The 57,671-nt window shown below is 65.5% G+C and carries 43 protein-coding genes, 1 tRNA gene, 3 rRNA genes, 1 pseudogene and 1 riboswitch (2 of these 49 only partly in view); of the genes and pseudogenes, 28 read left to right on the top strand and 20 right to left on the bottom strand.

Translation table 11 applies throughout. From position 1 onward, the window contains the following. Both KXZ72_RS07480 and KXZ72_RS07475 read right to left on the bottom strand, forming a co-directional pair. On the bottom strand, nt 1–406 hold the start of the coding sequence (locus tag KXZ72_RS07480; RefSeq protein ID WP_226079803.1) for a metallophosphoesterase. 557 nt of this gene lie to the left of the window's left edge; only the first 406 of its 963 coding nucleotides appear in the window; its start codon is at nt 404–406; the stop codon falls past the left edge of the window. An 11-nt stretch (nt 407–417) separates the two neighbouring features. Continuing rightward, complete coding sequence (locus KXZ72_RS07475) at nt 418–2,982, bottom strand: transglycosylase domain-containing protein (protein WP_226079794.1); 2,565 nt, start codon at nt 2,980–2,982, stop codon at nt 418–420. Between the two features lie 73 nt (nt 2,983–3,055). Between KXZ72_RS07475 and KXZ72_RS07470 the strand changes: the two genes are divergently transcribed. Both KXZ72_RS07470 and KXZ72_RS07465 read left to right on the top strand, forming a co-directional pair. After that, the gene (locus KXZ72_RS07470; RefSeq protein WP_226079792.1) at nt 3,056–3,226 is read left to right on the top strand and encodes a DUF4177 domain-containing protein; all 171 of its coding nucleotides are present in this window, start codon (nt 3,056–3,058) and stop codon (nt 3,224–3,226) included. Beyond that, entirely contained in the window at nt 3,223–3,693 is a 471-nt protein-coding gene (locus KXZ72_RS07465; protein WP_226079790.1) for a RidA family protein, read from the top strand. Before KXZ72_RS07470 ends, KXZ72_RS07465 begins: the two co-directional genes overlap by 4 nt. Nucleotides 3,694–3,751: 58 nt before the next feature. Here KXZ72_RS07465 and acs read toward each other — a convergent pair whose 3' ends face one another. Further along, entirely contained in the window at nt 3,752–5,725 is a 1,974-nt protein-coding gene (gene acs / locus KXZ72_RS07460) for an acetate--CoA ligase (RefSeq protein WP_226079781.1), read from the bottom strand. Nucleotides 5,726–6,367: 642 nt separating this feature from the next. On the opposite strand from acs, the gene KXZ72_RS07455 reads away from it, so the two are divergent. The 5 genes from KXZ72_RS07455 to KXZ72_RS07435 all read left to right on the top strand — a co-directional run bounded on the left by KXZ72_RS07455 (nt 6,368) and on the right by KXZ72_RS07435 (nt 10,679). Continuing rightward, nucleotides 6,368–7,396 carry a CpaF family protein gene (locus KXZ72_RS07455; protein ID WP_226079779.1) on the top strand — a complete coding sequence of 343 codons (1,029 nt, stop codon included), beginning with the start codon at nt 6,368–6,370 and terminating at the stop codon, nt 7,394–7,396. A 320-nt stretch (nt 7,397–7,716) separates the two neighbouring features. Next, the gene (locus KXZ72_RS07450; protein WP_226079777.1) at nt 7,717–8,619 is read left to right on the top strand and encodes a type II secretion system F family protein; all 903 of its coding nucleotides are present in this window, start codon (nt 7,717–7,719) and stop codon (nt 8,617–8,619) included. Nucleotides 8,620–9,436: 817 nt separating this feature from the next. After that, nucleotides 9,437–9,646: a DUF4244 domain-containing protein gene (locus KXZ72_RS07445; RefSeq protein WP_226079775.1), complete on the top strand. Its 210-nt coding sequence runs from the start codon at nt 9,437–9,439 to the stop codon at nt 9,644–9,646. Between the two features lie 335 nt (nt 9,647–9,981). Continuing rightward, entirely contained in the window at nt 9,982–10,281 is a 300-nt protein-coding gene (locus KXZ72_RS07440; protein ID WP_226079773.1) for a TadE family type IV pilus minor pilin, read from the top strand. Next, nucleotides 10,278–10,679: an Rv3654c family TadE-like protein gene (locus KXZ72_RS07435; RefSeq protein ID WP_226079771.1), complete on the top strand. Its 402-nt coding sequence runs from the start codon at nt 10,278–10,280 to the stop codon at nt 10,677–10,679. Before KXZ72_RS07440 ends, KXZ72_RS07435 begins: the two co-directional genes overlap by 4 nt. Here KXZ72_RS07435 and KXZ72_RS07430 read toward each other — a convergent pair. The 3 genes and pseudogenes from KXZ72_RS07430 to KXZ72_RS07420 all read right to left on the bottom strand — a co-directional run. Further along, nucleotides 10,658–10,804, bottom strand: a pseudogene (locus tag KXZ72_RS07430) (transposase); the annotation flags it as partial. The gene KXZ72_RS07435 and the pseudogene KXZ72_RS07430 sit on opposite strands and share 22 nt — an antisense overlap. A 330-nt stretch (nt 10,805–11,134) precedes the next feature. Next, a complete protein-coding gene (locus KXZ72_RS07425; protein ID WP_226079769.1) occupies nt 11,135–13,078 on the bottom strand; it encodes a VaFE repeat-containing surface-anchored protein in 1,944 nt (647 codons plus the stop codon). Between the two features lie 345 nt (nt 13,079–13,423). Further along, nucleotides 13,424–14,065: a TetR/AcrR family transcriptional regulator gene (locus KXZ72_RS07420; protein ID WP_226079767.1), complete on the bottom strand. Its 642-nt coding sequence runs from the start codon at nt 14,063–14,065 to the stop codon at nt 13,424–13,426. Between the two features lie 627 nt (nt 14,066–14,692). Here KXZ72_RS07420 and KXZ72_RS14790 point away from each other — a divergent pair. From KXZ72_RS14790 to KXZ72_RS07390, 6 genes are all read left to right on the top strand, one after another. Beyond that, nucleotides 14,693–14,860: a DUF4244 domain-containing protein gene (locus KXZ72_RS14790; protein ID WP_226079765.1), complete on the top strand. Its 168-nt coding sequence runs from the start codon at nt 14,693–14,695 to the stop codon at nt 14,858–14,860. 172 nt (nt 14,861–15,032) lie between these two features. Beyond that, on the top strand, nt 15,033–15,425 hold the full coding sequence (locus KXZ72_RS07410) for an Rv3654c family TadE-like protein (RefSeq protein WP_226079763.1): 393 nt from the start codon (nt 15,033–15,035) through the stop codon (nt 15,423–15,425). 128 nt (nt 15,426–15,553) lie between these two features. After that, a complete protein-coding gene (gene topA, locus KXZ72_RS07405; RefSeq protein WP_226079761.1) occupies nt 15,554–18,550 on the top strand; it encodes a type I DNA topoisomerase in 2,997 nt (998 codons plus the stop codon). Between the two features lie 5 nt (nt 18,551–18,555). Then, entirely contained in the window at nt 18,556–19,185 is a 630-nt protein-coding gene (gene tmk, locus KXZ72_RS07400; RefSeq protein ID WP_226079759.1) for a dTMP kinase, read from the top strand. A 52-nt stretch (nt 19,186–19,237) separates the two neighbouring features. Then, nucleotides 19,238–20,380, top strand: coding sequence for a DNA polymerase III subunit delta' (locus KXZ72_RS07395; RefSeq protein ID WP_226079751.1), 1,143 nt, complete (start codon nt 19,238–19,240; stop codon nt 20,378–20,380). Between the two features lie 12 nt (nt 20,381–20,392). Further along, a complete protein-coding gene (locus KXZ72_RS07390) occupies nt 20,393–21,952 on the top strand; it encodes an alpha/beta hydrolase (protein ID WP_226079749.1) in 1,560 nt (519 codons plus the stop codon). Here the strand turns inward: KXZ72_RS07390 and KXZ72_RS07385 are convergent. Next, nucleotides 21,949–22,773, bottom strand: coding sequence for an ADP-dependent NAD(P)H-hydrate dehydratase (locus tag KXZ72_RS07385; RefSeq protein ID WP_226079747.1), 825 nt, complete (start codon nt 22,771–22,773; stop codon nt 21,949–21,951). The genes KXZ72_RS07390 and KXZ72_RS07385 overlap by 4 nt on opposite strands. Before the next feature lie 123 nt (nt 22,774–22,896). Between KXZ72_RS07385 and KXZ72_RS07380 the strand changes: the two genes are divergently transcribed. Beyond that, entirely contained in the window at nt 22,897–23,862 is a 966-nt protein-coding gene (locus tag KXZ72_RS07380; protein ID WP_226079745.1) for an NAD(P)/FAD-dependent oxidoreductase, read from the top strand. Between the two features lie 96 nt (nt 23,863–23,958). Further along, nucleotides 23,959–26,235, top strand: a complete 2,277-nt coding sequence (locus tag KXZ72_RS07375) for a cutinase family protein (RefSeq protein ID WP_226079743.1) — start codon at nt 23,959–23,961, stop codon at nt 26,233–26,235. Here the strand turns inward: KXZ72_RS07375 and KXZ72_RS07370 are convergent. After that, on the bottom strand, nt 26,232–26,999 hold the full coding sequence (locus tag KXZ72_RS07370) for a CPBP family intramembrane glutamic endopeptidase (RefSeq protein ID WP_226079741.1): 768 nt from the start codon (nt 26,997–26,999) through the stop codon (nt 26,232–26,234). The genes KXZ72_RS07375 and KXZ72_RS07370 overlap by 4 nt on opposite strands. A 135-nt stretch (nt 27,000–27,134) precedes the next feature. Between KXZ72_RS07370 and KXZ72_RS07365 the strand changes: the two genes are divergently transcribed. Next, nucleotides 27,135–27,650 (top strand): hypothetical protein, encoded by a 516-nt coding sequence (locus KXZ72_RS07365; protein WP_226079739.1) that lies wholly within the window; start codon nt 27,135–27,137, stop codon nt 27,648–27,650. Here the strand turns inward: KXZ72_RS07365 and KXZ72_RS07360 are convergent. Next, a complete protein-coding gene (locus KXZ72_RS07360; RefSeq protein ID WP_226079738.1) occupies nt 27,647–29,503 on the bottom strand; it encodes a glycerophosphoryl diester phosphodiesterase membrane domain-containing protein in 1,857 nt (618 codons plus the stop codon). The two genes, KXZ72_RS07365 and KXZ72_RS07360, sit on opposite strands and share 4 nt — an antisense overlap. A 110-nt stretch (nt 29,504–29,613) precedes the next feature. Between KXZ72_RS07360 and KXZ72_RS07355 the strand changes: the two genes are divergently transcribed. Then, entirely contained in the window at nt 29,614–30,126 is a 513-nt protein-coding gene (locus KXZ72_RS07355) for a mycothiol transferase (protein WP_226079736.1), read from the top strand. Nucleotides 30,127–30,130: 4 nt separating this feature from the next. Here the strand turns inward: KXZ72_RS07355 and KXZ72_RS07350 are convergent, their stop codons facing one another. Next, entirely contained in the window at nt 30,131–30,490 is a 360-nt protein-coding gene (locus tag KXZ72_RS07350; RefSeq protein WP_226079728.1) for a nuclear transport factor 2 family protein, read from the bottom strand. Between the two features lie 121 nt (nt 30,491–30,611). On the opposite strand from KXZ72_RS07350, the gene KXZ72_RS07345 reads away from it, so the two are divergent. Then, nucleotides 30,612–31,442, top strand: a complete 831-nt coding sequence (locus KXZ72_RS07345; RefSeq protein WP_226079726.1) for a MerR family transcriptional regulator — start codon at nt 30,612–30,614, stop codon at nt 31,440–31,442. A gap of 43 nt (nt 31,443–31,485) precedes the next feature. Here the strand turns inward: KXZ72_RS07345 and KXZ72_RS07340 are convergent. Then, nucleotides 31,486–31,561: transfer RNA gene (locus KXZ72_RS07340), tRNA-Thr, on the bottom strand. Between the two features lie 118 nt (nt 31,562–31,679). Between KXZ72_RS07340 and dacB the strand changes: the two genes are divergently transcribed. The 9 genes from dacB to KXZ72_RS07295 all read left to right on the top strand — a co-directional run bounded on the left by dacB (nt 31,680) and on the right by KXZ72_RS07295 (nt 45,424). Further along, nucleotides 31,680–33,119: a D-alanyl-D-alanine carboxypeptidase/D-alanyl-D-alanine endopeptidase gene (dacB, locus tag KXZ72_RS07335; RefSeq protein ID WP_226079724.1), complete on the top strand. Its 1,440-nt coding sequence runs from the start codon at nt 31,680–31,682 to the stop codon at nt 33,117–33,119. Nucleotides 33,120–33,188: 69 nt separating this feature from the next. Then, nucleotides 33,189–33,800 carry an isochorismatase family protein gene (locus KXZ72_RS07330; protein WP_226079722.1) on the top strand — a complete coding sequence of 204 codons (612 nt, stop codon included), beginning with the start codon at nt 33,189–33,191 and terminating at the stop codon, nt 33,798–33,800. 254 nt (nt 33,801–34,054) lie between these two features. Further along, complete coding sequence (locus KXZ72_RS07325; protein WP_226083470.1) at nt 34,055–36,223, top strand: MMPL family transporter; 2,169 nt, start codon at nt 34,055–34,057, stop codon at nt 36,221–36,223. 707 nt (nt 36,224–36,930) lie between these two features. Continuing rightward, a 16S ribosomal RNA gene (locus KXZ72_RS07320) occupies nt 36,931–38,450 on the top strand. A 415-nt stretch (nt 38,451–38,865) separates the two neighbouring features. Next, nucleotides 38,866–41,987: ribosomal RNA gene (locus tag KXZ72_RS07315) — 23S ribosomal RNA — on the top strand. A gap of 154 nt (nt 41,988–42,141) precedes the next feature. Then, nucleotides 42,142–42,258, top strand: a 5S ribosomal RNA gene (rrf, locus tag KXZ72_RS07310). Together the 16S, 23S and 5S rRNA genes form the textbook arrangement of a ribosomal RNA operon. 334 nt (nt 42,259–42,592) lie before the next feature. Further along, a complete protein-coding gene (locus KXZ72_RS07305; RefSeq protein WP_226079720.1) occupies nt 42,593–43,582 on the top strand; it encodes a substrate-binding domain-containing protein in 990 nt (329 codons plus the stop codon). Nucleotides 43,583–43,586: 4 nt separating this feature from the next. Next, complete coding sequence (locus KXZ72_RS07300) at nt 43,587–44,648, top strand: ABC transporter permease (RefSeq protein ID WP_226079719.1); 1,062 nt, start codon at nt 43,587–43,589, stop codon at nt 44,646–44,648. Beyond that, on the top strand, nt 44,645–45,424 hold the full coding sequence (locus KXZ72_RS07295; RefSeq protein WP_226079717.1) for an ATP-binding cassette domain-containing protein: 780 nt from the start codon (nt 44,645–44,647) through the stop codon (nt 45,422–45,424). The genes KXZ72_RS07300 and KXZ72_RS07295 overlap by 4 nt, the downstream gene beginning before the upstream one ends. Here KXZ72_RS07295 and KXZ72_RS07290 read toward each other — a convergent pair. Next, a complete protein-coding gene (locus KXZ72_RS07290) occupies nt 45,421–46,221 on the bottom strand; it encodes an alpha/beta fold hydrolase (protein ID WP_226079715.1) in 801 nt (266 codons plus the stop codon). The two genes, KXZ72_RS07295 and KXZ72_RS07290, sit on opposite strands and share 4 nt — an antisense overlap. A 6-nt stretch (nt 46,222–46,227) precedes the next feature. Next, on the bottom strand, nt 46,228–47,667 hold the full coding sequence (locus KXZ72_RS07285; RefSeq protein WP_226079705.1) for a helix-turn-helix transcriptional regulator: 1,440 nt from the start codon (nt 47,665–47,667) through the stop codon (nt 46,228–46,230). 139 nt (nt 47,668–47,806) lie between these two features. Between KXZ72_RS07285 and KXZ72_RS07280 the strand changes: the two genes are divergently transcribed. Beyond that, on the top strand, nt 47,807–49,636 hold the full coding sequence (locus tag KXZ72_RS07280; RefSeq protein WP_226079703.1) for a phosphoenolpyruvate carboxykinase (GTP): 1,830 nt from the start codon (nt 47,807–47,809) through the stop codon (nt 49,634–49,636). 76 nt (nt 49,637–49,712) lie between these two features. On the opposite strand, the gene KXZ72_RS07275 is transcribed toward KXZ72_RS07280, so the two are convergent. From KXZ72_RS07275 to KXZ72_RS07245, 7 genes are all read right to left on the bottom strand, one after another. Further along, nucleotides 49,713–51,611, bottom strand: a complete 1,899-nt coding sequence (locus KXZ72_RS07275; RefSeq protein WP_226079696.1) for an ABC transporter ATP-binding protein — start codon at nt 51,609–51,611, stop codon at nt 49,713–49,715. A gap of 211 nt (nt 51,612–51,822) precedes the next feature. Then, entirely contained in the window at nt 51,823–53,229 is a 1,407-nt protein-coding gene (locus KXZ72_RS07270) for an MFS transporter (RefSeq protein ID WP_226079688.1), read from the bottom strand. A gap of 295 nt (nt 53,230–53,524) precedes the next feature. Further along, a complete protein-coding gene (gene ribH, locus KXZ72_RS07265; RefSeq protein ID WP_226079686.1) occupies nt 53,525–53,995 on the bottom strand; it encodes a 6,7-dimethyl-8-ribityllumazine synthase in 471 nt (156 codons plus the stop codon). Between the two features lie 26 nt (nt 53,996–54,021). Beyond that, entirely contained in the window at nt 54,022–55,299 is a 1,278-nt protein-coding gene (ribA, locus tag KXZ72_RS07260; protein ID WP_226079684.1) for a GTP cyclohydrolase II, read from the bottom strand. Further along, on the bottom strand, nt 55,296–55,928 hold the full coding sequence (locus KXZ72_RS07255; RefSeq protein ID WP_226079682.1) for a riboflavin synthase: 633 nt from the start codon (nt 55,926–55,928) through the stop codon (nt 55,296–55,298). The genes ribA and KXZ72_RS07255 overlap by 4 nt, the downstream gene beginning before the upstream one ends. Next, nucleotides 55,928–56,995, bottom strand: a complete 1,068-nt coding sequence (gene ribD, locus KXZ72_RS07250; protein ID WP_226079681.1) for a bifunctional diaminohydroxyphosphoribosylaminopyrimidine deaminase/5-amino-6-(5-phosphoribosylamino)uracil reductase RibD — start codon at nt 56,993–56,995, stop codon at nt 55,928–55,930. The genes KXZ72_RS07255 and ribD overlap by 1 nt, the downstream gene beginning before the upstream one ends. A 76-nt stretch (nt 56,996–57,071) precedes the next feature. After that, a riboswitch (FMN riboswitch) is annotated at nt 57,072–57,240 on the bottom strand. 58 nt (nt 57,241–57,298) lie between these two features. Next, nucleotides 57,299–57,671, bottom strand: the 3' portion of a protein-coding gene (locus tag KXZ72_RS07245; protein WP_226079679.1) for a sugar-binding transcriptional regulator. Its footprint extends 614 nt past the window's final position; the window shows 373 of its 987 coding nt (coding positions 615–987); its start codon lies beyond the right edge, outside the window — the gene reads right to left on this strand; it ends in the stop codon at nt 57,299–57,301.

The raw sequence follows: 57,671 nt of genomic DNA, 5'->3' as shown, positions 1-57,671 counted from the left end.
GGCCGGCGAAATAACGCAGCCAGTTTTTGGCGATGGGCCCGTAATAGTCGTTGGAGCCATTCACGTATACGCCGGGGATGCCGCCAAAGGCGGCAAAGGCCCGCTCGATTCCCGGGATGCCCTCGATATGGCCGAGGTTATCGCCGGTATTCACGATGAGATCGGGTTTTTCCTCCGCGAGGGACCGCACCCAGGCCTGCTTATCGCGCTGCCAGGGAGCCATATGCAGATCGGAGAGATGCAAAACCCGGATGGGTTCGGCCCCCGCCGGGAGCACTGGAACATCCACCCGGCGAAGGGTGAACATCCGGCGCTCCACGAGGGAGGCCCAGGCCAGGGCGCCGAGCCCGGCCGCCGCTACGGCCGCCGCGAGCACGGGAAGCGGACGGCTGGTCCGATGGTGCATTTTGTTCCTGACTAACAGCTCTGCTTGGTGTAGGTGATGGTGGCGGTGGAGTCGCGCGTGGCGATGACCTGATCGGCCTCCGGCGTCTGCGCGGTCACGGTGCCCTCGCCGCCGGGGGCGGCGGGATCGGCGGTACAACGCTCATCCACCTTGCGGAAGCCGGCCCCCTCGAGGGCGCTCTTGGCCTTCGACGGCGACTGCCCCACCACGTTGGGGACCGACTTACCCGCGCCATCGCTCGGGCGAATCGTGATGGTATTTCCGGTGGTCACGTTGGTGCCGGCGGCGGGATCGGTACCCGCAACCTTGCCCTCCTCAACCGCCGAGGTGATCGGGTCGCCCACGGCGGTGGCAAAACCGGCCTCGCTCAGCACATCGGTGGCCTCCTGCACGGTCATGCCCGCGACATCGGGCACGGCCGCCTGCTTCACCTTGGTGAGTGATTCGCTGGGCTTGGGGAATTCCCCGCCGCCGAACTTGGCGATGGTGGCGGCGGTGATCTGGCCGAAGATACGGAACTTCGACTGGAACGCGCTGGTGCCGTTGACCTGGACGTTATACATCGAGGACTTCTTGCCGTTCTTGGCCTGGACGTTTCCGATCCAGAACGAGGTTACGGCCTTGGTGGTGCCACCGGTGATCCAGGTGTCATAGGCGTCATCGGCGGTACCGGTCTTACCAAACTGCGGGGCTCCCGCCACGCGGGCATTGGCCGCGGTACCACCCGGGCCAAATACACTCTGCATGGCATAGGTGGCGGTATTGGCCACCTCGGGGGTGACCCCCTGCTTACAATCGGCGGACGGGACCTTCATCTCGTTTCCGTCCGGTCCCACGATGCGGTCGATCGCGATGGGCTTGCAGGCGAGGCCGCTCGCGCCGATTGCGGCGATGGCGGAGGCCATCGACAGCGGGGCGATGGTATTGGCGCCCAGCACGGCGGAGGGCAGCTTCTCGAGCGGGGCGCCATCGGCACGGTGCACACCCATATCGGCCGCGGTATCGCGGATATCACACAGGTCCAGCTCGCGGGCCATCGATACAAACGCGGTATTCACCGAGCGCTTGGTGGCCTCATAGGGGGTGATTCGGCCGGCGCTGGAGCCGTCGTAGTTCTTCGGGTTCCACGGGGCCGTGACGGTCACTCCGCCGGGCTCGCAGCTATCGGTCCAATGGGTATAGCTGTGACGGGCGGCATCCACGGTCTCGTTCACCGAGTGACCCTGCTTCAGCCAGTCCAGGAGTACAAATACCTTATAGGTCGAGCCCACCTGGAAGCCGGTGGAGCCACCGTACTCATAATCGGTATTGAAGTTAATCGAGGTATACGCGGGGCTCGTGGCGCTCACCGCGGGGTCCTCGGAGAACAGGCGGTTCTGGGCCATGGCCAGAACGCGGCCGGTGCCGGGCTCCACGGTCACGGCGGCGGCACCGAGGTTCACGTTGGTGCGGTCATTGGGTACGTACTGGTCGATGGCGCCCTGGGCGGCATTCTGTACGTCGATATCAAGCGAGGTATAGACCTTCATGCCACCGCGGCGCAGCGTGGCACTACGCTCATCGGCGGTGGTACCAAACTCGGGGTTGTTCTGGATGGTGCGCTGCACGTAGTTACAGAAATAGGCGGCATTTCCGGCCGTCTGGCAACCGGTGCTCGGCTGCACGATATTGGGAGTGATCTCCGAGCCGATGGCCTCGTCGTACTGCTCCTTGGTGATCTTATTTTCCTCGTACATCTTGGTGATCACGTAGTCACGACGCTGCTTCGTCTTGGCATAGCCCGTGGCAGCGCCGTTCTTTTCGCTATCGGGGCGGTCGATGCGCAGGTTCGCGGGGTTATTTACCATGGCGATGAGGGTGGCGGCCTCCGGGATGCTGACATCCGCGGCGCTCTTGCCGAAGTAATACTGGGATGCCGCCTCAACACCATAGGACAGGCCACCGAAGTTGGCGATATTCAGATAGCCGAGGAGGATCTGGTCCTTGCTGTTTTCCTTTTCCAGGCCGATGGAATAGCGCATCTCGCGCAGCTTCCGCTCGGGGGTGGAAATGGTGGCCTCAAGATAGGCGGCCTTGCGCTCATCCTCGTTGGGGATCTGCTCGGCCTTCTGGACCAGCACGTTCTTCACGTACTGCTGGGTGATCGAGGAACCACCCTGCTGGCCGCCGCCGGCGCTCGCGGCATTGGAGAGCACGGCACGGGTGGTACCGATGAGGTCCACTCCGCCGTGGTCGTAGAAGCGGGGGTCCTCGGCGGCCACGGCCGCATCCTTGAGGAACGGGGATACCTGGTCCCAGGCGACCTGCTCGCGGTTCTGGTCGAAGAACGATGCGAGCTCGTGCTCGCCGCCATCGGAGGCCACGGCGATGAGCGTGGTGCGCTCCATCGGGGGATCGATCTTGAGGAACGACGGGAGGCTATCAAAGACGCCGATGGCGCCCTTGGCGGTCATCCCGGTCACGGCGAGGGCAGGGGTTACTGCGGCGGTCACCAGGATTCCGGCTGCGACGCTGAGGCCAATGAAGCCGAGGAAGCTTCCGGCAATGCTGTTACCCGTACGTTTTTCATGAGGCATAAGATTCAGCTTAAGCGACTTTGCTGAAAGAACACCCATCCTGGGACAAAAAGCCGACTACAGAAGGAGAATAATGACTCGCTGGGAGTACCTCACCACGCCACTCATGATTCACAATACCGCCGCCATCCTGACCAATTGGGGCCGCCAGGGCTGGGAGCTTGTCCAGATCGTGACCGGTCCCGAGGGTGGACTCGTGGCCTATATGAAGCGTCCGCTCGCCGATGAGGGAGAAAACGCATGAGCGCCATCATTAACCGCCTCGCCGAGCTGGGTCTGAGCCTGCCCGAGGTCGCCCCGCCCGTGGCCGCCTATGTACCCGCCGTGGTCCATGGCGACCTGGTATATACCTCCGGTCAGCTGCCGTTCACCGCCGGGGTCCTGCCCGCAACCGGAAAGGTGGGGGAGGGCGAGGGCCTGGTCTCCGCCGCGGATGCGCGCGCCTATGCCGGCACCGCCGTGCTTAACGCCCTGGCCGCGGTGGCCGCGGAGATCGGTTCGCTTGATCGGGTCACCCGGATCGTGAAGCTCACCGGATTTGTCGCCTCCGACCCGTCGTTTTTTGGGCAGCCCGGCGTGATCAACGGGGCCTCCGAACTGCTTGGTGAAATCTTCGGCGACGTCGGAGTGCACGCGCGCTCGGCCGTGGGCGTCGCGGTGCTGCCGCTGGATTCGCCCGTGGAGCTGGAGCTCGTGGTGGCGTACGCCTAAGCAGGCTCGCAAAAATTATGGCCGGTTCCCCGCGGGGAACCGGCCATAATTTTTTTGCCTAATTGGCCGAGACGCGATCGCTGATGATGCGCATGACCGAGGTATCGGCGAGCGTGGTGGTATCGCCCACCTCGCGGCCCTCCGCGACATCGCGCAGCAGGCGGCGCATGATCTTGCCGGAGCGGGTCTTGGGCAGCTCATTCACCACAAATACCTCGCGCGGGCGGGCAATCGCCCCGATCTGGGCGGCCACGTGGGCGCGCAGGGCATCGGAGATATGCGCGGCCCCGCCGGCCTCCTCCAGCTGGCTCTCCTTGATAATCACAAAGGCCACAACGGCCTGGCCCGTGGTCTCATCGGAGGCGCCCACCACGGCGGCCTCGGCGGTATAGGGGTGCGCCACGAGGGCGGACTCGATCTCGGCGGTGGACAGGCGGTGACCCGAGACGTTCATGACATCGTCCACGCGGCCGAGCAGCCAGATATCGCCGTCCTCGTCGAGGCGCGCGCCGTCTCCGGCAAAATACTTATCGCCAAATTTTTCCCAGTAGGTTTCCTTAAACCGCTCGGGATCGCCCCAGATGCCGCGCAGCATGCTCGGCCAGGGTTCGCTCACCACAAGCAGGCCGCCGGAGCCGCTCTCCACGGCCGAGCCGGAATCGCCCAGGACCTCGATGCTGATACCCGGCACGGCCACCTGGGCGCTGCCGGGCTTGGTCTCGGTGAGACCGGGCAGCGCCGAGATCATGATGGCGCCGGTTTCGGTCTGCCACCAGGTGTCCACGATGGGAGCGAGCTTGCCGCCGATGACCTTGCGGAACCACATCCAGGCCTCGGGGTTGATGGGCTCGCCCACCGAACCGAGCAGGCGCAGGCTGGAGAGATCAAATTTCTTCGGAATCTTCCGGCCCAGCTTCATAAACGAGCGGATGGCGGTGGGGGCGGTATAGAAGATGCTCACGCCGTATTTTTCGATGATCTCCCACCAGCGGCCCGGGTGCGGGGCATCCGGGGTGCCCTCGTAGATCACCTGGGTGGTGCCATTGGCCAGGGGGCCGTAGGTGACATAGGTGTGGCCGGTGATCCAGCCGATATCGGCGGTGCACCAGTAGACATCGGTCTCGGGGTGAATATCAAAAATATTCTTATGCGTGAAGGCCGCCTGGGTGAGGTAGCCGCCCGAGGTATGCAGGATTCCCTTGGGGCTGCCGGTGGTGCCCGAGGTATAGAGGATAAATAGCGGGTTCTCCGAGGGGAAGGCCTCGGGGGTGTGCTCGGGGGAGGCCGCGGGGACCACATCGTGCCACCAGAGATCGCGGCCCTCGGTCCAGTCCACGGTGTTCTCGCCGCGCTTGACCACCAGCACGTTTTTGACGGTCTCCTGGACCCCGAGCTCGCCGCGGGGGGCGAGGGCGGCATCCACGGCGGGCTTCAGCGCGGAGACCTTGCCCTTGCGGTAGCCGCCATCGGCGGTGATGACCAGCTTGGCGGAGGCATCGTCGATGCGCGAGCGCAGGCTATCGGCGCTGAAGCCACCAAAGACCACGGAGTGAATGGCGCCGAGGCGGGCCACGGCGAGCATCGCCATGATGGCCTCGGGGATCATCGGGAGGTAGATGGCCACGCGATCGCCCGCGCGGATGCCCAGATCGATCAGGACGTTGCTGAGGCGCTTGACCTCGGTGGTGAGCTCGGCATAGGTGAGGCTGCGGCTATCGCCGGGTTCGCCCTCCCAGTGCAGGGCGACGCGGTCGCCATTGCCGGCCTCCACGTGGCGGTCGAGGCAGTTATAGGCCACGTTGAGTGTGCCGTCCTCGAACCACTTGGCAAACGGGGGGTTGGTCCAGTCGAGGACGCGGGTGAAGGGCTTTTCCCAATCCAGGAGTTCGCGGGACTGTTCGGCCCAGAATTCCAGGCGATCGGTCTCGGCCCTCTCGTAGAGGTCACGCCCGGCGATCGCGTTGGCGGCGAAGGCCTCGGACGGGGAAAAACGACGCGTCTCGGTGAGCAGATTGTCGATCTTGGGATTCATGGCTGGCTGATCGCTCCTTTGCGGCAGATGAAAACGGTTCACCGCTGTGTGAAACCGTATGGACAGAAGCGTACTCCCGATTCATGGAGGCTTCTGACCGTGGCGAAAGTTTTCGCCATCGGGGCCGCGTGAGGCCGCGTAATTGTCCATATTTGTTCGCTAGGGGAGAATTTACGTATTTTGTGACCATAAGTGGTGTCATCCAATAGGTGGACATTGGTCAATTGCGCCTCCGGGCTGTCATAAGGTTATTGCAGGCCGAAATTTATTTCGAGCGTGCGGCGCACTAAGGATTCCCCCCAATCCAGTGTCGCTTGCGGCGGCATCCATTCCCCCCAATGGATGCCGCCCTTTTTTTATGCCCGCTTATCGGGAGGGCCCGGCATGAGCCCGGGGTTTTACGCGGAAACTGCCCGGGGCGGCTTCCCCGGGAACTGCCCCGATCCCGGGCTGGGTGATGCCGAGCCGGCGCACAACAGCCGCTTTCCCCAGACCGGAGAGGCTCCGGGACTTATCCCCACCTCGCCTCGTTTCCTCCCGTCCTCCACGCCCAAAATTTAGCGTGGAGCCATGGACAAAATATTTCTTGCCGCCCCGGTATTAGCCGAAGCTGTGCCACCAGAGTCGAGGCCCGCCCCCGCCGTGCCTAGCGGTCTGCCCGCGCCGGGTTCCGCACCCCGAGAGGCCCTCGGGCAGCTGCTGGAGCCCCCGCCCGCACGCTTGCGCCTCGCGCTGGCCTGCGGCTGGCTGGGCCCGTACCTTTTGCTGCCCGGCATCACCGATCTCTGTATCTCGGTCTCCACGGGGCTGTGGTTTGATATCGGCGCGGGCCTCACCCCCGATCCCTCGGCGCGACCCACCGAGTCGGGGCTGCGCGCTCTCGCCGTGCGGCTTATCGCACTGGGCGGGCGCCACCTCGACGAGGCGAGCCCGTGTGTGGACGTGCGGCTCAGCGACGGCGTGCGGGTGCATGCCGTCCTGCCGCCGGTGGCTCCGCTGGGCACCGCCGTGAGCATTCGCCTTCCCTCCGCGCGGCCGCTGAGGGTGGAGGCCCTGGCCGCCGCCGGGTTTTTTGGCCCCGCGGAACGTTCCTGCCGGGCCGCGGTGCTGGCCGCCGTCCGGGGGAGGCAAAACATCCTCATCAGCGGCTCCACCGGCGCCGGAAAAACCACCCTGCTGGCCGCGCTCCTGGGCGAGGCCGATCCCGGGGAGCGGATCATCGCGGTGGAAGACGTCTCCGAACTGCGCGTGGAACATCCCCAGTTCACCCCGTTGCAGGCCCGCCAGGCAAATGTGGAGGGTGCGGGTGGGCTCAGCGTGCGGCGCCTGCTGCGCGAGGCCCTGCGCATGCGCCCGGACCGTCTTGTGCTGGGGGAATGCCGCGGCGAGGAGGTGCGGGAACTCCTCTCCGCGCTGAACACGGGCCACGATGGCGGGGCGGGCACCATCCACGCCAACTCGCTGGCGGATGTCCCCGCGCGGCTCGAGGCGCTTGGGGCGCTTGCCGGCCTCTCCGCGCGGGCGGTGGCGGGCCAGGCCCGCAGCGCCATCGGCCTGCTCATCCACCTCGATTTTATGCACTCCCACAGGCGGGTCGGGGCTCTCGGATGCCTGGGCGTTGATGCCCGGGGCCGTCTCGGGGTGCAGCCCGAGTGGAGCGCGGCAGCATGAGTGCCGGGCCACAAATCCCGGGGGCGGTGCGGGCCCGGCAGGCCCACCGGGTGAGACCCCGGCGCCTCGTGCGGCCGGGAAAACCTGCCCGGTCGCTCGAGGTGCGCAGGCCGGGAGACAGGCCGCGGTTTGCAGGCGTGTGTGGGCTGGCGGGTGTGTTTGGGGCGGGCCCGGCCGCGAGGTTGAGGGGCCCGGGTCGCGCCGCCGGGGTGCCCGGGCGGGCCCCGGGTGGCGCGAGGCCCCAGGCACGCCGGAGTGCGCCGCGTGCCCGCACGGAGGCGGGGCGTGCGGCGCACTCCCTGGAATCCCTCGCCTCCGCGGTGGAACGCCTGGGTGTGCTGATCTCCGCGGGCCTCACCCCGTATTCGGCCTGGCGTCACCTGCTCGCGCGCTCCGAGCCTCTCCTGTCGCCGAAAAACGAGCGGCAGCTCCTGGACGACCTGGGCGAGGGCCTCCCGCCCACCGCGGCGCTACTCGCCGAGGCCGGGCGCCACCCCGCGGGGCTTGCCGAGGGGTGGCGGCGGCTCGCGGCCGCCTGGGCGCTCGCGGGCGAATCCGGAGCCGCGCTGAGCCCCAGCCTGCACGCGCTCGCCGAGGCCCTGCGTTCGCGGGCCGAGATCCACCACGACCTCGACGTCGCCTCCGCCGGTCCGCGTTCCACGCTGCGCCTGATTGCCGCGCTTCCCCTCCTCGGGGTGGCCTGCGGGGAGGCCCTGGGGTTCCCGGTAGCCGCCACCCTCGTGGGCACCACACCCGGCCGGGTCCTGCTGGCCGTCGGGGTTGCCCTTCTCCTGATTGCGGTGTTCTGGGCCCGGCGGATTCTGCGCGCCGCATCACGCTATGCGGCCCCGGAAGATGTGCTCCTTGATCTCACGGCCATCGGCCTCGCGGGCGGAGGCCCACCCGGCGGGGCCCGGGAGCAGGCCGAGTCCTGGGCGGAGCAGTGTGGGCTCTCGCTACCCCTCGGGGGCCGGCGCAGACTCACCGAGATTCTTGAACTCTCGGAGGGCGCCGGGGTGCCGGCCGGGCTGCTCCTGGGCTCGGAGTCGATCGTGGCCCGTCGCCTCGAACGCACGGACCTGCGGCGTCGGGCCGAGCGTGCCGGCGTGCGCCTCATGCTTCCGCTGGGGTTGGCCGCGCTCCCGTCCTATATCTGCCTGGGGGTATTCCCCCTGGTCCTGTCGCTCCTCAACTCCACCGGCCTCATCGGCCCCGCGCCCTAGCGTCCTGGTTTGGCTGCCCTGTCCCGGTCTAGTCCCGGTGCCGGTTCCTGCTTCCCTGGCGGGTATCGGCCACGCGCCCGATCCGCCCCACAACACACTCCAACCCCAGAAAGGAAAAATCATGTCCGTCCCCGTCCCCGTCCCCGTCCCCGTCCCCGTCCCCGTCCCCGTCCCCGTCCCCGTCCCCGTCCCCGTCCCCGTCGCCGTGCCCGTCGCCGTCGCCGTCGCCACCGTCCCCGTTTCCTCCCCCGAAGGCGTGCCCGCGGAGCCGCCTGCCACTCAGGGTGCGATTTGCCGCCGCCCAGCTGTGGCGCGCCATCCCGTGGGCCGACGCCTCTGGCTCCTTTTGCCTCCCGACCTGCGCGCCCGGGTACTGCGTGCCCGGGTGCACCGTGCCCAAGCTCGATGTGCCCAAGTTCGGTGCAGCCACGTTCAGCGTGGCCAAGACCGGTGCACCCGAGATCGGAGCGGTCGAGCCCTGAGTGGTCGAGATCCGAGGGGTCGAGATCTGAGTGGTCGAGCCCTGAGTGGTCGAGATCCGAGTGGCTGCGAGCCGAGTGGCCGAGCCCTGAGCGCCCGAGGTCTGCGCGCCCAGGCTGTGGGCGGCGAAGCTCCGTGTGCCCAGGCTCCGTGTGCCGAGGTTCGCCCACCCCGGATTCAAGCCCGAGGAGTGCCCCGGCCGCACGCGCCGCGCCCCCGCGAACCCCGTGGAGTCTTCCCCCGTGCGCGCGTCCGTTTCCTCCGGTATCTCACTCGCTCGAACGCGACCCCGGGTACCGACGTGCCCGTCGTCCCAGTCGTCCCCGGCGGGTCCGCGGTGCCCGCCGTACCCGCGGCGGCTCGGGTCCGGGCGGGCCGAATCTGGCGGGGCCTTCGCTCCGAGGAGGGGGCGATCACCGCCGAATACGCCATCACCACCATGGCGGCCGTGGCCTTTGCGGGGCTGCTCGTGCTGATTTTGCGCAGTGATGAGGTGCGGGGAATGCTCGTTGGCCTGGTCCGCGCCGCCCTATCCATTCCCTCCTAATGTGTCGGCATAAAACAGGGCGGGCCGGGCACGGCCATCCCCGCCCCCTGCAAGAACGCCCGGCGTGGGGCCTCCCGGTGTGTGCCCTCTCGGCGAGGGGCCTCCCAACGCATCGGCGTCCGGCGCACAGGGCGGGCCTCGGGCGTGGGCGTCCCCTGGCCATGCCCCGCCGGTATGCCCGCGGGGTGGGCGCGCACGTCCCCGCCTGGGCGCCACGAACCGGGGTGTGGGCCCTGCCCGTTCGGGGCGAGAACAGTCACTCACCGCGCCGCGCGCGGGGCCCGTGGGCCCGCTCGCTCCGTTGCGATCGCGGCGGAGTCACCGCGGAGGTCGCCGTGGTGTTACCCGCGGTGGTGTTGTGTTGCCTCTTTCTGCTGGGCGCGATCGGGGCCGCCGGGCAGCGGGTGCGGCTCATCGACGCCGCGGGGCAGGCGGCACGGGAACTCTCCCGCGGGGAGAGCCTGGACACGGTCGAGCCGCGCCTCACGCGGCTGATCGGCCCGGCCTCCCTCACCACCGCCCAGGAGGGTGAATATATCTGCGTGCGACTCTCCGCCCCCGTCGCGCTCGCCGGGGCCCTCGGGCTGGGCCTCTCCCAGCACGTGGAAAGTTGTGCGCTGGACGCCGGCTCATGAGCGGCGGGCTGCGCAAACGCGCGCGAGACGATCGTGGCAGCGGCTCGATTTTTTCCCTGGCGCTGGGCTCGGCGGTGATGCTGATCGCCGCAACCCTGCTCGGGGCACTGGCGCTCTACGCGGTGCGACACGCCGTAATCACCGCGGCAGATTCCGCGGCCCTGGCCGCGGCCGAAACCGTCGCGGGCCTGGCCCCCGGCGATCCCTGCGGGCATGCCGAGGCGCTGGCGCAGCGCGCCGGGGCCACACTGGCGGCCTGTACCCGTGGCGGCGCGGATGTCACGGTCACCGTGGAACGACAGATATGGGGCCTAAAACTGCGAGCCACCGCCCGCGCCGGTCCCGAAAGAAACACGCCAGAGGAGGACAAAAACACCCCCGTGTCGATATCGTCTTGACGGAGCCAAGACCGCAGCGTGACCTCGTGGATGCCGAGATCGGCTGTGGTTTACTTAAACTGTCGGTCTTCGCGGGCGAGCGCTATTGCACGTATACGGAACGCTGGTGGGAACGGGCGCGGCATGTGGGTGAGCCTTTCACGAAGGCCATCGACTAGCTACCTTGAGCGGAAACCAAACTGTAGGTCAGGTCAGAATGGCATCTCAACGTGCAGCAGGCCCCTCCGAGCGGAACACCTCACGGTGACCCAGACTCCCAAACGCCCCGGGTGGCGCCCTGTCATGGCGACAAAGCCGACGATCCATGAGTTCCCCGAACCGGAGCATGAACCTCACTGGCTGCATTCATTGGGCACCCGGGAAACACAAATGGAGGTGAAGCCGAGAATGTCTCAGCTTCACCTCCAATGCTGGATGCCGCAGTTAGGGGAGGGTGGGCGGCACCCGGCTCCTACTTACACACGCCCACTTCGGCGCTTCAGGAGGAGCATCATGCCTCCAACAAAGAGGAGAATTCCGGCAGAGAGTGCCGGCCAGGCGGCTTCCCCGCCGCTCTTGGCGAGCTCTTCCTTCGGTACCTCTGGAGCCGGCTTCTTCGGGTTGTCCGGATTCACCGGCTGCTCAGCGACGGTGAACGTCTGCGCCTGATCCTTCGGATCTGTGTGCTCGGCAACGGGCTGACCATCGGCAGTCAAGTATTCAAACACCACGAGGTCCTGGCCTGCATACGCAGCAACCTGATCTGCAGTGATCACAAACTCAACCGTCGTCGTGCCGGCAGCCGTAGTCGGAGTGAATTCCGCCGACGCTACAATTCCAGTCTTTTCGCCAGCAGGCGCAGTCCGTACCTCACCGGCAAGTTCATATTTCGTGCCAGGGGTCAGGCCCTCATACGCGACCGTATCAATAACCGTGCCACCAGTAAGCGGCAACACCTTTACCTGAGAGCCATCAACCGCGACCGTCGTCCCAATCTTCGGATCAACAACCTTCAGCGGCTGCTTAGCGACGGTGAACGTCTGCGCCTGATCCTTCGGATCTGTGTGCTCGGCAACCGGCTGACCATCTGCTGTCAAGTATTCAAACACTACGAGGTCCTGGCCTGCATACGCAGCAACCTGATCCGCAGTGATCACAAACTCAACCGTCGTTGTACCGGCAGCCGTAGTCGGAGTGAATTCCGCCGACGCTACAATTCCAGTCTTTTCGCCAGCAGGCGCAGTCCGTACCTCACCGGCAAGTTCATACTTCGTGCCAGGGGTCAGGCCCTCATAGGCGACCGTATCAATAACCGTGCCACCCGTAAGCGGCAACACCTTTACCTGAGAGCCATCAACCGCGACCGTAGTCCCAATCTTCGGATCCGGCGTAGGATCTGCCACGCGATCCCCGCAGGGTAGCTGGCCGAGGAATGTATGGTGGTGGAGTTCTCCGCCGCCGGCAGCCTTGATGTTGCCGCCGGCGAACCACTGGCCGTTGGTCGTCACACCTGAGCTGAAGTTCAGGCTTGCCTGCGGTGCCCAGATGGAGCCGAGGGTGAGGCCGTCGATCTTGACTTCCCCGGTCACCTCTGACATGTCGAGCATGATGTAGCGGGCGAGCTTCTGTTCCTGCCCCTTGTTTGGCGACCAACCCTCAATATTGATGGCCTGCAGGGAGGTGACACCCTTGGCTACGCGAATGACTAGCGGGGCCTCGGCTGTGGGTTTGTACCCGTCTGCGTTGTCCATTTTGATGGTCTTGCCGGCTACGTCAGCGTAATTTATGACATTGGGGCGCTTCGTGTCGAAGTCGCTCGGGTACAGCATCCCGCCGCGCTCGTTGAGGTCCACCGCGTGGCTGAGGGCAAGCTCCGGGTTGTACATTGACGCCAGGCACTGTGTTGTGCGGGCGATCTTCTGATCGACGTCTGCAAAGTAATCGCTGACCGCAGGCTTCTCAGTTTTGAAGTTGGAGATCGCCGCGTCATCAAATTTGACGCTTTTGAGGTCGATGATTCCGTTGGAATTATTCGTGAGGCGCAGGAAGTCGCTCCGTTTCGAACCGGCCATCCCCTCGAGGCTCACCAGCTTGACGACGGCGTTTGCCTCGGGCGAGTCGGCAGCGATTGTCTTGGAATCGTCCCGGTTTGAGACGTCGAGTGCACCGTCTCCGATGTACGCAGTGGCGAGAATGCGCACAGGTGTGCCATCGATGCTGGGCACCGTGTAGTCGGCCTCGCCTGCGGCCGAGTGCACGCCAGGATATCCGTTCGGGTTTCCAGTTGCGATCACACCGAACGCGGCGACAGCGCCTTCAACCTCACCGTTGTTCAGGTAGGCGTCGCCCTGCGCAACCGCGGTAAACCCTCTGTTGATGTCAAACGGATTGAACGTTTCCTGGGCCGCCGCTGCTGGCATTGCGCCGGTTGAGATCGCCCCAACGATCAGTGCAGCGGTTCCAAACGCCGCTAGTCCGGTTCTCCCCCACGAGCGCGTTCCGCCTCGATGTCTCGACTCCAACAATTCAACCTCTCCTTTGTAACCTGTAAACACAAAAAAACACCCCTCCATACACAAAATGACAGAGTGGGTGTACAAGAACTAGACGATAGTTTAGTTTTTATGAGAACGCAAAATGGGGTCGCCTCGGCAGGTTGGGAGCGGGCACATCCGATCAGACTGCGTCGCGGCAGCACAGCGTTCCCGCCCGCTCGCAACGAAAGCGCATGGCGCCCGCGCAGAAGCGGGAGTCGCTATCGCACCTCAGCGTTGGGTGTGGGTTCTCCGCGGATAGGTCATGGGCGGGATGCTCTCCCTATGCCTGTCTACGACCTCAGCAATGATGACGTCGGCGTGCTCCACCCCGATGGCGGTGAGCGCCAGGCGAATAAGTCTCATGGGCCGCCACTCGCCCTCCTCCTGGGGGATGTAGCTGCCGAATAGATTTGCGCCAAGATTCATTGCAAAAAAGAGTTCAGCCGCCTCGATGGGCGTCAGTCCGTGGCGCTCCGGCTCAAACTCGGCGCTGGCCTGCAAGGACTCTACGGTTAGCCTGTACCAGTCCTGGATCGGGTGCCGGGATTCGAAGGCCGGAGCGCCTTGGTCGAGAAGCTGCGCGAGGCCGGCCGCATACGAGGGCTCGCTGAGTTGCCAGGAGGTCGTGACAAAAAAGTACAACACCAGCCGGCGTACGCCACACGCCGGGTACTGTGCTTTGGAAAATTCATTCGCCTGCGCTGTCGCGCTCCGCACCAGCTCAAGAAAGTGTGCAGAGAAGTCCGCCTTGGCCGAGAAATGGTAGGTGAGGGCGCCCTTGGTGAGCCCGATTCGTTCGGCGATCGATGACAGCGATGCACCGGCAAATCCGTGCTGCAGGAACTCTTGAGCCGCGGCTTCCGCGATCAAGTCCCGTTTCCTCGTTGCACCCATGCGGATCTTTCCCCCTTGAGGAAGATCTTACTGAACGGACTGTCATATGCAGGCCTACGCGCACGTGCCTTCCCAGAAACATTGTGTTCCGTGGGCCGTGTTCCGTGGGCCGTGGGGCCCTCACTCGTCGAGTTCACCCTGCCGCTTAACATGGCCCGATTCGTCCGCCGTCCAGTACCCTGCCGGGCGGTGCCAGCGGCGTGGCTGCTCGTGAACCCGGCGCAAGATTCCCCTGATCCGACGCGATGTCTCCGTCTCCCGCGCCACCCTCGTCGCCCTTCCCATCGGCAAACCACTGCCCCGACCCACCTGCGCGCAGGCGAATGCGGATCATCTACGGTATGAGAAGGGAACCCCGCATCGCCTCGGCTGGTTCACAAAATGCCATGGACTAGTCTTTCGTGGGCTGGGCAGTGCGGCCAAGCCGCTGGCGTGCTAGGTCGACTTTAGGGATATCCATCGGAGCGCCAGTCTCCAGGTCGGCAATAATCCGGCCGGGAATCTCATAGGGGTCTGCTGCACGTTTAGGTGTCAGGTTGACCTGACCTACAGTTTGGTTTCCACTCTTCATCACTAGCTTCACGTGAATGATAATTTGCAAAGATGAGGGCGAGAACCACTCATTTTTTGCGGAGCTGCCAAGTACGCTTTCTTTTCTCCACGGCGGCGGCCGTGGCCTTTGCGGGGCTGCTCGTGCTGATTTTGCGCAGTGATGAGGTGCGGGGAATGCTCGTTGGCCTGGTCCGTGCCGCCCTATCCATTCCCTCCTAATGTGTCGGCATAAAGCAGGGCGGGCCGATGGCGTGGGCGTCCCTCGATCATGCCCCGCCGGTACGCCCGCGGGGCGGGCGCGCACGTCCCCGCCCGGGCGCCGCGCCGCGCGCGGGGCCCGTGGGCTCGTTCGCTTCGTTGTGATCGCGGCGGAGTCACCGCGGAGGTCGCCGTGGTGTTACCCGCGGTGGTGTTGTGCTGCCTCTTTCTACTGGGCGCGATCGGGGCCGCCGGGCAGCGGGTGTGGCTCATCGACGCCGCGATCCTGCTCGGGGCACTGGCGCTCTACGCGGTGCGACACGCCGTAATCACCGCGGCAGATTCCGCGGCCCTGGCCGCGGCCGAAACCGTCGCGGGCCTGGCCCCCGGCGATCCCTGCGGGCATGCCGAGGCGCTGGCGCAGCGCGCCGGGGCCACACTGGCGGCCTGTACCCGTGGCGGCGCGGATGTCACGGTCACCGTGGAACGGCAGATATGGGGCCTAAAACTGCGAGCCACCGCCCGCGCCGGTCCCGAAAGAAACACGCCAGAGGAGGATAAAAACACCCCAAATCATGACGGCTAGACCCGCCGAGAACAGAAAGGAATTCACAAGCGTGTATAAAAAGGAGGATCATAGGGGTGTCCAATTGGGTGCCGATGAGGTGCGCACACGGTCAGGGTGTGTATGGTGTGCCTGACGAAAGGAGCCGGGTGTCAGCCACGAAGAAGCTGGTCATCGTTGAGTCGCCGACCAAGATGAAGTCCATCGCCGGGTATCTCGGTGAGGGCTATGAGGTCCTCAGTTCTGTTGGACACATTAGAGACCTCGCCGAGCCCAAAAACCTCCCCGCCGAGCTTAAAAAGGGTGGGATGGGCAAATTTGCAGTAGACGTCGACAACGGGTTTGAACCGTATTACGTCGTCTCCGATAGCAAGAAAAAAACGGTGGCCGACCTCAAACGTGCACTCAAGGACGCCGACGAACTCCTCCTCGCAACCGATGAAGACCGCGAGGGTGAGGCCATCGCATGGCACCTCCTGCAGGTGCTCAAGCCCAAGGTTCCCGTGCGCCGCATGGTCTTCCACGAAATCACTAAGGACGCCATCCTCGCGGCCAAGGACAACACCCGCGAACTCGACGTCGCACTCGTGGACGCCCAGGAAACCCGCCGCATCCTCGACCGCATCTACGGCTACGAAATCTCCCCCGTGCTCTGGCGCAAGGTGGGCCCCAGCCTGTCCGCCGGCCGCGTCCAGTCCGCCGCCACCCGCCTGATCGTGGAGCGCGAACGCGAACGCCAGGCCTTCGTCTCGGCCGAATACTGGGACATCGCCGTGCAGGTCAGCGCCGAGGAAGACCCCATCCGCTTCGAGGCCCGCCTCGTGCGCCTCGACGGCGAACGCATCGCCAGCGGCCGCGACTTCTCCGACCGCGGAGAGCTCACCGGCACCGCCCGCCAGCTCGACGCAGCCAGCGCCGCGAAGCTCGCCGAGGCCCTCGCCGCCCCCGAGACCCACTCGCGCGTCTCCAAGCTCGAGACCAAGCCGTATTCGCGCCGTCCCGCCGCCCCGTTCACCACCTCCACACTGCAGCAGGAGGCCGCGCGCAAGCTGCGCTTCTCCGCCCGGCAGACCATGAGCGTGGCGCAGTCGCTCTACGAAAACGGATATATCACCTATATGCGTACCGACTCGCCCTCGCTGAGCAAGCAGGCCATCGATGCCGCGCGCGCCCAGGCCACGAGTCTCTACGGAGCCGATAGCATCCCGGATAAGCCCCGCATCTACGCCGGCAAATCCAAAAATGCGCAGGAGGCCCACGAGGCCATCCGCCCCTCGGGAGATAACTTCCGTACCCCGTCCTCGCTGAAGAGCGCACTCTCGGGCAATGACTACCGCCTCTACGAGCTGATCTGGAAGCGCACCGTCGCCAGCCAGATGGCCGATGCCAAGGGGCAGACCGCCACCGTCACGGTGGAGTCCGCCGCGGCCGGTCAAATCGCCGAGTTCACCGCCAGCGGAACCGTCATCACGTTCCGCGGCTTCCTGCACGCCTATGAGGAGGGCCAGGACGAACAGCGCAACGCCGAAAACGCCGCCGCCCGCGAGGCCAAGCTGCCCCCGCTCACCGAGGGCCAGAGCGTAAACCTCAGCGATGTTGAGGCCAAGGGTCACGAGACCACCCCGCCCCCGCGCTATACCGAGGCGAGCCTGGTCAAGACCCTGGAAGAGCTCGGTATCGGGCGTCCGTCCACCTACGCACAGACCATCGCGACCATCATGGACCGCGGCTATGTGAGCCAGCGCGGCCAGGCCCTCATTCCCACCTGGATCGCCTTCAGCGTGATCCGGCTCCTCGAGGAACACTTCGCCGGGCTGGTGGAATACGATTTCACCGCCTCGATGGAGGAAGACCTCGACCGCATCGCGGCCGGGGAGCAGGACCGCACCCAGTGGCTGAACTCGTTCTACTTCGGTGGCGAAGACGGCTCGGGCCTGCGCCAGGTCATCGATAACCTCGGCGAGATCGACGCCCGGGAGATCAACTCGATCCACCTGAGCGATACCATCACCCTGCGCATCGGAAAATACGGCCCCTACCTGGAGATCACCGATCCCGAGGCCGCACCCGATGCCACCCCGCGTCGCGTGAATATCCCCGAGGACCTCGCCCCCGATGAACTCACCGTGGCCAAGGCCCAGGAACTCATCGACGCGCCCGTGCAAACCGATCGGGTGCTGGGCGTTAACCCGGAAAACGGCAAGGAGATCGTGGCAAAGGACGGCCGCTTCGGCCCCTATGTCACCGAGCTGGAGCCCGAACCCGCCGTGGAGGCCGATGCCGCAACCGGCGAGGTGATCGAACCGGCCAAGAAGAAGCCCGCCAAGAAGGCCGCGGCCGTCAAGCCGCGCACCTCCTCGCTGTTTAAGAGCATGTCGCTGGATACCCTCGACCTGGAAACCGCGCTGCGCCTGCTGGACCTGCCGCGCGTGGTGGGCATCGATCCCGAGAGTGGCGAGGAAATCCTCGCCCAAAACGGCCGCTTTGGGCCGTATATGAAAAAGGGTGCCGAGACGCGCTCCCTCACCACCGAGGACCAGATCTTCGAGATCGACCTGCCCGGTGCCCTCGAAATCTACGCCCAGCCCAAATACGGTGCCAAGCGTGCCTCCAGTTCGCTGAAGGAATTCGCCGAGGACCCCGAGAGCGGTAAGCCGATCAAGGTCAAGGATGGCCGCTTCGGTCCGTATGTGACCGACGGCACCACCAATGCCACGATTCCCAAATCGGAAACGGTTGAGGAGATCACCTTCGAGCGCGCGGTGGAGCTGCTTGCCGCCAAGCGTGCAAAGGGCCCGGCCAAGCCGAAGGCAAAAAAGGCCCCGGCGAAAAAGGCCCCGGCCAAGAAGCCCGCCGCCAAGAAGCCCGCGGCGAAAACCACCGCCACGAAGACTGCGGCCGCGAAGACCACGGCCGCGAAGACCACGGCTGCCAAGTCCACCACCGCTGCAAAGGCCGCAACCACGAAGGCTGCGACCACGAAGGCCGCAACCACCAAGGCCGCAACCACCAAGGCTGCGACCACGAAGGCCGCGACCACGAAGGCTGCAACCACCAAGGCCGCCGCGACCAAGGCTGCCAAGGCCGCCGCGACCAAGGCTGCCAAGGCCGCCGCGGAGGCCGCGGGCGAGGGCTCGGGCGAGTAACGCAGATGACCAACCGCGGTTTATTTATCACGCTGGAGGGCGGCGACGGCTCGGGGAAATCCACCCAGGCCGAGCTCCTGGAGCAGTGGTTGGGCTCGCGCGGACGCACCATCCTGCGATCCCGCGAGCCCGGCGGCACCGAGGTGGGGGAGCAGATCCGCGAGATCGTGCTCCACCACCGCGGGGAAATCTCCCCGCGGGCCGAGGCCCTGCTATATGCCGCGGACCGCGCCCAGCATATTGATACCCGCGTGCGTCCCGCTCTCGAACGCGGCGATGTGGTCATCCAGGACCGCTATATCGATTCCTCGCTCGCCTATCAGGGCGCCGGCCGCGCCCTCGACCTTGGCGAGGTGCGGGAACTCTCGCGCTGGGCCACGGGCGATCTCTGGCCCGACCTGACGATCCTCCTCGACCTCGACGAGGTCACCGCCCGCACCCGCCTGGATAGCTCCCGCACCCGCTTTGACCGGCTCGAGGCCGAGAAAAACGATTTTCACCGTCGGGTGCGCGCCCACTTCCTGGAATTGGCCGCCGCCGAACCCCGGCGCTTCCTGGTGCTTGACGCGAGCCTCGATATCCAGACCCTCGCGGGCCTCATCCGCGAGCGCGTAGATACCCTCCTCTCCGCCTAGATTTCCGACGCCGCGCGCCGCGGTGTCTCCCGCTCCCGGTAGGCTGGAGGCTATGTCGGTGTGGGAGGAAATAATCGGTCAGCCCGATGCGGTTGCGCTCCTGCGCGCCGCCGCCGCGGGAGGCACCGCCGAACGCGCCGGGTCGATGACACACGCCTGGCTGATCACCGGGCCCCCCGGGTCCGGCCGTTCCAATCTGGCCTATGCCTTTGCCGCCGCCCTGCTGAGCGATTCGGTGGATGGCGATGCCGATACCCGCGCCCAGGTCGCCGCGCGCAGCCACCCCGATCTCACGGCCCTGGTCACCTCCGCGATGACGATTAAGATCGACGATGTGCGCGAGACCGTGCGCCGCTCCTATTACGCGCCCTCGGTGTCCAGATACCGCGTGGTTGTGGTGGAGGATGCCGACCGCATGGCCGAGCGCACCTCAAATACGCTGCTGAAGGCCCTCGAGGAGCCCCCCGCCGAGACGGTGTGGATCCTGTGTGCCCCGAGCGAAACCGATCTGCTACCCACCATCCGCTCGCGCGTGCGCTCGGTGCGCCTGCGCACCCCCTCGGTAGCCGATGTGGCCGATCTACTTAATACCCGCGATGGCATCGACCCGGCCACGGCCGAACAGGCTGCCCGGCTTGCGCAGAGCCATATCGGCATGGCCCGCCGCCTCGCCACCGATAGCCAGGCGCGCGAACGCCGCGAGGAGACCCTGCGCGCGGCCCTCGGCGTGCACGATGTATCCGCGGCCGTGCTCATGGCCGCGCGCCTCGTGGAGATCGCGGGTGACGATGCCAAGGCCTATACCGGTGCCCGCGATGAGGCCGAACGCGAGCGCGTCCTGCGTTCGCTGGGTGTGGACCCCGGGGGCACTATCCCACCGGCGCTGCGCGCGCAGCTGCGCGATCTGGAAGCCGATCAGAAGCGCCGTGCCAAGCGCGGGGTGATCGACGGCGTCGACCGCATCCTCACCGATCTGCTCTCGCTCTACCGCGATATTTTGATGACCCAGCTGGGCCGCACCGATGACACCATCAACGTGGAACTCCTCGATGGGATCCGCGCGGCCGCCGCCGAGGGCACCCCCGAGCTCACCCTGCACACCATGGATGCCATCCACGGTGCCCGCCGCCGCGTGGAGGGAAACGTCGCACCGACGCTCGCCCTCGAAGCCATGCTGATCAGCGCCATACGATAACGAGGTTCCAGATTGTCCGCTTCCCTCCGCCGCCCGCGCCTCCTGCTCGGGGCCCTCGCCCTGACCGCCACGCTGGCCCTCACGCTCAGCGGCTGCGTTACCGCCTTCCTGCCCGAGCCCGGCCGCTCGGCCACGGCCCCGCTGAACGAAAACGTGGCCGAAAACCTGAAGCCGTTTTATGGTCAGGACGTGGAGTGGAAAAAATGTAATTCCGGTATGGAGTGTGCCACGATCACCTCCCCGATGGACTGGGCCAATCCCGAGCGCGATACGCTCACGCTGGATCTCATCCGCACCCACGCCGATTCCGGGTCCGCGCGCCTCGGCTCGCTGCTGGTGAACCCCGGTGGGCCGGGGGCCTCGGGCTATGATTTTGTGGCCGATTCGGTCACCTTCGCCACCGATGATCGCCTCCGCAAGAGCTATGACATCGTGGGTTTTGATCCCCGCGGTGTGGGCCGCTCCACCCCCGTGAAGTGTCTGGACGACGCTGCGATGGATAACTACCTTTACGGCGCCGGGTCCACGGCCGAGCGCGGCTCCGCCGAGTGGATCGCGGAGGCCGCGGCCGAGGCCTCGAGCTTTGGCGCTGCCTGCCTGAAGCAGACCGGGCCGGCGTTGGAGTTCATCAACACGGTGAACTCGGCCCGCGATATGGACCTGATTCGCTCGCTCGTGGGCGATCCCAAGCTGAACTTCCTCGGTTATTCCTATGGCACGTTCCTCGGCGCCACCTATGCCGAGCTCTATCCGCAGAACGTCGGGCGGCTTGTGCTGGACGGCGCCATCGACCCCTCGGTCAGCAACGCCGAGGTATCCAAGATTCAGGCCGTGGGTTTTGAAAATGCCCTGCGCGCCTATCTGGAGGACTGCCTGACCGGTACGCGCTGCCCGTTCACCGGCAGCGTGGACGAGGCCATGACCACCGTGACCTCCCTGCTGGATTCCACCGCCGCGAGCCCCCTGCGGGTGAGCGATGGGCGCATCCTCGACGCCAATACCCTGATGACCGCGATCATCTTCCCGCTGTATTCGGCGGAGAGCTGGCCCGCTCTCTCGCAGATGTTTGCCTCGGTGCTGGGCGGAGACCCGGGCATCGCGATGCAGTTCGCCGATCAGTACAACGGCCGCGATTCCTCGGGCCGCTATACCGAAAACTCCACCGAGGCGTTTACCGCCTATAACTGCCGCGACTATACCTATAACGCCGATCCGGAGAGCATGGCGGCCGAGGCCCGCGCCATCGAGGAGGCCGCGCCGGTCCTGGGTAAATACATGACCTATGGCGATATTGGCTGCGCCAATTGGCCGTTCCCGGACGGTGCCGAGCGCACCAAGATTCACGCCGCGGGTGCCCCCGATATCCTCGTTTTGGGCACCACCAACGATCCGGCCACGCCCTATGAGTGGGCGGTATCCCTCGCCGATCAGCTGGAATCCGGCCACCTGGTGACCTATCAGGGCGAGGGGCACACGGCCTATAACAAGGGCAGTGCCTGCATTAACAACACCGTGGACGACTTCCTGATCAATGGCACGGTTCCCGAGCGCGATCCGCAGTGCCGCCTCTAATCGGGCAGTAGCCCCGCCACCACGGGGGAGACCGCGGCCGCGAGATCGAGGGCCACTACCGGGCCCGCGAGGCTTTCGGCCGCGAGGGCGTGCAGGAGCGAGGCGGTGGCGGCGAGCGCCCCCAGCCTGCGCGGCGTGGGTGCGGGGCCCGCACCCGCCACGAGCGCACCGAGGATTCCGGCGAGGACGTCGCCGGTTCCCGCGCTGGCGAGCCATGGGCTCGCGATCGGTAGCCGGATCGGGGTGCGTCCCGGGGTGAGCACGGTGCTGCGCGCCCCTTTGAGCAGGATCGTGGCCGCGAGTCGTTCGGAGAGCACCGTGCCCCAGCGCACGGGATCGGCGGCTATCTGTGTGGCATCGGCCTCGCCGTCCAGGAGCCGGGCGGCCTCGCCGGCGTGCGGGGTGAGGATCAGCGCTGCCCCCGGAAGCTCCCGTGCCAGTTCCAGGGCGCCGGCGTCGAGGATCAGCGGGATGCCCTCCGCGGCGGCCGCGGCGACGCGGGCGCGCACGAGGGGGGTCATATCCGCGGGTGTCATGCCGGAACCCACCAGCAGCGCCTGCACGCGGCCATCGGCGGGTACGGCCTCGGGGCGGCGCGCGAGCACGTATTCGCGCGCCGCGGCGGGCCCCAGATAGCGCACCATTCCGAGCCCGGTGCGCAGGGCGGCCTCGACGCCGAGTACCGCTGCGCCCGGGAAGTTTTCGGAGCCGGTGAGGATGCCCAGCACCCCGCGCGAGTATTTATCGTCGGAGGCGCGGGGTATGCGCAGATGGGCGGCGGCATCGGCGCGGGTCCAGGGGCGGGGTGAGGGTCCGGTCATGGCTCCAGGGTACGCCCGCGGGGATCGCCGCGGCGGGTCCCTGCCAGTGCAGGCCCATACGCGCCTCTTGCCAAAACGGCAAGGATTCTTGCCATAGCGGGATGGTGGCCGCATCCTGGACCCATGACTAATGACTATGACGCAGTAATTATCGGGGGCGGCGCGGCGGGACTGAGTGCGGCGCTGATGCTCACCCGCGCCGGGCGGCGCACCGCGATTGTGGACGAGGGCCTGCCCCGCAACCGCTTTGCCCGGGAAATGCACGCGGTGCTGGGCCACGACGGGAAAAACCCGCTGGACGTGGTGGCCGCCGGGCGGCGCGATGTGGAGGGCTTTGGCGGCGAGTTCCTCCGCGGGACCGTGGATACGGCCCGACGCCATAACGGCGGCTTTGAGCTCACGCTGGGGGATGGCTCCGCGCTGCACGCGCGCCGAATCGTGGTGGCCTCGGGCCTGGTGGATCGGCTCCCCGAGATCCCCGGATTTGCCGAACAGTGGGGCACGGGAATCGCCTCCTGCCCGTATTGCCACGGCTATGAGGTGGCCGGGCGGCGCATCGCGGTACTCGCCCACGGACCCCAGGCCGTGCACTATGCCACGCTGGTGCGGCAGTGGAGCGAGAACCTGGTGTTCCTCAGCAACGGCGGCGACCTGCCCGGGGCCGAGGAGGGCGAGCTGCTTGCCGCGCGCGGAATCCGCGCGTATTCGGAGCCGATCGAGCGCATGATCTCCGCGGAGGGCACCCTGACCGGCATCGAACTTGCCGGCGGCACCGTGCTCCCGGTGGACGCCCTGTTCACCCATGTGCGGCTTGAACCCAATGACGCGGTGCTGCTGGCCCTCGGGGCCACCCGCGCCGCGACCCCGCACGGAGATTTTGTGCCCGTGGACGGATTTGGTGCCACCGCCATTGCCGGGGTCTGGGCCGTGGGCAATGTGGTGACCCCCGCGGCCAATGTGCCGATGTCGATGGGAGCGGGGGCCACCGCGGGCGCCGCCGCCAATATGAGCCTGGTGCAGGAAGATAACGACAACGCGCTGCGGCGGGCGCGGGCGGCTACCGATTCCGGCGCGGAATTGCGTAGTTAATACCGATTCCCCCGGGGCGAGTGGGCACCTAGCCTGGGCATAGGCTGCCGTTTTTCCGTCGGGAATTTGGGGCACTCTTCCCAGGGGAGGGAAATCATGACTCGTCCGAAAAAACGAACGCTGTGGATCGCGGGTATCGCGGTGGCGGCGGTGGCCGCGGTCGGGGCGGGTTTCCTGCTCGCCGGCGGCCCCAATAACGCGGGGCGCTTTGCCCAGGAAATCCCCGAGGGCTGCGCCCCCGTGATTGCCCTCGCGTTTCGCGGCAGCGGCGAGGCCAACCTCGAGCCCACGGTGCGGGAAAATATCGGGGCCCCGTATCGCTACGGGAATAGCGAGCTGGTGACCAACGGCTGGGAGGGGGTCACGCTGCGTGGCCTCCTCGCCGAGCTCGCCGATACCACGTATCGCGGATTCCGCGCCGATGCGATCCCGGTGATCCCGGTGGGGCCGGCGGGCGAGGACGAGCCCTTTGGTTATGACGCGGTGGATGCGATCAGCGAGGCCAGCTCGCTGGAATCCGCGCTCACGCTGGACGGTTCCCGGCTGCTGCACTCGGCCCAGCGGGGTGCGGAGGCGGCCACCCATATTATGCAGGAGTATCTGGGCTCGGCCGCGGGCTGCCCGGTGCTGCCGAGCTTTGTACTGATCGGCTATTCGCAGGGTGCGATGGCCGCGCGCCATACCGCGGAGCTTAACCCCGCAAGCGTGATCGGGGTGGTGAATATCGGCGACCCGTATCAGCGGCCCGATGGCACCGGGGTGCGCGCGGGCGGCGCCGGGGGCACCGGGATTGTGCGCTGGAAGGCCGATGAGTCCCAGCGCGAGCGCCTGGACGCCTATTATTCGGTGTCCGGGGAGCGCACGTCGATCTGCCACGAGGGCGATCCGATCTGCGAGTTTTCTCCCGTGTTGGGCCTGTGGAAGCTGGCCACCGGAACCTATGGCGACCATATGGATTATTATTCCGCGAGCTATCCGGAGGAGGCCCCGACGGATGCGCAGCTGATCGCGCGCCTCGCGCAGGAGCGCCAGCGGGTTGCACTCGCTGCCCTCGAGGCGGGCGAGAGCGTCTCCGCGGACCTCGCCCGCTCGCTTGGACCCGATGCCGTGACCCTGCGCACGGTCTCGCTCGCATTTGCCGGCACCCCCAGCCTGGTCTCGGCGCTGGGTGATGGGCCGCGGGATCCCGCGCTCAGCTATGAGTTTGATCTGGATGGCGATGGCCGGTTTGAGACGCCCTCCGCCTCGGGCCTGGCCTGGGTGGATCCCGGGGTGGGGAGCCACCCGCTCGCGGTGCGCGTGAGCGATACCCGCAGCGGGGAGGTTACCGAGGCGGGCTCCCGGATCGAGGTGGCCCCGCGCGAGGATGCCCTGGTCGCGGCGAAGCCCGGGCTGGATATCTCCGCCCCCGGGAGCGTCGCCCGCGGACAGAATCTCCCGGTAACCGTATCGGGTGGTGTGCCCAGCGAGGCGGCGCTGCTGCCGCTCGGGGGCGCGGAGGGGGACGTCGTGGCGCTGCCGCTGGGCGCGGCATGGTCGGGAACCGTGCCGATTCCCGAGTCCGTGCAGCCCGGTAATTATCGGCTGGTGCTGGGCGCCGAGGATCTGTCCTGGGGGCAGAGCGCCCTCGCGGTACTCGCCGAGCCGGAGGATCCCGCCCCCGCGGTGCCGCCGGCCGCCGTGGCCCCCGCGCCGCGCCCCGCGGTATTGCCGCGCCCCGGTCCGCCGCCGGCATCGCCCTCCGCGGTGCTGCCCACCGGGGTGGCCCCGGCTCCGGCCGCGCCGCCGGTTCCCACCCCGGGACCCTCGCCGACCCCGCAGCCGGGGGTCCCGGCCGCGAGCCCCGAAATTTGGGTGCGTGATTCCCCCGTGAGCGCCGGGGGCACCCTCACCGTGGGCGGCACCGGGTTTATCCCGGGGAGCATAATCGTTTTGGATGCCCCGGGTCTGGGCCCGCTTGCGACGCTGAGCGCCGATGCCGATGCCGCGGGCGCCTTCACCGCCGTGCTGGGCATTCCGGCGGGGGCCGCCCCCGGCGAATATCGGATCGTGGTGCGCGAGACGGCGGTGGGTGCCGCATTTATCGTGAGCGCCCGCCCCCGGGTGAGCCTGCTGGGCTCACCTGTCCCGCGCGGAGGCACGCTCGAGGCGCGCGGCACGGGTTTCCTCCCGGGCGAGAGCGTGCTGCTCATGGCGGAGGGACTCGGGGTGGAGACCCGCGTGGAGGCGGGCCCGGACGGGGGCTGGTCCTTCCCCATCGCGATTCCCGAGTGGGCCGAGGCGGGCGATTATGTCCTGATCGTCCGGGGCGATGATTATGCCCAAAACCACGGTTTCCTCGTGAGCGAGGGGGAGTGGGCGCCGGTGAATTAGCGCGTGGGGTTCCCCTCGCGGGCCCCGCGAATCACAAAGGGCACCGCGATCAGCCCGAGGATTCCGGCGACCAGATACAGCGTGGCCACCACCCCGACCAGGGGCGAGGGCGTTCCGTGGGACGCCGCAAACGTGGCCACGTCCCAGAGCCCGTGCAGCAGCATGGCCCAGAGCAGGGTGCCGGTTATGCGCCGCAGGATATAAAACAGTGTGCCGCCGAGGAAGGCAAATCCCACCTGGGAGAGCGTGGGCAGGACGTCCTGCCCGCTGAAGGCATTAATGAGATGCATCAGGGCAAACGCGAGGGTGCTGAACGCCCAGACCCAGACCTCCCCGAGCCGGCTGCGCAGCGCCACGAGCAGCAGTCCCCGCGTGGTCAGCTCCTCGGTGAACCCCACCAGCAGGAGCACCAGGAGCGCGCCGATAAACGCGGCGTCCAGCGCGGCCCAGTCGGTGCCCATGAGGTTCAGCACCGCGAGCACCGCCATCAGGGCGGGGGCGATGATCGGCCAGCGGGCCGCGCTGCGCCGGCGTTCGAGGAGCGCGGGCCGCCACCAGCCCAGCGCGGTTGTGGTGGCGGCGAGCAGGATCGTGCCCACGATCAGCGAGATTCCGGCGCCGCGAAAGAGCGTCTCCCCGCTGCTGCCGAGCTCCGGATAGGGGATATTGGTGATCCGGCCCACGGCCAGGATCACGGCGATATAGCCCAGCCAGATGGCGAGGCCAATCCAGACCCGCGGGCGAACCCTCAGCGCTCTATTCATGACTCATCCTGACACGGAGGGGGAGTATTCGCCTTGGGATTTATGTCGCCGAATATCAGCCGGATCGGCACATCCCGGGTGCGTTATCGGCCAGCAGGCTGGCCACACACGGCCGGCCGGGCGCATCATGGTGAGATGAGTACCTCCCCCCACCTGCCCACCCGTTCGCTGACCCGCCGCCTCGGTATGGCGCTCGGAATCATGTTGATCGGGGGCCTGCTCGCGAGCTGCGCCACCCGCCCCGAGGCCGAGGCGGCAAGCCCCACCCCCGTGGCCTCAAGCACCGCCGCCCCCGAGGAGAGCGCGGAGCCCGCGCCCGAGATCACGCCGGATACCGTGCCCGCGGAGGGCACCGCGACCGTGCGCTATTCGGTCACCGGTTCCTCCAGCTATGCCCTGATCCGCGATGTGATGGTCACCGAGGGTGACGGTTCCGATCGCGATGTGGTGCGCCAGGCGCTGCCCTATGAGTCCGAGACCGTGCTCACCGCCGATCAGCTGGATCGTTTTTATAAGCTGGTGCTTTTTGCCAAGAATATCGATGGTCAGTCGGGAGATATTTCCTGCACGATCACCGTGAATGGCGAGGTGCGCGCGCAGCAGTCACAGAGCGGCTATCGCCCGGTGACCTGCCTCGTGGTGCACGACTAAAACACAAATACGCGTTGCAGGGCGTCCGCGAGGCGCTCAAGCATTCCGCTCTCGGATCCCATCTCGGAGCGTGCATCCAGGGCGGTATCGGGCCGATCGGTGATGATCCCCGATACCCCCTCGCGCAGATAGGTGCGCTGGGCCGCGGGATCGTTCACGGTCCACACCATAAAGCCCAGGCCCGCCCGCTCCGCGGCCTCGCGCATCGCGGTGGTCGCGGTCCACTGCTCCACCACAATAAAATCGGCGCGGGTCTGGGGCACCCCGCCGCCGGCCACGGGCATAATATAGCCCACCGTGAGATCGGGCCGCAGCGTCTTCAGCCGGGTCACGCTCGCGGCATCCAGCGAGTGATAAATATTATTTTCCAGGGCCCCGAGCTCCTCCAGCTTGGCTACCAGCCGTTCCACATGATCGGGCCCCTCGGCCCCGCTGAATTTAATCTCGATCAGGAGCGGCATCCCCAGTTCCGCGGCGCGGGTCACATAGGTTTCCAGCGAGGGGATCGTATCGCTATGGCCGAGGCCATCGTGCACCGTGATCGCCTCCAATTCGGCGAGCGTGAGATCACGCACGGCGAGATCCTGCCCGGCCAGGCGCGATAGCGTCACATCGTGCATCACCACAAACTCGCCATCGCGGGTTTGCATCACGTCCATCTCCACCAGATCGGCCCCGGCCGCCGCGGCGGCCTCCAAACCGCCGAGGGTATTCTCCACGCCGCCCTCGGTGAATCCACGGTGGGCGAGTATCAGCGTCTCGGGCTGGTCCGAGAGTCGCTGCATCGTATCGATCCCGCCCACGCCCAGCACACCGGCCACCACGAGCAGCGCCACCGCGACCAGTTCCGCGGGGCGGCGCGAACGCTCGCGCGGTGCGCGCGGCTCGTCGAGGCCCGCGATCGGGCGCAGGATGATCCGTTCGGGCAGCTCCGCGCGCGAGCGATCCACGGCGCAGAGCAGGATTCCCGCGATGGCCGCGGTGACCATTCCGGTGAGGACTAGCGCCGCGGTCTGGGCCAGGCCCAGGCTCAGCGCGGCGAGCACGGGGGAGGCCGCGGGGAAGAGCCAATCGCTCAGCGCCACGGGGGTCAGCGCGAGCAGGAGAATGCCCAGCGTGAGCACTCCCGCCGCGAGGGTCACGGTGGATACCGCGATGATGAGCGAGAATCCGCGGCGCCCGCGCGTGAGCCGCCAGCTCAGCCGGGCGGCGCGGCCGCCGGTGGCCGCGCTCAGCGCAAAGAGCGGCAGGATCAGGGCGAAGCGGATACACAGCACCATCAGCAGGAGGAGGAGCACGAGCAGGCCCAGCACGCCCGGGGTGCTTTTGGCCAGCTCCCCGGAGATGAACTCCGGAATCTCGATGCGCTGAATAAACGCGGACGTAAAACCAAATCCGGTGAGCGGCAGCACGATAAAGAGATAGCCGATCAGCGGCAGCGAGGAGGGGCGCAGCAGCTTATGGGCCACCCTGCCCACCTCGGCGGAGATCTCCCGCACGGTATGCGGTGCGCCATCGGCGACGCGGCTGAGCACCACCATCAGCAGCGTATATTGCACCGCGAGCAGGATGAAGGCGAGCAGCACCAGCAGCAGGATCAGGCCCACCGTGAGGGGGAAGCCCCCCGTGAGCCGCAGCGTACCGAGGTCCAGCGCTGTCATTCCGGTGGAGCGCAGCGCCTGACGGAACAGCCAGCGCAGCACGGGGAAGACCAGGAGCAGGACCACCAGCTGTGTGCCCAGAATGATACCCAGCATGCCCGCGCCGCCCGAGCGCAACAGGTGCAGCGAGCCGCGCAGGAGCATTCCGGCGCCGCGCCAGGCCCCGTCCGGGTGGGTATGCGTGCGGGGCATGCGTTCTCGTCTCTGTCCGGGAAGTGCGCTGATATCGAATGTACCAACTGCACCGTGCGGGCGACGCCCGAACCCCTCCGAATATCGGGGGTGGGGTTTATCCTGGCGCTATGAACGCGATTGAGATTCTCACCGACCTGGCCGCCCGCCCGCTCGAGACCGCGCGGGCCCTGCGCCCCGCACTCACCGCCGAGCGGCTTAATGCCCATCCGCATCACGATAATTCCATCGCCTGGCTGCTGTGGCATACAGGCCGGGAAATCGATATCCAGGTGGCCCCGCTCGCGGGTGCCACACAGGTCTGGCTCGCGCAGGATTTTGCCACCCGCTTTGGGCTGGGCCTTGGCCCGGAGGATATCGGCTACGGCCATACCCCGGAGCAGGCGCGGGCCATCGTGGTGAATGATGCGGACCTGCTGGTGGAATATATTGCCGCCACCATCGCCTCGCTCACCGCGTATATCGGCACGCTCTCCGAGGCCGACCTGGGCGCGATCATCGACGAATCCTGGGATCCGCCGGTCACGCTCGGGGCCCGCCTCGTCAGCATCTGTGCCGATGCGCTGGCCCATGTGGAGCAGGCCGCGTATATCGCGGGCATGGGGGCGGCGGCCTTCGAATAGCCGGTTAGTATTCGCTCTCGCGCAGGAGCGCTGTGTACTGGGCGCTGATTTTGCCGTTGATCACCGAGAAATAATGGGTGAGGATCACCGGATCGGGCAGTCCCGTGCGATCAAAATCGCCCTCGGTAGTGGCCCGAATAATGGTCACGCCGGGGGCGTTCACCACCTCGGTCACCCGATAGGTCACGTGGTCTCCCACGATCTCCCGCGCCAAAAATCCGCGGATCGCCCCGGTGCCGATAATCTCGCGCGAGTCATCCAGGATCAGGGCGTCCTCGGCAAAGGTGGCCAGGAGTGCCTCCAGGTCGTGGGCGTTGGTGGCGCGAATATTCTCGGCCAGCACGGGGCTGAGTGTCTGGGTCATGGTTTTCTCCATTCTTCGGGAATCTCCCGCTGATTCCAGGCTGCGCCCCTCCGCGGGGTCGAATACAACCCCGGCGCGGGGGGGGGGAACTCTCCCTCGGGGGAGGGCGCAGAATGGAGACATGGCTACGCTCAGCATCGGCGATTTTTCCCGCGCGACCCACCTGGGGGTGCGGGCGCTGCGCAATTATCATCGGCTGGGCCTGCTGATTCCCTCGGCCGTGGACGAGCGCACGGGATATCGACGCTATGGGGTGGAGCAGCTGCGGGAGGCGCTGCTGATTAAGCGCTTTCGCGATCTGGATCTGCCGCTGGAGGATATCCGTCGGATCGTGGGCACGGCGGATCTGGAAAAACGCTCCGCCCTCCTGGAGCAGCATCTTGCCCGGCTGCGCGCCGATCTGGAACGCGTGGCCCGCGCCACCGACTCGATTTTTGCGCTGCTAAGCCCGGCCGCCGATTCCCGGATCACCCTGCGCACCGCGCCGGAGCTGAGTGGAATGTCCATCACCGCGCAGCTCGACTCCGCCACGGCCTCGGCCTGGTTTCAGGGTGCCACCGCGGAGCTGGTATCCACCGTGCGCGCCCTGGGTATCGGTAGTGGTGGGCCGGTGATTGGGCTCTACGATACGAGGGTTTTTACCGCGGGCCGGGGCCGGGCCGTGCTCGCGCTGGAGAGTGCGTCGCCGCGGCCCGCGGTGGGCCGGGTCGAGGCCATCCGCGTTCCCGAGGTGGAGCTCTGTACCACGATTCATCGCGGTAGCCACTATGCGGTGGATGAGGCCTATGCCCGGCTCGCGGCGCATGTGGCCGAGCACGAGATCGCGGTTCCGGGGCCGCTGCGCGAAACCTATCTGACCGGCCCGGCGGATACCCCGGAGCCGGAGGCCTGGGTCACCGAGATCGGCTGGCCGGTGTTCCGCACCCGGCAGGATCCCGGCCATCCCGGCTAAATAAAACATCGGCCCCTCCGGAAAACCGGAGGGGCCGATGTGCTGGAGCCGCCTGCGAGAATCGAACTCGCGACCTTTTCATTACGAGTGAAACGCTCTACCGACTGAGCTAAGGCGGCGTGAATCAGGCCGAAAATTTCCGGCTATGAGGCACAAGAAAAAATCTTAGCGTGTTCGTGGCGATTTCAAAAATGCGCCGCCCGGGTGGCGCGAGAAAAGGCCCGATAGTATTCAGGTATGGATCAATTGCGCCCCGAGGATTCCCGTCCCGCCCCCGAAAACACGGGTCCCGGATGGGTCTCCCGGCACCGCGGGCTGCTGACGGGTGTTCTGGCCGGGGTGCTGGCGCTCGGCGTGTTGACCGCGGGCGCGATCACCGGTTCCGCGACCGCCGGACCCGCGGCCCCCGCCGCGCCCGCGCCCGAGCCCAGCGCCGAACCCATCATCGCCGAGCGCACGGTGCCCGGGTCCCCGATCCCCGCGTTTGCCCGCACCTGCTCGATCGAGTCGCTCACGCAGGATCCGCGGCTGGGTACCTTCCAGGCGCAGGTCTATAACGCCACCACCGGCGAGGTGCTTTTTGAGCGCGATCCCGATGTTCCCGCCGCCACCGCGAGCTCGATGAAGATCCTCACGGCCGCCGCCGCGCTGAGCGTGCTGGGCCCCGATTATCGCGCGAGCACCCGGGTGGTCACCGGGGATAGCCCGGGCACCATCGTCCTGGTCGGCGGGGGAGACCTCACGCTCACCCGGCTGCCCACGGGGCAGGAGCCCGTATATACCGGCGCCGCCCACCTGGATGATCTGGCCGCGAAGGTCCGCGCCGCGCGCAGTGCCGCGGGAATCACCGCCCCGGTCACCCGAATCATTTTGGACAGCGGCTATTTCTCGGGCCCCACCTGGGACGCGAGCTGGCCCGCGACCGAGCGCCGCGATGGCTGGCTCTCGCATATCACCGCCCTCCAGGTGGATGCCGACCGCAACGATCCCAAGGTATTCCTCTCGCCGCGCGGAGAGGACCCGATCGGTCGCGCCGGCTCGGCCTTCGCCTCCTATTTCCCGGGTGCCTCGGTGCAGCAGGGTTCCGCGCCCGCCGCGGCCACCGAGCTGGCGAGCGTGAGCTCCGCGCCGCTCTCGGCCCTGATCCCGCTCATGCTGATCCCCTCGGATAATACGCTGGCCGAGATGCTGGGACGCCAGGTGGCGATTGCCCTCGGCGAGGGCAATACGCTGGCCTCCCTGCGCACGGCCTTCCCCAAGGCCCTCGCCGGTTATGGCCTGGATACCTCCGCGCTCACGGTGATTGATGCCTCGGGGATGAGCCCCGGCAATGCCGTGGCCCCCTCCTATCTTGCGAGCCTCTATCTGCAGATCAACCAGCGCGCGCAAAACCTCGGGTTTATCCGCGATGGTCTCGCGGTGGCCGGGCAGAGCGGCACGCTGGGCTATTCCAACCGTTTCACGGGCCCCAATGCGGTGGCGCGCGGACATATCACCGGCAAAACCGGATCGATCACGCAGGCCTATACCCTCGGCGGAGTGATCGATGCCGCGGACGGGAGCACCCTGGTCTTTATGATCTATGCCACCGGACGGGTCTCCGCCTCGGCCCGGCAGGGTATCGATACGGTGGCCACCGGGATGTATCGTTGCGGCAACTCGCTCGCGAATAATTAGCGACCCGCACGCCGCGGCGACTAGGCTGAGGGGCATTATCGGGCCGGAATGACGCGGAAGGACTGTCCCATGTCACGTGCACTATTGGTCGTTGATATTCAAAATGACTTCACCGAGGGCGGCGCGCTCGCCGTGGCCGGTGGCGCCGAGGTGGCGCGCCGGGTGAGTGCCTATCTGGCGGAGCACCGCGCGGAATATGCGCTGGTCCTGGCCTCCCGCGACTGGCATAACGCCGAGGGCGATAACGGCGGACATTTTGCCGCGCCCGGCGAGGCCCCCAATTTCACCACCACGTGGCCCGTGCACTGCGTGGCCGGAACCGAAGGCGCCGAGTTTCATCCCGCGCTGATCCTCGCCCCGGGCGATGGCTATGTCTATAAGGGCAGCGGAATCCCCGCCTATTCGCTGTTTGAGGGTGTGCCGGGAGATGCCGCGGGCCCGCTGGCCGCGGAGCCCGCGCTTCCGATCGCCGAGTATCTGCGCGAGGCAGGCATCACCGGCGTGGACGTGGTGGGAATCGCCACGGATCACTGTGTCCGGGCCACCGCCCTGGACGCCCGCGCGGCGGGCCTGGAGGTGCGAGTCCTCAGCGATCTGATCGCGGGGGTGGCCCCCGAGCCGAGCCGTCACGCGCTGTCCGAGCTGCGGGCCGCGGGCGTCCTGATCGAGGCCACGGCGTGAGCGAAAAATTGGGAAAACACGCCTCGGATAAGCCCGTGGACGCGGTGGATCCCACGCGCGAACCCGGCCGGTCCACGCCCACCCACGCGATTCCGATCATCACCGCTGAGCAGATCGCCGCGGCCCGCGCCGACTCGGCCGCGGCACCGGGCCCCGCCACGCCCGCCGTCGCGACGACCCCGGCCCCCACGGATCCGCCCGCGCCGCCGAGCCCTCCCGCCCCCGCGCGTGCCCCGGGTCGGGCCCCGCGCTGGCTGCGCATCTTCCTTCCCGCGGTGCTCATCATCATCTGGTTTGCCGGGGGCGCCATCGGCGGCCCGTATTTTGGCAAGGTCTCCGAGGTCTCCACCAACGATCAGACCAGCTATCTGCCCGCGAGCGCCGACGCCACCGTGGTCAGTAAGGCCCTGTCCGGTTTCAGCGAGGGCGATACCATCCCCGCCGTCATCCTGTTCCAGCGCGATTCCGGGCTCACCCCCGATGACCGTTCCCTGATTGCCGAGCGGGCGGAATCCCTCGCCTCGGTATCCGGGGTGGCCGGGGGCGCATCCCCGCCCGTGATCTCCGAGGACGGCCAGGCCGCCACGATCTTTGTGCCCCTGGAATCGGGTGCGGCCGCGGATACCGTGACCGAGCTGCGAGCGGATATCGCCGCGGATCTTCCCTCCGGCCTGGAATCGTTTATCACCGGACCGGCGGGCTTCACCACCGATCTCAGCGGAGCCTTTAAGGGCATCGATGGCCTGCTATTGCTGGTGGCGCTCTCCGCGGTCTTCCTGATCCTCGTGATCGTATACCGCTCGCCGCTGCTGCCCCTGCTGGTGCTCGCCGCCTCGATGTTTGCGCTGTGTACAGCGCTGCTCTCCGTGTGGTGGCTGGCCAAGGCCGATATCCTGCTGCTGAACGGGCAGGTTCAGGGAATCCTGTTTATTCTTGTGATCGGTGCCGCCACCGATTATTCGCTGCTTTATGTCTCGCGTTATCGGGAGGCGCTGCGCGATCATCCGCTGCGTTGGGATGCCACGTGGGCGGCGTTGCGCGGAAGCCTCGAGCCGATCCTCGCCTCCGGCGGTACCGTGATCGCGGGCCTGCTGTGCCTGCTCTTTAGCGATCTGAACTCCAATAAGGCCCTGGGCCCGGTGGCCGCGATCGGCATCGCGTTCTCGGTGCTCTCGGCCCTGACCTTCCTCCCGGCGCTGCTGCTGGCCTGCGGCCGGGTCTCGTTCTGGCCGCGCAAGACCGCCTTTGGGAGCGCCCACCCGGTCCTGGTCGGTCAGCATGCCACCGGCTGGTGGCCGCGGCTGGGCCGCACGATTGCCCGCCGCCCGCGCCTGATCTGGATCGGGTGCACCGTGGTTTTGCTTGCTGCCTGCCTCGGCGTTCCGCAGCTGAACGCGAGCGGCGTCGCCCAGAGCGCGCTGGTGCTGACCGATTCGCCGGCGCGCGATGGACAGCACGCCCTCGCGGAGCACTTCCCCGGGGGCTCGGGAAGTCCGGTGCAGATTCTCACCCCGGAATCCCGCGCGGCCGAGGTCATTACCGCGCTCTCCGAGACCGATGGCCTGGATGGCGTTCAGGTGCTCTCCGCGGATTCCCCCTCGGGAACGGCCCTCGCGAGTGTGGCCAATGGCGCGGCGGTCTTTACCGTGCCGGGAAACCCGGCGGCCCCGGTATCGGCCGCGCCCACCGTATCGGAGGGCAATATCCTGCTTCAGGCCACGCTGGATGCCGAACCCGATTCGGAGCGGGCCGATGCGCTGGTGCGTGAGCTGCGCGGCAGCCTGGATTCGGCGGGGGATCGTGTATTTATCGGCGGGGCCACGGCCACGGCGATCGATAGCAACGATGCCGCGACCCACGATCGCAATACGATCATCCCGATCGTATTGGTGGTGATCCTGCTGATCCTGATGCTCCTCCTGCGCTCGATCATCGCGCCGCTGATCCTCATCCTCACCGTGCTGCTGTCCTTTGGTACCGCGCTGGGCGTGTCCGCCTGGGTCTTTAACGGGGTCTTTAACTTCCCCGGTGCCGATCCGGCCGTGCCGCTCTATGGGTTTGTTTTCCTCGTGGCGCTGGGAATCGATTACAACATCTTCCTGATGACGCGGGTGCGTGAGGAATCCCTCGTGCACGGCACCCGGCAGGGAATCCTGCGCGGGCTCTCCGTGACGGGCGGGGTGATCACCTCGGCGGGTGTGGTGCTGGCCGCCACCTTTGCCGCGCTCGGTGTGATCCCGATCCTATTCCTCGCGCAGATCGCTTTTATCGTGGCGTTTGGTGTGCTGCTGGATACCCTCGTGGTGCGTTCGCTCCTGGTGCCGGCGCTGGCCTATGACATCGGTCCGAAGATCTGGTGGCCCTCGAAGCTGGCGCGCGGGCGCGAGCCGCGGTCCCTCGGCGAGATCGAGGATCAGCGCTAGCCGACAGGTCCCACACGCGGCCGTCCCGTCGATATCCCCCTCGGGGGATCTCCGGCGGGGCGGCCGTTCTTGGTATCCGACACTCCCGGCTTTTCGTGGGAGTAGGCCCGTTGTACCCAAATCCGGGCCGCGCCGCGTGAGCCGCGCATGCGCTCCCGCGCGATGCGCGCCGGGCAACTTCCGCGGAATTCCGCGGTTTTATCCGATCGACACGCGCGGGTATCGGCGCCATTTGCCGAGGTGGTGGATCGCACGTATAGTTTTACCTATCACCCCAAAGGTGCGGCCAAGCGGAATGCGGGTCGGCCTCAAGCGGGGATCATCCCCACCAAATATTCTGAACTTGTTTCGGTTGTGTTTGTGTGGCAGGATGGGAATCCTTCACTTCGGATGCCCCACTCAAAGCCTTCTAGGTTTTGGAAGCGAGTTCGTGGTGGATGGTGATGTATATCGTGACCCCTAGGAGAAGCACCCGTTTGTGGTGTGGAAATGGGGAGTATCCGATCCTTGAGAACTCAACAGCGTGCACAATGTCAAATGCCAAAAACCTCGGCCACTTTTTAGTGGTGGAGATTCCTTTGGAAAACATTTAAACAACAAAGCAAGTCAGTAATGATTTGTTCTGTCAGTTTCAAACTCGCAGTTCTCGTCCTATTCCGGGCGGGTTCGGCATAAAATGTCCCGGCTTTTAGTCGTGGAGATAAACATTTACGGAGAGTTTGATCCTGGCTCAGGACGAACGCTGGCGGCGTGCTTAACACATGCAAGTCGAACGATGAAGCCCAGCTTGCTGGGTGGATTAGTGGCGAACGGGTGAGTAACACGTGAGTAACCTGCCCTCCACTCTGGGATAAGCGCTGGAAACGGCGTCTAATACCGGATATGAACTTCCACCGCATGGTGGGGGTTGGAAAGAATTTCGGTGGGGGATGGACTCGCGGCCTATCAGCTTGTTGGTGAGGTAATGGCTCACCAAGGCGACGACGGGTAGCCGGCCTGAGAGGGTGACCGGCCACACTGGGACTGAGACACGGCCCAGACTCCTACGGGAGGCAGCAGTGGGGAATATTGCACAATGGGCGAAAGCCTGATGCAGCAACGCCGCGTGAGGGACGACGGCCTTCGGGTTGTAAACCTCTTTTAGCAGGGAAGAAGCGAAAGTGACGGTACCTGCAGAAAAAGCACCGGCTAACTACGTGCCAGCAGCCGCGGTAATACGTAGGGTGCAAGCGTTGTCCGGAATTATTGGGCGTAAAGAGCTCGTAGGCGGTTTGTCGCGTCTGCTGTGAAAACCCGAGGCTCAACCTCGGGCCTGCAGTGGGTACGGGCAGACTAGAGTGCGGTAGGGGAGATTGGAATTCCTGGTGTAGCGGTGGAATGCGCAGATATCAGGAGGAACACCGATGGCGAAGGCAGATCTCTGGGCCGTAACTGACGCTGAGGAGCGAAAGGGTGGGGAGCAAACAGGCTTAGATACCCTGGTAGTCCACCCCGTAAACGTTGGGAACTAGATGTGGGGACCATTCCACGGTCTCCGTGTCGCAGCTAACGCATTAAGTTCCCCGCCTGGGGAGTACGGCCGCAAGGCTAAAACTCAAAGGAATTGACGGGGGCCCGCACAAGCGGCGGAGCATGCGGATTAATTCGATGCAACGCGAAGAACCTTACCAAGGCTTGACATATACCGGAAACGGCTAGAGATAGTCGCCCCGCAAGGTCGGTATACAGGTGGTGCATGGTTGTCGTCAGCTCGTGTCGTGAGATGTTGGGTTAAGTCCCGCAACGAGCGCAACCCTCGTTCTATGTTGCCAGCACGTTATGGTGGGAACTCATGGGATACTGCCGGGGTCAACTCGGAGGAAGGTGGGGACGACGTCAAATCATCATGCCCCTTATGTCTTGGGCTTCACGCATGCTACAATGGCCAGTACAATGGGCTGCGATACCGCAAGGTGGAGCGAATCCCAAAAAGCTGGTCCCAGTTCGGATTGAGGTCTGCAACTCGACCTCATGAAGTCGGAGTCGCTAGTAATCGCAGATCAGCAACGCTGCGGTGAATACGTTCCCGGGCCTTGTACACACCGCCCGTCAAGTCATGAAAGTCGGTAACACCCGACGCCGGTGGCCTAACCCGTAAGGGAGGGAGCCGTCTAAGGTGGGATTGGTAATTAGGACTAAGTCGTAACAAGGTAGCCGTACCGGAAGGTGCGGCTGGATCACCTCCTTTCTAAGGAGCAACTGGCACTTTATGTGTCCAGGCCCCAGATCAGAACGACTGTTTCTGCTGGGAGCTCATGGGTGGAACATTGACATTGCTGTGCATGAAGTTTTGTGTGGTTAGTACGTCTTCTTTGAGGATGGGAACGCTGTATGGGATGGAGTGTGCAGGTGCACGTTGTTGGGTCCTGAGGGACCGGGCCGAAATTTTGTTTCGGACGGCCTTCTGGGCTAAAGCTGAGGGACATTTTTTGTCGTGATGTTTTAGTACCGCCCGTACTTTGAGAACTACACAGTGGACGCGAGCATCTTAAAATTCAAAGCCTTTATGGTTTTGTTTTGATAATAAGATGATCTATTTATAGATCATTGGTCAATTTCTAAGAGATTTCTTTTAGGTTTGATCGATTTTTATACTCATGTGATTTCAAATTTTTAAGAGCAAACGGTGGATGCCTTGGCATCTGGAGCCGAAGAAGGACGTAGTAATCTGCGATAAGCCTCGGGGAGCTGATAAACAAGCTGTGAGCCGAGGATTTCCGAATGGGGAAACCCCGCTGCGCGTGGCAACATGACGTAGTGACTCCCGCCTGAATATATAGGGCGGGTAGAGGGAACGTGGGGAAGTGAAACATCTCAGTACCCACAGGAAGAGAAAACAATAGTGATTCCGTCAGTAGTGGCGAGCGAACGCGGATCAGGCTAAACCGAGCATGTGTGATATCCGGCAGGAGTTGCATGTTCGGGGTTGTGGGACTTTCCAGGATCATCTGCCGATGGTCGAACATTAGAGAGCGTTATAGACGAATGGTCTTGAAAGGCCAGCCAGAGACGGTGCCAGCCCGGTAGTTGAAATGACGTAATCGTGTGGAGAGTATCCCAAGTAGCACGGGGCCCGAGAAATCCCGTGTGAATCTGTCAGGACCACCTGATAAGCCTAAATACTCCCAGATGACCGATAGCGGACAAGTACCGTGAGGGAAAGGTGAAAAGTACCCCGGGAGGGGAGTGAAATAGTACCTGAAACCGTTTGCTTACAAACCGTCGGAGCCTCCTTGTTGGGGTGACGGCGTGCCTTTTGAAGAATGAGCCTGCGAGTTAGTGATATGTGGCGAGGTTAACCCGTGAGGGGAAGCCGTAGCGAAAGCGAGTCTGAATAGGGCGATTCAGTCGCATGTCCTAGACCCGAAGCGAAGTGATCTATCCATGGCCAGGTTGAAGCGTGTGTAAGAGCACGTGGAGGACCGAACCCACTTAGGTTGAAAACTGAGGGGATGAGCTGTGGATAGGGGTGAAAGGCCAATCAAACTTCGTGATAGCTGGTTCTCTCCGAAATGCATTTAGGTGCAGCGTTGCGTGTTTCTTGCCGGAGGTAGAGCTACTGGATGGCCGATGGGCCCTACAAGGTTACTGACGTCAGCCAAACTCCGAATGCCGGTAAGTGAGAGCGCAGCAGTGAGACAGTGGGGGATAAGCTTCATTGTCGAGAGGGAAACAACCCAGACCACCATCTAAGGTCCCTAAGCGCGTGCTAAGTGGGAAAGGATGTGGAGTTGCAGAGACAACCAGGAGGTTGGCTTAGAAGCAGCCACCCTTGAAAGAGTGCGTAATAGCTCACTGGTCAAGTGATTCCGCGCCGACAATTTAACGGGGCTCAAGCACGCCACCGAAGTTGTGGCATTAATATTTTTGGTAGGCCTTCGTGGTCCAGCCGTATTGATGGGTAGGAGAGCGTCGTGTGGCCAGCGAAGCGGCGGTGTAAACCAGCCGTGGAGGCTACACGAGTGAGAATGCAGGCATGAGTAGCGAAAGACGGGTGAGAAACCCGTCCTCCGAAAGACCAAGGTTTCCAGGGCCAGGCTAATCCGCCCTGGGTAAGTCGGGACCTAAGGCGAGGCCGACAGGCGTAGTCGATGGACAACGGGTTGATATTCCCGTACCGGCGAAGAACCGCCCAAGCTAATCCAGTACTGCTAAGTGTTTCGAAACCATGATGACCGAGCCCTTCGGGGTGGAGCTTTATGGCAACGCACACGACCCGATCTGGTGCGGTTAGCGTATTAACAGGTGTGACGCAGGAAGGTAGTCGGTCCTAGGCGATGGTTGTCCTAGGCCAAGATTGTAGGCCGGGAGATAGGCAAATCCGTCTCCCATATAGGCTGAGAATTGAAGGGGAACCCGTAAGGGTATGATCCGATGATCCTATGCTGCCAAGAAAAGCATCGACGCGAGGTTCTAGCTGCCCGTACCCCAAACCAACTCAGGTGGTCAGGTAGAGAATACTAAGGAGATCGAGATAATCACGGTTAAGGAACTCGGCAAAATGCCCCCGTAACTTCGGGATAAGGGGGGCCTAGCATGTCAATGGATTTACTCCAGGTAGCGTGTTTGGGCCGCAGAGACCAGTGGGAAGCGACTGTTTACTAAAAACACAGGTCCGTGCTAAGTCGCAAGACGATGTATACGGACTGACGCCTGCCCGGTGCTGGAAGGTTAAGAGGAACGGTTAGCCGTAAGGCGAAGCTGAGAATTTAAGCCCCAGTAAACGGCGGTGGTAACTATAACCATCCTAAGGTAGCGAAATTCCTTGTCGGGTAAGTTCCGACCTGCACGAATGGCGTAACGACTTCCCAGCTGTCTCAACCGTGAACTCGGCGAAATTGCATTACGAGTAAAGATGCTCGTTACGCGCAGCAGGACGGAAAGACCCCGTGACCTTTACTACAGCTTGGTATTGGTGTTCGGTGTGGCTTGTGTAGGATAGGTGGGAGACGTTGAAGCATGCACGCTAGTGTGTGTGGAGTCGAAAGTTGAAATACCACTCTGGTCATATTGGATATCTAACTTCGAACCGTGATCCGGTTCAGGGACAGTGCCTGGTGGGTAGTTTAACTGGGGCGGTTGCCTCCTAAAAAGTAACGGAGGCGCCCAAAGGTTCCCTCAATCTGGTTGGCAATCAGATGGCGAGTGTAAGTGCACAAGGGAGCTTGACTGTGAGACTGACAAGTCGAGCAGGGACGAAAGTCGGGACTAGTGATCCGGCAGTGGCTTGTGGAAGCGCTGTCGCTCAACGGATAAAAGGTACCTCGGGGATAACAGGCTGATCTTGCCCAAGAGTCCATATCGACGGCATGGTTTGGCACCTCGATGTCGGCTCGTCGCATCCTGGGGCTGGAGTAGGTCCCAAGGGTTGGGCTGTTCGCCCATTAAAGCGGTACGCGAGCTGGGTTTAGAACGTCGTGAGACAGTTCGGTCCCTATCCGCTGCGCGCGCAGGAAATTTGAGAGGATCTGACCCTAGTACGAGAGGACCGGGTTGGACGAACCTCTGGTGTGTCAGTTGTTCCGCCAGGAGCACCGCTGATTAGCTACGTTCGGGATGGATAACCGCTGAAAGCATCTAAGCGGGAAGCCGGCCTCGAGATGAGATTTCCATCCCTTAGGGGGAGAGGCTCCCAGTAGACTACTGGGTTGATAGGCCGGATGTGGAAGCGAGGACTACAGACTCGTGAAGCTGACCGGTACTAATAAGCCGATAATTTGATAATCATTACTCAGACACAGTTTTTAAAGGTTGGTGTCTGGGGTCCAGAGTGATGTTTGCGTCCACTGAGTGGTTCTCGATGTACGGTCGAGAACCAAACAACAAGCCACTTTTGTGTGGTGTGTTGTTTGATTCGTGATTGATATGTCTATGTTTGTTTCGGCGGCCATAGCGAGAGGGAAACGCCCGGTTACATTCCGAACCCGGAAGCTAAGACTCTTTGCGCCGATGGTACTGCAGGGGGGACCCTGTGGGAGAGTAGGACACCGCCGGACTTATTTTCGTGAAGAGGCCACCCGTGAGGGTGGCCTTTTCCATTTAACACACACACACCACAAGGGGGTGTGTGGTGGCCTCCCGCGGGAGGCCTTTCGTGTTTAACATGCACACCGGTTGGGTGCGGGTGGCCTCCTGGGGGAGGCCTTTCCTGTTTAACCCGCGAAGCCCCTCATCTGCCGGGGGAGCGCCGGATGCACCGCGGAAATGCGCGGGCACCGGTAGTATCGAGGGAGCATCCGCGCCAGCGCGGACTGGCCGTCGGCGCGAGAAATTTCCCCCACCCATCGCGCGGCGACTCGGACCTCTCGGGTGGAAAGAATAGTGATTATTGTGGCCCCTCGTTCCTGGACCAAGCTTGCCCTCTCCGCCGCCGTGGGCGGCGGCCTGATGCTGGGCCTCGCCGCATGTGGCGGCCCCGCCGGGGTGGGCGCCGGAAACACCGCACAGCCCGCCGAAAGCGCGCCGCTGAAGATCGCGATGATCACCCACTCGGGCGCCGGCGATACCTTCTGGGATATCGTCCGCAAGGGCGCCGAGGCGGCAGCCGCCAAGGACAACGCCGAGCTCCTGTATTCGGCCGATCCCGACGGCGGACGCCAGGCACAGCTTGTGGACCAGGCCGTGGACCAGAAGGTGGACGGTATCATCGTGACCCTCGCCAAGCCCGAGGCCCTCTCGGCCTCGGTACAGGCGGCCGTGGCGGCCGGTATCCCCGTGGTGAGCATCAACTCGGGTGAGGATGTCTGGGAGGACATGGGCGTCCTGGCCCACTTCGGACAGAACGAAACCATTGCCGGCGAGGCCGCCGGTACCCGGCTGAACGAGCTCGGCGCCAAGAAGGCCGTATGTGTGGTGCACGAGCAGGGCAATGTGGGGCACGAGGCCCGCTGCGCCGGTATGGCCTCGGCCTTCACCGGCAGCACCGAACAGCTCTATGTGAACGGCGTGGACATGCCCAACGTGGCCTCCACGATCACCTCCAAGCTCCAGACCAGCCCCGATATCGATTATGTGGTGACGCTCGGCGCACCCTTTGCCCTGGCCGCCGCGGATTCCATCGCCGATGCGGGTAGCGGTGCGCACCTCGCCACCTTTGACCTGAGCGCCGATGCCGTCTCCGCGCTGAGCGATGACCGCATCTCCTTCATCGTGGACCAGCAGCCCTATCTGCAGGGCTATTCGGCACTGGATAACCTGTGGCTCTATAACACCAATGGCAACGTGCTCGGCGGCGGAAAGACCGTGCTGACGGGACCGCAGATCATCACCAAGGACAACGCCGAGTCCGTGGCCCGCTACGCCGCAAACGGTACCCGCTAGAGCGATGACGCGGCAACACAGCATCCCCCAGACCGCGCCGGGAGGCGATGAGCGGCTCCGCACCCGCTCGCTTCCCGCGCGGCTCTTCCTGCGCCCGGAAATCGGGGCCTTGGCCGCGGCCATCGTGCTCTTTTTGGTCTTCGCCTCGGTATCTCCTGTCTTCACGACCGGGGACGCGCAGGCCACGATCCTCTACGGCGCCTCGACCGTGGGCATCATGGCCGTGGGGGTATCCCTGCTGATGATCGGCGGCGAGGTGGACCTCTCCGCGGGCGTCGCGGTGATCAGTAGCGCCCTCACCGCGGCGCTGATCGCCTATTGGTTTGGCTCGAATATCTGGGTGGGGGTGGGGCTCGCCCTGGTGTTCTCCCTCGCGATGGGGTTCATCAACGGCTGGCTCCTCACCAAAACCAGGCTATCCAGTTTCATCGTGACCCTGGCCACCTTTTTTATGCTCGCGGGGCTTAACCTGGGGCTCACCCGCGCCCTGACCGGCGGCGTCGCCACTCCCTCGGTGCAGGATGCCGCTGGCTTTGAACTCGGACGGGCCATCTTCGCCTCCGATATTCCCGTGTTTGGGCTCTCGATCAAGATCACCGTGTTTTACTGGATCGGGCTGGTGCTCACTGCCACCTGGATCCTGCGCCGCACGCGCGTGGGGAACTGGATCTTCGCGAGCGGGGGCGGCGCCGAGGCTGCCCGCGCGGTGGGCGTGCCCGTGGTCAAGACCAAGATCGGCCTGTATATGGGCGTGGGCTTTTGCGCCTGGATCCTCGCGATGCACCTGCTCTTTGCGTTTAAAACCGTGCAATCGGGCGAGGGCATCGGCAATGAGTTCCTCTATATCATCGCCGCGGTGGTGGGCGGCTGCCTGATGACCGGCGGCTATGGCAGCGCGATCGGGGCGGCCATCGGCGCGCTGATCTACGGCATGGCGCTGAAGGGCGTGGTGTATGCCGAATGGAGCCCCGACTGGCTGAAATTTTTCCTCGGAGCGATGCTGCTCGGGGCCACCGTATTTAACATCTATGTGCAGCGTCGGGCGGCACGGGGGAGCGGAAAATGAGTGACAACACACCGCTCCTGAGCCTGCGCGGCATCGGCAAAAACTACGGCAACGTGATTTCCCTGGCCGGAGTGGACCTCGACGTGCGCGCGGGCGAGGTGACGTGTGTGCTCGGCGATAACGGCGCGGGGAAGTCCACGCTGATCAAGATCATCGCGGGCCTGCACCGCCCCGATGCGGGAAGCCTGCGCGTGGATGGCACGCCCGTGAGCTTCGGATCGCCGCGGCAGGCGCTGGCCGCCGGGATCGCCACCGTCTATCAGGACCTCGCCGTGGTGCCCCTGATGCCGATCTGGCGCAATTTTTTCCTCGGTTCCGAACTCACCCGCGGACGCGGCCCGCTGCGCCGCCTGGACGCCGCCCAGATGCGCCGGATCACCCGCGAGGAGCTCGCGGGCATGGGCATCGACCTGCGCGATGTGGATCAGCCCATCGGCACGCTCTCGGGCGGCGAGCGGCAGAGCGTCGCGATCGCCCGCGCCGTGTATTTTGGCGCGCGTATTCTTATCCTGGACGAGCCCACCGCGGCCCTCGGGGTAAAACAATCGGCGATCGTGCTGCGCTATATCCTGCGGGCACGCGAGCGGGGGCTCGGCGTGATTTTTATCACCCATAACCCCACCCATGCCTTCCCCGTGGCCGACCGCTTCCTGCTGCTCAAGCGCGGGCGCAGCATCGGCAGCTTTGCCCGCTCCGAGGTGAGCATCGAGGAGATCACCGCCCTGATGGCCGGTGGGGACGAGCTTGCCGAGCTGATGGGGGAGCTGGAGGGCTAGGCAGTATCGCCCGTCTGCCGGGCGAGGAAGTCCAGGACCGCGTCTTTAAAACCGCGGGCCCCCACTGTATTCAGGTGGCCGCGGCCGGGGATCTCTACAAACTCGCCGCCCGAGGCGAGCGCAAGCGCGCGGCTGCCCGGTGCCACGGCGTCCCTGCCGCCCGTGACAAAAAGCAGCGGCACCCGCGGGGTGCTGCCGATCCGGGCGTGCATTCCGCTGCGCACGCCCGTGACCACGGCGATCATCGCGCGCAGATCATTGCCCTCCACGCCCTCGGCCATCCGCAGATAGCCCGCGGTGAGGGGATCGGCCACGGGAGTGCCCGCCTCCAGATAGGCGTGGGCCGCCGCGGCATCAAAGGTGGTGAGCGGATCGCCCTCGGGCATGCCGCCGAGGATGAGGCTCTCCAACAGCTCGGGGCTCTCCAGCCCCAGCCGCCACCCCGTGCGTGCACCCATCGAATAGCCCAGATAGTGCACGCGGGCCAGCCCATAGGCGGCGAGGACCGCACGCGCATCGGAGGCAAAAATCTCCAGGCTATAGCGCTCGGGCTCAAGCGGTGCGTCACTGCGGCCGTGGCCACGCAGGTCAAATGCGAGCACGTTATAGCCCGCGCGGGTCAGCACCCGGGTCCAGCCGCTGAGCTCCCAGTTGAGGAAGGCATGGGACGCAAAGCCGTGTACGGCCAGGATCGTGGGGCGGGCGGGATCCGCGCCATAAAAATAGCTGGCGAGGCGCACGCCATCCGCGGCTGTGATAAAACGCACGGGCACGCTCGGTTCGGTGGGGATGTCCATGCGCGCCTAGCCCGCGTGCCGTTCGAGGAACTCGTAAACCTCGTTATCGTCCACGCCGGGGAACGTTCCCGAGGGCAGGGGCGAGAGGATATGGGTATGCAGCCGGGCGCTGGGCCAGGACTTATCCTGCCAGCGCTCGATCAGATCACCCGAGGGCCGCCGGCAGCAGGAGGCGTCCGGGCAGGTGCTGACCGCGCGGATCATGCTCTCCCGGCCGCGGAAATACTTGGCCTGCCCAAACGGCACCCCCACCGAGATGGAGAATTCTCCGGCCTCGGTGGATCCGGTCTGGGTGGCGCACCAGAACGTGCCGGCCGGGGTATCGGTGTACTGATAAAACTCGGTGGTGCGGTTGGTGCGTTCAAACGCGCTGCGGGCGGCCCATTTGCGGCACGCAATCTGGCCCTCGATCGCACCCGTGACATCCGAGGGCAGCGGCAGACCGTCGTTTTCGTAGACCTTGGAGATCGCGCCATCCTCGCCCACCCGCAGGAAGTGCACGGGCATATCCAGCTGCGAGGTAAACAGGTTGGTGAGGCGCAGGGCCGCGGCCTCATGGGTCACCCCAAAGGCATCCCGGAAGTCCTCCACCGCGAGATTGCGCTCGCGCTTGGCGGCGTGCAGGAACCCCACCGCCGCGGTCTTGGGCATCAGGCAGGCGGCGGCAAAATAGTTAATCTCCAGCCGCTGATGCAAAAACTCGGCATAGCTGACGGGCCGGGTATGCCCCAGAATGCGGTGCCCCATCGCCTGTAGCGCCATCGAGCGCAGGCCGTGGCCGCCGGGAATCGAGGCCGGCGGCAGATAGATGCGGCCGTTTTCCAGATCGGTCACGGAGCGTGCCGAATGCGGGAGATCGTTGACGTAGATGAGTTCCAGGCCCAGCTGCTCGGCCATGATGCTCACCGTGCGGTGGGTCAGTGCGCCGGTGACGTGGCCCGAGGCCTTGACCCGTTCCTCGGCAATGCGCTCGATCTCGGGAAGATAGTTATTCTGGGTGCGCATGAGTTCGCGCTGCTCGGTATTGGCCCTGCGCGCCTCCTCGGGGGTGGCGATGGCCTCCGCGGCGCGGCGCTGCAGCTCGCGGTGCATACCCACCAGCGAGCGCAGGGCGTCATCGCTCATGCCCTTCGAGGCCCGCACGGTGGGCAGGCCCAGCTCGGTGAATACGGTGAGGCGCTGCGCGCGCTCTAGCTCGATTTCCAGGGCCGCGCGCTGGCTCGGCGGTTCGCTCGCGAGCAGCTCCGAGAGTTCCAGGCCCAGGGCCGTGGCGATGGACTGCAGGGAGGAGAGCTTGGGCTCGCGCTTGCCGTTTTCGATCAGGGAGAGCTGGCTGCCGGCCAGGCCCACGCGCTCGCCGAGCTGGTCGAGGGTCAGGGAACGCGCGGTGCGGAAGTGGCGCACGCGACGACCCAGCGTGGCCAGGTCGGAGGAGGTACTCGTCATGAAATTCATAATATCTAAAAAAGCGAAGTTCTTAACTGCTTTCTGACAATAATGATTCGGAAATTATGACGCAGGATGGAGGTGGGCGCGAAAGTTAGCGCCAAATTTGTGGCAGAGGCTATTGAAGGAGCCGGGGAATATGTCCATCGCGGAGATTAACATCAGCAACGTTGACGAGGCCGTCACCGAGCACGAGGGCCTCGCAGAACTGCGTGGGTGGGTGCGCGAGATCGCGGAACTCACTCGTCCCGAGCGCATCGTCTGGTGGGGAGGCACCCTCGCCGAGACCGAGGCGCTCTCGGAGCAGCTGGTGGCCGAGGGAAAACTGATCCGACTCAACCAGGATCTGCGGCCCAATAGCTATCTTGCCCGCAGCGCCCCGAGCGATGTGGCGCGCGTGGAAAGCCGCACGTTTATCTGCTCCGAAAACGAGGCCGATGCCGGCCCCACCAATAACTGGCACGAGCCCGCGAGCATGCGCCGCGAACTCGACGGCGTTTTCGCCGGGAGCATGCGCGGCCGCACGATGTACGTGGTGCCGTTCTCGATGGGGGCCGTGGGCGGACCGCTCTCGCATGTGGGGGTGCAGGTGACCGACTCGGGCTATGCCGTGCTCTCGATGGGCATCATGACCCGCGCGGGCAGCGAGGTCCTGGACATCATCGCGCGCGGCGAGCACTGGGTGCGCGCCGTGCACTCCGTGGGCGCGCCGCTGGCCGCGGGCGAGGCCGATGTGGCCTGGCCCTCAAATGACAAAAAATACATCGTCCAATACCCCGAGACGCGGGAGATCTGGTCCTTTGGTTCGGGCTATGGCGGCAACGCCCTGCTCGCCAAAAAATCCTTTGCGCTGCGCATCGCGAGCGTCCTGGGGCGCGATGAGGGCTGGCTCGCCGAGCATATGCTGCTGATCCGGCTGATCTCGCCGGAGGGCCGCAAATTCCACTTCGCCGCGGCATTCCCCTCGGCCTGTGGCAAAACCAACCTGGCCATGCTGCGGCCCACGATCCCCGGCTGGAGCGTGGAAACCTTCGGCGACGATATCGCCTGGCTGCGGCCCGGACCCGATGGGCGCCTCTGGGCTATTAACCCCGAGGCTGGCTTTTTTGGTGTGGCCCCCGGCACGGGAGCCTCCACCAATGCCACCGCCGTGGATACCCTCTGGGGCAATACCATCTTCACCAACGTGGGGCTCACCCCCGAGGGTGATGTCTGGTGGGAGGGCCTGACCGATGAGGCCCCCGCCCACCTGACCGATTGGCAGGGAAACCCCTGGACCCCGGACTCGGATACTCCCGCGGCACACCCCAACTCGCGCTTCACCGTCTCGGCCGCCCAGGCCCCGTCGATTGCCGAGGACTGGGAGCAGGCCATCCCGCTGGACGCCATCCTCTTTGGGGGACGCCGCGCCACCAACGTCCCGCTGGTGGTTGAGGCCCGGGACTGGGCCCACGGCGTGTTTATCGGCGCCACCGTATCCAGCGAAAAGACCGCCGCCGCCGAGGGGACCGTGGGCGAGCTGCGCCGCGACCCCTTTGCAATGCTGCCGTTCTGCGGATATAACATGGCCGATTACTGGGGGCACTGGCTGCGCGTGGGAGGGCTTCTCGACGCCGAGAAGGCCCCCGGAATCTACCAGGTCAACTGGTTCCGCAAGGGTGAGGACGGCGGGTTCCTCTGGCCCGGATTTGGCGAGAACTCGCGCGTGCTGGAGTGGATCGCGCGCCGCATCGAGGGCTCCGTCTCGGGGCTTCCGAGCGCGATCGGCACCCTGCCGGTCCCGGCCGAGCTGAACCTCGCGGGGCTGGACCTGCCCGCGGCCGATGTGGAGCAGCTCTTTGATATCAACCCCGCATCCTGGAACCGCGAGGCCGATCTCACCGAGGAGTATTTTGCGCTCTTCGGCGATCGGGTACCGGACGCGCTGCGCGAGGAGCTGAGCGGCCTGCGCGAGCGGCTCGGCAACTAGCCCACCCCAAACCACAAAACCCCGCGTTTTCCTGGTCGGAACGCGGGGTTTTGTTCTGCCCGAAGGGGCTCTGTGCCTAGACGAGGAACTGGTGCTTGGCCAGATCACGATAGAGCGGAACCGAGGCGATGAGCTCGGAGTGGGTGCCCGCGCCGAGGACCCGGCCGTGCTCCAGCACCACGATCTGATCGCTGTCTACCACGGTGGACAGGCGGTGGGCGATGATGATGAGCGTGCGGTCCTGCGCCACCGCGTCGATGGCCACGCGCATGAGCTGCTCATTGGCGCCGTCCAGCGAGGACGTGGATTCGTCCAGCAGCAGGATGGGTGCGGCGGCCAGCAGCGCCCGGGCAATCGAGAGGCGCTGGCGCTCACCGCCCGAGAGCATGATGCCGTCCTCTCCCACGGCGGCGTCCAGGCCCGCGGGATTGCGTTCGAGGACCTCGCCGAGGTTTACCGCGTGGAGCACCCGCGTGCACTCCTCATCGCTGGCATCCGGGGCGCCCAGCAGCAGGTTATCTCGCAGCGAACCTGCCAGCACCGGGGCGTCCTGCTCCACATAGCCGATGCGGGAGCGCAGATCGGCGCGATCCAGCGCGCGGATATCCACTCCGCCCAGGCGAATGGCCCCGGCCTGCGGATCGTAGAAGCGCTCGATGAGCCCCAGAATCGTGGACTTACCGGCACCCGAGGGGCCCACCAGGGCCATCCGCTTGCCGCGCTCGGCGCGGAAGGATACCCCGTGCAGCACGGCGGTTCGGGCGATCTTGCCCTCCTCCGCGGGGTCACCCGTGGCCTCGCGCACCCGCGCGGCGGCCTCGGACTCGGTGGGGGCACTCGCGGGGGCCTCGGCATAGCCAAATTCCACACCGTCAAACTCGATGGCCGGGGCCTCGGGCGAGGGAGTACCCGGGGAGGCGAGACCCGCGCGGATCTCGGCGTCGAAGGCATCCTCGGTGGGCAGATCGATGATCTCCTGGATGCGGCCGAGCGCACCGAGCGCCTGGTTGGTGGCGCTGATCGCGCCAAATGCCTGGCCGAGCGGCATGATCATCATAAAAAGGAACAGGATAAAGGCCACGAGGCTCGCGACCGAGATGCTGCCCGAGGCCACCCGGAAGCCACCCACACCCAGAACCACCAGGAACGAGGCCTGCATCGCGATACCGGCCACCGGTACCACGAGCGCGGAGATCTTGGCCACGCGGATACCCATTCGCCAGGCGCCGGTCGCGTGCCGATCCACATCGGCGATCTCGCGCTCGGTGGCGCCCGCGGCACGCACCGTGCGCACGGAGCTGATGGCGCGCTCCACCGCGGAGGCCAGCTCACCCACCTTGGTCTGGGCGGCGGCGCTCGCCGCGCGGATGCGGCTGGACAGCGCCACCACGATGATGATCGATACCGCGACCACACCCACCGTGAGGCCCAGCAGGACGGGGTCGATGATGGCCATCGCGATGATCGCCCCGATGAAGGTGACGGCCCCACCCACGGCCTCCACGAGCCCCTGCGTGAGGACCGCGCGCAGCAGCGTGGTATCGCTGCCCACGCGCGAGACCAGGTCGCCCGTGCGGCGGGCATCAAACTCGGAGATGGGCAGGCGCAGCATCCGGCCGATCAGGCGGCGGCGGCTCGAGAGCACGACCCCCTCACCCGTGCGCTGCAATAGATAGTGCTGATAGCCCGAGAGCAGCCCGGAGACGATCACCAGGCCGATCAGGACCCAGACCAGGGACCCGAGCGGCTGATTTTTCTCCACGATGCCGATGACCTGGCTGACCAGCAGCGGCTGGGCCAGCGAGGCGGCGGCCCCCAGGATCGACAGCGCGATGATGAACCACAGCATCGGCTTATGTTCAAACAGATAGGGGAGCAGCTGCCGGAACGTGGCGCGGGGGCCGGTGGGTTCCGTGCGGCGGCGGCCGAAGGGCGACCGCGAGGGCGGCGGCGTGGGGGACTCGGTGGAGGACATGCTGCCTTTCTGGGAGCCGCGCGCTTTGGCCGCGATACCTGCGGCCGCCCGGGGCTGATGCTCTAAAGGGGGCGGCCAGCTGGCGGCGGGCCCCCGCTCTATCTTAAGCCACGCGCGCGCGGTGGGATTCGCCGGGACAACCGCGGACGAAAACCGCCCCCTCGGTTTTTGTCATCACAAAAACCGAGGGGGCGGGGTGGTCCGCGGGGACCTAGTTATCCATGTTGATGTCCTTGGTCTCCTTGGACAGCAGCAGGGCGATCAGGGTGAGCACACCCATGACCGAGAGATACATACCCACGAGGAACGGGCTGCCGTCGCCGGCCTCCCACAGCTTGAGGGCGATCAGGGGGGCCACGGCGGCACCGAGGATCGAGCTGACGTTATAGCTGATCGCCGATCCCGAATAGCGCACATTGGTCGGGAAGAGCTCGGGCAGCAGCGCGCCCATCGGGCCAAAGGTGGCACCCATCAGGGTGAAGCCGAGGATCAGGAAGATCTGGGTCATCGCGGGGTCGGTGGTGAGCATCGGCTGGAACAGGAAACCAAAGCCGATGATCAGGATCGTCACCACGATCAGGGTCTTGCGGCGGCCGAAGCGATCCGCGAGCGGGCCGGAGACCAGCGTGAAGATTCCGAAGAACACCACGCCGATGATCAGCATCAGCACAAAGTCCACATAACCGAAGCCACCACCCGGGAACCAGGTATCGGCGTTAAAGGGCTTGCCGGCCGCCTCGGCGGTGGCGCGGGCAACCTCAACCGAGGAGGCGCGGGTACCGAAGGTCAGGGTGAAGTTGGTCATCAGGTAGAACAGCACATACGTGGCCAGCATGATGAAGGTACCGAGGATGAGGTTCTTCCAGTGGTTCTTAAAGACCTCGGCCAGCGGGGCCTTCTTGAGCTTGCCGCTATCGGCGTTCTTCTGGAAGCTGGAGGACTCCACGAGGCGCAGGCGCACCCACAGGCCAACAACTACCATCACGGCGGAGAACAGGAACGGAATCCGCCAGCCCCACTCGAGGAAGGCCTCGGACTGCAGTGCGGGGTTCTCGGGGTGGGGGAGCATCGCGTTGATGATGAGGAACAGGCCGTTGGCGATGATAAAGCCCAGCGGGGCTCCCAGCTGCGGGAACGTGCCATACCAGGCGCGCTTGCCCGCGGGGGCGTTCTCGGTGGCCACGAGGGCCGCACCGGACCACTCGCCACCCAGCGCGAAGCCCTGGCCGAGGCGCAGCACCAGGAGCATCAGGGCCGCCCACCAGCCGATGTTATCGAAGGTCGGCAGCACACCGATCAGGAACGTGGCGATACCCATCGTCAGCAGCGAGGCGACGAGGGTGGCCTTGCGGCCGTATTTATCGCCGAAGTGGCCAAAGACCATCGCGCCGATCGGGCGGGCGACCATAGCGGCACCAAACGTGGCGAAGGAGGCCAGCAGCGAGGTGGTCTCGTTGCCGGTGGGGAAAAACAGCGCGGGGAAAACGAGGACCGCCGCGGTGGCGTAGACGTAGAAGTCGTAGAACTCGATCGTGGTGCCGATGAGGCTCGCGAGAATTACGCGCGAGCGGGGATTGGCGGGGGCGGCCTGGGGCGCGCCGGTTGCGGTGGCTGACATAGTCACTTCCTGAAAAGAGAATGAGGTATGCCGTAGTGCCGATGCAGGGGTGGCGCGATCGAGAACTGCGGAAAAAAGAGTGGTCCCCGTTGTGTGGGACCTCCGTTAATATACGCCGGTATTTTGTATAGCAATAATTATTCGGCGTGTTCAACAATATTTATTACGAGATGGCGACGGTGTTTTGTCGCATTAGCCCGAATCCGGGGTGCGCCGGGGCCCCGGGGCGGGCCCCTATTTAGGGGTTAACCACGGCGGCGGGGGCATGAGAATCATGCCCCCGCCGCGGGAGAAGCTAGAGCGAGCGCAGCAGCGCCGCGGTGGTGACCGCGGCCTCGGCGGCCTCGCGCCCCTTATCCTCCTTCGAGCCGGGGAGGCCCGCGCGGTCCAGCCCCTGCCGCTCATCGTCCAGGGTGAGCACACCAAAGCCCACGGGCTTTCCGGTGAGCACCGAGACCTGGGTCAGGCCCGAGGTGGCCGCATCCGAGACATACTCGAAGTGCGGGGTGCCGCCGCGGATGATCACGCCGAGCGCGACCACCGCATCCGCACCGGCATCCAGCACGCGCCGGGCCACCACGGGCAGCTCAAAGCTGCCCGCCACCCGGATCACGCTAAACGCGGCACCGGACTCGGCAAGGGCGCGCTCGGCCCCCGCGATCAGGCCGTTGCTGATTTCCTCGTGCCACGTGCCGGCAATCACGACCACGTTGAGCCCGGTGCCATCCACCGGGAGAGAGTTCTGGGGTGCGCCTTCACTGGCCATAATGCTGTGTCCTTTACTGGGGGAAATTAGGGGCGGGGGAGGGCGACCACGGGGGAACCCGCCTCGCCGGCAAACTGGTGACCCATGCGGTCGCGCTTGGCCTGCAGATAGCCGGCGTTAACCTCGCCGACACCCACAACCAGCGGGGTGCGCTCGGCGACGGTGATGCCGTACTGCTCCAGCTGGCGCACCTTCTCCGGGTTATTGGTGAGCAGGTTCACGCTGCTCACCCCGAGGTCCTCGAGGATCGCGCTCGCCGCGTGATAGCTGCGGGCATCCGCGGGCAGGCCCAGCGCCAGGTTGGCGTCCAGGGTGTCCATGCCGGATTCCTGCAAGCTATAGGCGCGCAGTTTATTAATCAGGCCGATGCCGCGACCCTCCTGGCCGCGCAGGTAGATCACGATGCCGCCGTCCACGTTAATGGCCTGCAGTGCCGCGTCCAGCTGCGGCCCGCACTCGCATTTCAGCGATCCAAAGGCCTCCCCGGTGAGGCACTCCGAGTGCACCCGCAGGAGCGCATGGGCCCCCGGCTCGCCCTTAATCAGCGCAACATGATCGGCCCCGGTCTCGCGGTCGCGATAGGCCCGCACCCGGAAATCGCCGTGGATCGTGGGCAGCAGCGTCTCCACCTCAAACGTGACGGAGGAGGGCTCGGTGCGGTTAATCGGCTCGGTCAGCGAGACCGCCTCGACGATCTCCAGGCCGCGACGATACTCGATCAGATCGGCAATCGTGATCACGGGCAGGTCAAATTCCACGCCGAGGGCGATCAGCCCGGGCAGGCGCATCATCTCGCCGTCCTCGGCGACCACCTCGCCGATCGCGCCGACCGGGGGAAGCCCCGCCAGGCGCATCAGGTCCACGGCGGCCTCGGTATGGCCGGCGCGCTCAAGCACCCCGCCGTCCACGGCGCGCAGCGGCACGATATGACCCGGGCGGATCAGATCGGTGGCGACCGAGCCGGGCTCGCCGAGCACCCGCAGCGTGCGGGCGCGATCGGCCGCGCTGATGCCGGTGGTCACGCCACTCGCGGCATCCACCGTGACGGTATAGGCGGTGCGCCGGATATCCTCGCTATGCTCCACCATCATCGGCAGTTCCAGCCGATCGGCGAGCTCATTGGGCATCGGGGCGCAGATATAGCCGCTGGTATGACGCACGGTCCAGGCGAGCCACTCGCGCGAGGCGAGGGCGGCCGAGAGAATGACATCTCCCTCGTTTTCGCGGCCCTCGTCATCGGCCACGAGGACCGGCTTTCCGGCGCGCAGCGCCTCAAGTGCGTCGTGAATGGTTCCCAGGCTCATCGGTTCTGTCCTTTGTTGGGGGTGGCGGCCAGGGCGAGCATGCGCTCAACGTGGCGGGCCAGGATATCGGTTTCAATATTGACGCGGTCGCCCACGGCGCGCTCGCCGAGGGTGGTGGCCACGAGGGTTTCGGGGATGAGGGAGACCTCAAACCACTGCTCCGGCTCGGCCGGATCGGAGATGGCGCTCACGGTCAGGGACACCCCGTCCACCGTGATCGACCCCTTGCCGGTGACCAGCGGGGCCAGCTCGGAATCCAGCGAGAAGCGCAGCACGCGCCAGGCCTCGCCGGGAGTGATGCTCAGCAGCGTGGATGTGCCGTCCACATGGCCCTGGACGATATGTCCGCCCAGGCGATCGCCCACGCGGGCCGCGCGTTCCAGGTTCACGCGGGTGCCCACGCCGGCATCGCCGAGCGCGGAGACGCGCAGGGACTCGGCCATAACATCGGCGGTGAACCCCTCCGCGGTCTGCTCGATCACGGTGAGGCAGACGCCGCTCACGGCGATGGAATCGCCGTGCCGCGCATCGGAGACGGCCAGCGGGCCGCGCACGCTGAAGCGCGCGGCATCCGGGCCGGGCGTGATCTGGGTGATCACACCGAGCTCCTCGATGATTCCGGTAAACACTATTTTTCTCCCGTCGTATGGGCCACGATGCGCAGATCGGAGCCGAGGCGCTGCACGTCATCAAAGACGAGGTATTGCTGCTGGGTAATGGAGGTGATGCCCAGATCGGTCACGGCCACGCGGGGTCCGCCGATCAGGGTGGGGGCAAGATAAACCAGCACGGTATCGGCGAGGCCGGCCGCGAGGAAAGAGGAGGCGAGGGCTGGGCCGCCCTCCACAAATACCGAGTGGATGCCCAGCGCATAGAGCTCGCGCAGATCGGCCTCCAGGTCGGCCCCGGAGACCTGAATCGGGGTATGTGGGTGGCTCTTGAGCTGAGCATCCGCGGGGATTGCCCGCCGCCCGAAGACCACGGGGATCGGCTGGTCCTCGGCGAGGACGCCCTCGATGCGGGCGGTCAGCGCGGGATCATCGGCGAGTACGGTTCCGGTGCCCACCGCGATGGCCTCGGCGCGCGAGCGCCAGGCGTGCACATCGGCGCGCGCCTCGGGGCCGGTGATCCACTGGCTTGAGCCATCCGCCGCGGCCCCGCGGCCGTCCAGGCTGGACGCCCACTTCACGGTGACCACGGGGCGTCCCAGGCGGGCGCTCGCGAGCCAATCGCCCAGCAGGGCCTCACCCTCCGCGCGGAGCAGCCCCGCGCGCACGCTCACGCCCGCATCGCGCAGCGTCTGTGCGCCGTGGGCGGAGCTCGCGGCGAGCTCGCCGGTCACGGGATCGGGAACCACCCGGGCGGCCCCCGGATCGGAGACGGCGTACACCACGTGGGCGATACCCGCGGCGATCAGGGCGCGCGCACACGGACCTGTGCGCCCCGTGTGATTACACGGTTCCAGCGTGACCACGGCGGTGGCGCCGCGGGCGAGCCCGGGATCGGCCAGGCGGCCCAGCGCATCAACCTCGGCATGCGCGGTGCCCGAGCCGCGGTGCCAGCCCTCGGCGAGCACCTCGCCCCCGGGGGAGAGGATGACACAGCCCACGCGCGGATTAACCCCGCGCTCGGGGCCGCGGGCGGCAAGCTCAAACGCGCGGCGCATGGCCGGTTCGAGCTGAGTATCGGAAATCATCGGAGTGTGCCTTTGGTCGGGCGTGCTCCGGGTCGCGAGGTCACCCCCACCGGCGGTCGCCGAATAGCGGTGATTCTCGTGTGCTGCCTCTCATCCGGACTCGAGCCTGCGGGAGCAGACCCATAACCGTCGGTGCCGGAATTTCGCCGGCTCAACCGCGTTGAGCGGGGAGTTTTCTCCCGTTTCTTCACGGCTCGCGGACTTTCACCGCCGGTTCGGACTCTCACCGACCCCGGAGCACATTTCGTATCTATCGTAGGACAACACCGCGTGTCCGGGGTTATTCCCGCGTCATAAAATTACTTATGCGTCGCTGGGGCCCTGGTCCACGAGGCGGCGGGCGGTGCCGGCGTCCACGATCAGATCGGTCACGAGGCCCGCGGCGAGGGCCCCGCGCAGCGTGCGCAGCTTGCCGGTGCCGGAGACCACGCAGACGCGGCGCGCGATTCCGCGCAGCACCGTCATGCCCGGGCCCGAGGAACGGTCGTTCAGCGCGATGTTATCGCTTGTGCCGTCCTCGCGATAAAACACGGTGGCCACGTCTCCCACCACGCCGCTGCCGCGCAGCTCGGCGAGGTCGGCATCGTCGATATAGCCCGCGGCGTAGAGGTGGCTGGGCACCTCGGCAAACGTGGAGCCCAGGCCAAATACGGCGATATCCAGCGAGCGCTGGCGT

This window comes from Mycetocola spongiae (assembly GCF_020424085.1).
Taxonomy (GTDB): domain Bacteria; phylum Actinomycetota; class Actinomycetes; order Actinomycetales; family Microbacteriaceae; genus Mycetocola; species Mycetocola spongiae.
Note: the sequence above shows the minus strand (reverse complement) of the source record. Positions and strands in the feature narration are given on the sequence as shown.

Bases quoted from the DNA above. Each gene is read 5' to 3' on its own strand.
- KXZ72_RS07475 (WP_226079794.1), bottom strand. From the start codon at position 2,982: ATGCCTCATGAAAAACGTACGGGTAACAGCATTGCCGGAAGCTTCCTC.
- KXZ72_RS07470 (WP_226079792.1), top strand. From the start codon at position 3,056: ATGACTCGCTGGGAGTACCTCACCACGCCACTCATGATTCACAATACC.
- KXZ72_RS07465 (WP_226079790.1), top strand. From the start codon at position 3,223: ATGAGCGCCATCATTAACCGCCTCGCCGAGCTGGGTCTGAGCCTGCCC.
- acs (WP_226079781.1), bottom strand. From the start codon at position 5,725: ATGAATCCCAAGATCGACAATCTGCTCACCGAGACGCGTCGTTTTTCC.
- KXZ72_RS07435 (WP_226079771.1), top strand. From the start codon at position 10,278: ATGAGCGGCGGGCTGCGCAAACGCGCGCGAGACGATCGTGGCAGCGGC.
- KXZ72_RS07425 (WP_226079769.1), bottom strand. From the start codon at position 13,078: ATGCCAGCAGCGGCGGCCCAGGAAACGTTCAATCCGTTTGACATCAAC.
- KXZ72_RS14790 (WP_226079765.1), top strand. From the start codon at position 14,693: ATGAGGGCGAGAACCACTCATTTTTTGCGGAGCTGCCAAGTACGCTTT.
- tmk (WP_226079759.1), top strand. From the start codon at position 18,556: ATGACCAACCGCGGTTTATTTATCACGCTGGAGGGCGGCGACGGCTCG.
- KXZ72_RS07395 (WP_226079751.1), top strand. From the start codon at position 19,238: ATGTCGGTGTGGGAGGAAATAATCGGTCAGCCCGATGCGGTTGCGCTC.
- KXZ72_RS07385 (WP_226079747.1), bottom strand. From the start codon at position 22,773: ATGACCGGACCCTCACCCCGCCCCTGGACCCGCGCCGATGCCGCCGCC.
- KXZ72_RS07380 (WP_226079745.1), top strand. From the start codon at position 22,897: ATGACTAATGACTATGACGCAGTAATTATCGGGGGCGGCGCGGCGGGA.
- KXZ72_RS07375 (WP_226079743.1), top strand. From the start codon at position 23,959: ATGACTCGTCCGAAAAAACGAACGCTGTGGATCGCGGGTATCGCGGTG.
- KXZ72_RS07370 (WP_226079741.1), bottom strand. From the start codon at position 26,999: ATGAATAGAGCGCTGAGGGTTCGCCCGCGGGTCTGGATTGGCCTCGCC.
- KXZ72_RS07365 (WP_226079739.1), top strand. From the start codon at position 27,135: ATGAGTACCTCCCCCCACCTGCCCACCCGTTCGCTGACCCGCCGCCTC.
- KXZ72_RS07360 (WP_226079738.1), bottom strand. From the start codon at position 29,503: ATGCCCCGCACGCATACCCACCCGGACGGGGCCTGGCGCGGCGCCGGA.
- KXZ72_RS07355 (WP_226079736.1), top strand. From the start codon at position 29,614: ATGAACGCGATTGAGATTCTCACCGACCTGGCCGCCCGCCCGCTCGAG.
- KXZ72_RS07350 (WP_226079728.1), bottom strand. From the start codon at position 30,490: ATGACCCAGACACTCAGCCCCGTGCTGGCCGAGAATATTCGCGCCACC.
- KXZ72_RS07345 (WP_226079726.1), top strand. From the start codon at position 30,612: ATGGCTACGCTCAGCATCGGCGATTTTTCCCGCGCGACCCACCTGGGG.
- dacB (WP_226079724.1), top strand. From the start codon at position 31,680: ATGGATCAATTGCGCCCCGAGGATTCCCGTCCCGCCCCCGAAAACACG.
- KXZ72_RS07330 (WP_226079722.1), top strand. From the start codon at position 33,189: ATGTCACGTGCACTATTGGTCGTTGATATTCAAAATGACTTCACCGAG.
- KXZ72_RS07300 (WP_226079719.1), top strand. From the start codon at position 43,587: ATGACGCGGCAACACAGCATCCCCCAGACCGCGCCGGGAGGCGATGAG.
- KXZ72_RS07295 (WP_226079717.1), top strand. From the start codon at position 44,645: ATGAGTGACAACACACCGCTCCTGAGCCTGCGCGGCATCGGCAAAAAC.
- KXZ72_RS07290 (WP_226079715.1), bottom strand. From the start codon at position 46,221: ATGGACATCCCCACCGAACCGAGCGTGCCCGTGCGTTTTATCACAGCC.
- KXZ72_RS07285 (WP_226079705.1), bottom strand. From the start codon at position 47,667: ATGACGAGTACCTCCTCCGACCTGGCCACGCTGGGTCGTCGCGTGCGC.
- KXZ72_RS07280 (WP_226079703.1), top strand. From the start codon at position 47,807: ATGTCCATCGCGGAGATTAACATCAGCAACGTTGACGAGGCCGTCACC.
- KXZ72_RS07275 (WP_226079696.1), bottom strand. From the start codon at position 51,611: ATGTCCTCCACCGAGTCCCCCACGCCGCCGCCCTCGCGGTCGCCCTTC.
- KXZ72_RS07270 (WP_226079688.1), bottom strand. From the start codon at position 53,229: ATGTCAGCCACCGCAACCGGCGCGCCCCAGGCCGCCCCCGCCAATCCC.
- ribH (WP_226079686.1), bottom strand. From the start codon at position 53,995: ATGGCCAGTGAAGGCGCACCCCAGAACTCTCTCCCGGTGGATGGCACC.
- ribA (WP_226079684.1), bottom strand. From the start codon at position 55,299: ATGAGCCTGGGAACCATTCACGACGCACTTGAGGCGCTGCGCGCCGGA.
- ribD (WP_226079681.1), bottom strand. From the start codon at position 56,995: ATGATTTCCGATACTCAGCTCGAACCGGCCATGCGCCGCGCGTTTGAG.